72 protein-coding genes and 1 other annotated feature (1 of these 73 running past the window's edge) are annotated in these 55076 nt (G+C 47.2%); of the genes, 69 read left to right on the top strand and 3 right to left on the bottom strand.

The window, feature by feature from the left end; translation table 11 throughout:
* From HPT30_RS05080 to tuf, 25 genes are all read left to right on the top strand, one after another.
* Positions 1-223 carry the final stretch of a PIN/TRAM domain-containing protein gene (locus tag HPT30_RS05080; RefSeq protein WP_175370364.1) on the top strand. 866 nt of this gene lie to the left of the window's left edge, so 223 of the gene's 1089 nt are visible here — the last part of the coding sequence; the start codon falls outside the window, past its left edge; the stop codon is at positions 221-223.
* Between the two features lie 95 nt (positions 224-318).
* Positions 319-1017, top strand: coding sequence for a 2-C-methyl-D-erythritol 4-phosphate cytidylyltransferase (gene ispD / locus HPT30_RS05075; protein WP_175370363.1), 699 nt, complete (start codon positions 319-321; stop codon positions 1015-1017).
* Positions 1014-1502 (top strand): 2-C-methyl-D-erythritol 2,4-cyclodiphosphate synthase, encoded by a 489-nt coding sequence (gene ispF, locus HPT30_RS05070; protein WP_175370362.1) that lies wholly within the window; start codon positions 1014-1016, stop codon positions 1500-1502. The genes ispD and ispF overlap by 4 nt, the downstream gene beginning before the upstream one ends.
* Positions 1503-1554: 52 nt before the next feature.
* Positions 1555-3018 carry a glutamate--tRNA ligase gene (gene gltX, locus HPT30_RS05065; RefSeq protein WP_175370361.1) on the top strand — a complete coding sequence of 488 codons (1464 nt, stop codon included), beginning with the start codon at positions 1555-1557 and terminating at the stop codon, positions 3016-3018.
* A gap of 601 nt (positions 3019-3619) precedes the next feature.
* The gene (cysE, locus tag HPT30_RS05060; protein ID WP_066367735.1) at positions 3620-4315 is read left to right on the top strand and encodes a serine O-acetyltransferase; all 696 of its coding nucleotides are present in this window, start codon (positions 3620-3622) and stop codon (positions 4313-4315) included.
* Between the two features lie 53 nt (positions 4316-4368).
* Positions 4369-5775: a cysteine--tRNA ligase gene (cysS, locus tag HPT30_RS05055; protein WP_175370360.1), complete on the top strand. Its 1407-nt coding sequence runs from the start codon at positions 4369-4371 to the stop codon at positions 5773-5775.
* Entirely contained in the window at positions 5772-6209 is a 438-nt protein-coding gene (locus HPT30_RS05050) for a Mini-ribonuclease 3 (RefSeq protein WP_175370359.1), read from the top strand. The genes cysS and HPT30_RS05050 overlap by 4 nt, the downstream gene beginning before the upstream one ends.
* Before the next feature lie 37 nt (positions 6210-6246).
* Entirely contained in the window at positions 6247-7008 is a 762-nt protein-coding gene (gene rlmB / locus HPT30_RS05045) for a 23S rRNA (guanosine(2251)-2'-O)-methyltransferase RlmB (protein WP_175370358.1), read from the top strand.
* 2 nt (positions 7009-7010) lie between these two features.
* Positions 7011-7532 carry an NYN domain-containing protein gene (locus HPT30_RS05040; protein ID WP_175370357.1) on the top strand — a complete coding sequence of 174 codons (522 nt, stop codon included), beginning with the start codon at positions 7011-7013 and terminating at the stop codon, positions 7530-7532.
* A gap of 166 nt (positions 7533-7698) precedes the next feature.
* Positions 7699-8343, top strand: a complete 645-nt coding sequence (gene sigH / locus HPT30_RS05035; protein WP_066367714.1) for an RNA polymerase sporulation sigma factor SigH — start codon at positions 7699-7701, stop codon at positions 8341-8343.
* Positions 8344-8744: 401 nt separating this feature from the next.
* Complete coding sequence (rpmG, locus tag HPT30_RS05030) at positions 8745-8894, top strand: 50S ribosomal protein L33 (protein WP_076099620.1); 150 nt, start codon at positions 8745-8747, stop codon at positions 8892-8894.
* Between the two features lie 21 nt (positions 8895-8915).
* Positions 8916-9107: a preprotein translocase subunit SecE gene (gene secE, locus HPT30_RS05025; protein ID WP_066367704.1), complete on the top strand. Its 192-nt coding sequence runs from the start codon at positions 8916-8918 to the stop codon at positions 9105-9107.
* Between the two features lie 21 nt (positions 9108-9128).
* Entirely contained in the window at positions 9129-9662 is a 534-nt protein-coding gene (gene nusG, locus HPT30_RS05020) for a transcription termination/antitermination protein NusG (protein ID WP_066367701.1), read from the top strand.
* Positions 9663-9737: 75 nt separating this feature from the next.
* Positions 9738-10163 (top strand): 50S ribosomal protein L11, encoded by a 426-nt coding sequence (gene rplK, locus HPT30_RS05015; protein WP_175370356.1) that lies wholly within the window; start codon positions 9738-9740, stop codon positions 10161-10163.
* Positions 10164-10243: 80 nt separating this feature from the next.
* Positions 10244-10936: a 50S ribosomal protein L1 gene (gene rplA / locus HPT30_RS05010; RefSeq protein ID WP_175370355.1), complete on the top strand. Its 693-nt coding sequence runs from the start codon at positions 10244-10246 to the stop codon at positions 10934-10936.
* Between the two features lie 68 nt (positions 10937-11004).
* Positions 11005-11157: a sequence feature (ribosomal protein L10 leader region), on the top strand.
* A 64-nt stretch (positions 11158-11221) separates the two neighbouring features.
* The gene (gene rplJ, locus HPT30_RS05005; RefSeq protein ID WP_175370354.1) at positions 11222-11725 is read left to right on the top strand and encodes a 50S ribosomal protein L10; all 504 of its coding nucleotides are present in this window, start codon (positions 11222-11224) and stop codon (positions 11723-11725) included.
* A 66-nt stretch (positions 11726-11791) separates the two neighbouring features.
* A complete protein-coding gene (gene rplL, locus HPT30_RS05000) occupies positions 11792-12151 on the top strand; it encodes a 50S ribosomal protein L7/L12 (protein WP_175370353.1) in 360 nt (119 codons plus the stop codon).
* Between the two features lie 142 nt (positions 12152-12293).
* The gene (locus HPT30_RS04995) at positions 12294-12890 is read left to right on the top strand and encodes a class I SAM-dependent methyltransferase (RefSeq protein WP_175370352.1); all 597 of its coding nucleotides are present in this window, start codon (positions 12294-12296) and stop codon (positions 12888-12890) included.
* Between the two features lie 424 nt (positions 12891-13314).
* On the top strand, positions 13315-16860 hold the full coding sequence (gene rpoB, locus HPT30_RS04990; RefSeq protein WP_175370351.1) for a DNA-directed RNA polymerase subunit beta: 3546 nt from the start codon (positions 13315-13317) through the stop codon (positions 16858-16860).
* Positions 16861-16974: 114 nt separating this feature from the next.
* Positions 16975-20586 (top strand): DNA-directed RNA polymerase subunit beta', encoded by a 3612-nt coding sequence (gene rpoC / locus HPT30_RS04985; protein WP_175370350.1) that lies wholly within the window; start codon positions 16975-16977, stop codon positions 20584-20586.
* Between the two features lie 180 nt (positions 20587-20766).
* Positions 20767-21018, top strand: coding sequence for a ribosomal L7Ae/L30e/S12e/Gadd45 family protein (locus tag HPT30_RS04980; protein ID WP_066367675.1), 252 nt, complete (start codon positions 20767-20769; stop codon positions 21016-21018).
* Positions 21019-21154: 136 nt separating this feature from the next.
* Entirely contained in the window at positions 21155-21574 is a 420-nt protein-coding gene (rpsL, locus tag HPT30_RS04975) for a 30S ribosomal protein S12 (protein ID WP_066367672.1), read from the top strand.
* A gap of 43 nt (positions 21575-21617) precedes the next feature.
* Positions 21618-22088, top strand: coding sequence for a 30S ribosomal protein S7 (gene rpsG, locus HPT30_RS04970; RefSeq protein ID WP_019908219.1), 471 nt, complete (start codon positions 21618-21620; stop codon positions 22086-22088).
* Positions 22089-22135: 47 nt separating this feature from the next.
* Positions 22136-24214 (top strand): elongation factor G, encoded by a 2079-nt coding sequence (fusA, locus tag HPT30_RS04965; RefSeq protein ID WP_175370349.1) that lies wholly within the window; start codon positions 22136-22138, stop codon positions 24212-24214.
* A gap of 106 nt (positions 24215-24320) precedes the next feature.
* Positions 24321-25511, top strand: a complete 1191-nt coding sequence (gene tuf / locus HPT30_RS04960; RefSeq protein WP_175370348.1) for an elongation factor Tu — start codon at positions 24321-24323, stop codon at positions 25509-25511.
* A gap of 166 nt (positions 25512-25677) precedes the next feature.
* On the opposite strand, the gene HPT30_RS04955 is transcribed toward tuf, so the two are convergent.
* On the bottom strand, positions 25678-26019 hold the full coding sequence (locus HPT30_RS04955) for a cupin domain-containing protein (RefSeq protein ID WP_175370347.1): 342 nt from the start codon (positions 26017-26019) through the stop codon (positions 25678-25680).
* 416 nt (positions 26020-26435) lie between these two features.
* Here HPT30_RS04955 and HPT30_RS04945 point away from each other — a divergent pair, with 416 nt between their 5' ends.
* The 40 genes from HPT30_RS04945 to salA all read left to right on the top strand — a co-directional run bounded on the left by HPT30_RS04945 (position 26436) and on the right by salA (position 50269).
* The gene (locus HPT30_RS04945; protein WP_175370346.1) at positions 26436-27161 is read left to right on the top strand and encodes a Crp/Fnr family transcriptional regulator; all 726 of its coding nucleotides are present in this window, start codon (positions 26436-26438) and stop codon (positions 27159-27161) included.
* A gap of 221 nt (positions 27162-27382) precedes the next feature.
* Positions 27383-28732 carry a protoglobin domain-containing protein gene (locus HPT30_RS04940; protein ID WP_312876295.1) on the top strand — a complete coding sequence of 450 codons (1350 nt, stop codon included), beginning with the start codon at positions 27383-27385 and terminating at the stop codon, positions 28730-28732.
* Between the two features lie 245 nt (positions 28733-28977).
* Positions 28978-29286 carry a 30S ribosomal protein S10 gene (rpsJ, locus tag HPT30_RS04935; RefSeq protein WP_017692074.1) on the top strand — a complete coding sequence of 103 codons (309 nt, stop codon included), beginning with the start codon at positions 28978-28980 and terminating at the stop codon, positions 29284-29286.
* A 41-nt stretch (positions 29287-29327) separates the two neighbouring features.
* Positions 29328-29951 (top strand): 50S ribosomal protein L3, encoded by a 624-nt coding sequence (gene rplC, locus HPT30_RS04930; protein WP_066367635.1) that lies wholly within the window; start codon positions 29328-29330, stop codon positions 29949-29951.
* A 25-nt stretch (positions 29952-29976) separates the two neighbouring features.
* Complete coding sequence (gene rplD, locus HPT30_RS04925) at positions 29977-30600, top strand: 50S ribosomal protein L4 (protein WP_175370344.1); 624 nt, start codon at positions 29977-29979, stop codon at positions 30598-30600.
* Positions 30600-30893, top strand: a complete 294-nt coding sequence (rplW, locus tag HPT30_RS04920; RefSeq protein ID WP_019908225.1) for a 50S ribosomal protein L23 — start codon at positions 30600-30602, stop codon at positions 30891-30893. The genes rplD and rplW overlap by 1 nt, the downstream gene beginning before the upstream one ends.
* Positions 30894-30920: 27 nt before the next feature.
* Positions 30921-31751 carry a 50S ribosomal protein L2 gene (gene rplB / locus HPT30_RS04915; RefSeq protein WP_066367631.1) on the top strand — a complete coding sequence of 277 codons (831 nt, stop codon included), beginning with the start codon at positions 30921-30923 and terminating at the stop codon, positions 31749-31751.
* A gap of 75 nt (positions 31752-31826) precedes the next feature.
* Positions 31827-32105, top strand: a complete 279-nt coding sequence (gene rpsS / locus HPT30_RS04910) for a 30S ribosomal protein S19 (RefSeq protein ID WP_019908227.1) — start codon at positions 31827-31829, stop codon at positions 32103-32105.
* Between the two features lie 31 nt (positions 32106-32136).
* The gene (gene rplV, locus HPT30_RS04905) at positions 32137-32469 is read left to right on the top strand and encodes a 50S ribosomal protein L22 (protein WP_019908228.1); all 333 of its coding nucleotides are present in this window, start codon (positions 32137-32139) and stop codon (positions 32467-32469) included.
* Between the two features lie 14 nt (positions 32470-32483).
* Positions 32484-33149 (top strand): 30S ribosomal protein S3, encoded by a 666-nt coding sequence (gene rpsC / locus HPT30_RS04900; RefSeq protein WP_175370343.1) that lies wholly within the window; start codon positions 32484-32486, stop codon positions 33147-33149.
* A gap of 2 nt (positions 33150-33151) precedes the next feature.
* Positions 33152-33586 (top strand): 50S ribosomal protein L16, encoded by a 435-nt coding sequence (rplP, locus tag HPT30_RS04895; RefSeq protein WP_066367625.1) that lies wholly within the window; start codon positions 33152-33154, stop codon positions 33584-33586.
* On the top strand, positions 33576-33773 hold the full coding sequence (gene rpmC, locus HPT30_RS04890; protein WP_066367623.1) for a 50S ribosomal protein L29: 198 nt from the start codon (positions 33576-33578) through the stop codon (positions 33771-33773). The genes rplP and rpmC overlap by 11 nt, the downstream gene beginning before the upstream one ends.
* 43 nt (positions 33774-33816) lie before the next feature.
* Complete coding sequence (gene rpsQ, locus HPT30_RS04885) at positions 33817-34083, top strand: 30S ribosomal protein S17 (protein ID WP_066367620.1); 267 nt, start codon at positions 33817-33819, stop codon at positions 34081-34083.
* Positions 34084-34121: 38 nt separating this feature from the next.
* Positions 34122-34490, top strand: coding sequence for a 50S ribosomal protein L14 (rplN, locus tag HPT30_RS04880; RefSeq protein ID WP_066367616.1), 369 nt, complete (start codon positions 34122-34124; stop codon positions 34488-34490).
* A 49-nt stretch (positions 34491-34539) separates the two neighbouring features.
* Positions 34540-34893 carry a 50S ribosomal protein L24 gene (gene rplX, locus HPT30_RS04875; RefSeq protein WP_083205138.1) on the top strand — a complete coding sequence of 118 codons (354 nt, stop codon included), beginning with the start codon at positions 34540-34542 and terminating at the stop codon, positions 34891-34893.
* Between the two features lie 30 nt (positions 34894-34923).
* A complete protein-coding gene (gene rplE / locus HPT30_RS04870) occupies positions 34924-35466 on the top strand; it encodes a 50S ribosomal protein L5 (RefSeq protein ID WP_066367613.1) in 543 nt (180 codons plus the stop codon).
* A gap of 48 nt (positions 35467-35514) precedes the next feature.
* Positions 35515-35700, top strand: a complete 186-nt coding sequence (locus tag HPT30_RS04865) for a type Z 30S ribosomal protein S14 (protein WP_036589425.1) — start codon at positions 35515-35517, stop codon at positions 35698-35700.
* Positions 35701-35732: 32 nt separating this feature from the next.
* On the top strand, positions 35733-36131 hold the full coding sequence (gene rpsH, locus HPT30_RS04860) for a 30S ribosomal protein S8 (RefSeq protein WP_039877390.1): 399 nt from the start codon (positions 35733-35735) through the stop codon (positions 36129-36131).
* 30 nt (positions 36132-36161) lie between these two features.
* Positions 36162-36704 (top strand): 50S ribosomal protein L6, encoded by a 543-nt coding sequence (rplF, locus tag HPT30_RS04855; RefSeq protein ID WP_066367610.1) that lies wholly within the window; start codon positions 36162-36164, stop codon positions 36702-36704.
* Between the two features lie 83 nt (positions 36705-36787).
* Positions 36788-37156 carry a 50S ribosomal protein L18 gene (gene rplR, locus HPT30_RS04850; RefSeq protein ID WP_175370342.1) on the top strand — a complete coding sequence of 123 codons (369 nt, stop codon included), beginning with the start codon at positions 36788-36790 and terminating at the stop codon, positions 37154-37156.
* Between the two features lie 27 nt (positions 37157-37183).
* On the top strand, positions 37184-37681 hold the full coding sequence (rpsE, locus tag HPT30_RS04845; RefSeq protein WP_066367590.1) for a 30S ribosomal protein S5: 498 nt from the start codon (positions 37184-37186) through the stop codon (positions 37679-37681).
* Positions 37682-37695: 14 nt separating this feature from the next.
* Complete coding sequence (gene rpmD, locus HPT30_RS04840; protein WP_175370341.1) at positions 37696-37881, top strand: 50S ribosomal protein L30; 186 nt, start codon at positions 37696-37698, stop codon at positions 37879-37881.
* 41 nt (positions 37882-37922) lie between these two features.
* The gene (gene rplO, locus HPT30_RS04835) at positions 37923-38363 is read left to right on the top strand and encodes a 50S ribosomal protein L15 (RefSeq protein WP_066367583.1); all 441 of its coding nucleotides are present in this window, start codon (positions 37923-37925) and stop codon (positions 38361-38363) included.
* Positions 38363-39661, top strand: coding sequence for a preprotein translocase subunit SecY (gene secY / locus HPT30_RS04830; RefSeq protein WP_175370340.1), 1299 nt, complete (start codon positions 38363-38365; stop codon positions 39659-39661). Before rplO ends, secY begins: the two co-directional genes overlap by 1 nt.
* A 96-nt stretch (positions 39662-39757) precedes the next feature.
* On the top strand, positions 39758-40402 hold the full coding sequence (locus tag HPT30_RS04825; RefSeq protein WP_066367572.1) for an adenylate kinase: 645 nt from the start codon (positions 39758-39760) through the stop codon (positions 40400-40402).
* Between the two features lie 4 nt (positions 40403-40406).
* Positions 40407-41159, top strand: coding sequence for a type I methionyl aminopeptidase (gene map, locus HPT30_RS04820; protein WP_175370339.1), 753 nt, complete (start codon positions 40407-40409; stop codon positions 41157-41159).
* 11 nt (positions 41160-41170) lie between these two features.
* Positions 41171-41479 carry a KOW domain-containing RNA-binding protein gene (locus HPT30_RS04815; RefSeq protein WP_066367562.1) on the top strand — a complete coding sequence of 103 codons (309 nt, stop codon included), beginning with the start codon at positions 41171-41173 and terminating at the stop codon, positions 41477-41479.
* A 2-nt stretch (positions 41480-41481) separates the two neighbouring features.
* Positions 41482-41697, top strand: coding sequence for a translation initiation factor IF-1 (infA, locus tag HPT30_RS04810; protein ID WP_006212898.1), 216 nt, complete (start codon positions 41482-41484; stop codon positions 41695-41697).
* 53 nt (positions 41698-41750) lie between these two features.
* Positions 41751-41864 (top strand): 50S ribosomal protein L36, encoded by a 114-nt coding sequence (gene rpmJ / locus HPT30_RS04805; protein WP_003322638.1) that lies wholly within the window; start codon positions 41751-41753, stop codon positions 41862-41864.
* Between the two features lie 19 nt (positions 41865-41883).
* Positions 41884-42252 carry a 30S ribosomal protein S13 gene (gene rpsM, locus HPT30_RS04800; protein WP_066367557.1) on the top strand — a complete coding sequence of 123 codons (369 nt, stop codon included), beginning with the start codon at positions 41884-41886 and terminating at the stop codon, positions 42250-42252.
* Between the two features lie 19 nt (positions 42253-42271).
* Positions 42272-42667 carry a 30S ribosomal protein S11 gene (gene rpsK / locus HPT30_RS04795; protein ID WP_066367554.1) on the top strand — a complete coding sequence of 132 codons (396 nt, stop codon included), beginning with the start codon at positions 42272-42274 and terminating at the stop codon, positions 42665-42667.
* A gap of 130 nt (positions 42668-42797) precedes the next feature.
* Positions 42798-43742 (top strand): DNA-directed RNA polymerase subunit alpha, encoded by a 945-nt coding sequence (locus HPT30_RS04790; RefSeq protein WP_175370338.1) that lies wholly within the window; start codon positions 42798-42800, stop codon positions 43740-43742.
* Positions 43743-43775: 33 nt separating this feature from the next.
* Complete coding sequence (rplQ, locus tag HPT30_RS04785; RefSeq protein ID WP_066367544.1) at positions 43776-44141, top strand: 50S ribosomal protein L17; 366 nt, start codon at positions 43776-43778, stop codon at positions 44139-44141.
* A gap of 185 nt (positions 44142-44326) precedes the next feature.
* The gene (truA, locus tag HPT30_RS04780) at positions 44327-45118 is read left to right on the top strand and encodes a tRNA pseudouridine(38-40) synthase TruA (protein WP_175370337.1); all 792 of its coding nucleotides are present in this window, start codon (positions 44327-44329) and stop codon (positions 45116-45118) included.
* A 192-nt stretch (positions 45119-45310) separates the two neighbouring features.
* Positions 45311-45748 carry a 50S ribosomal protein L13 gene (gene rplM, locus HPT30_RS04775; RefSeq protein ID WP_175370336.1) on the top strand — a complete coding sequence of 146 codons (438 nt, stop codon included), beginning with the start codon at positions 45311-45313 and terminating at the stop codon, positions 45746-45748.
* A 20-nt stretch (positions 45749-45768) separates the two neighbouring features.
* Complete coding sequence (gene rpsI / locus HPT30_RS04770; protein ID WP_175370335.1) at positions 45769-46161, top strand: 30S ribosomal protein S9; 393 nt, start codon at positions 45769-45771, stop codon at positions 46159-46161.
* A 178-nt stretch (positions 46162-46339) separates the two neighbouring features.
* Positions 46340-47032, top strand: a complete 693-nt coding sequence (locus HPT30_RS04765) for a phosphoadenylyl-sulfate reductase (protein ID WP_066367531.1) — start codon at positions 46340-46342, stop codon at positions 47030-47032.
* A gap of 38 nt (positions 47033-47070) precedes the next feature.
* On the top strand, positions 47071-48243 hold the full coding sequence (sat, locus tag HPT30_RS04760) for a sulfate adenylyltransferase (RefSeq protein ID WP_175370334.1): 1173 nt from the start codon (positions 47071-47073) through the stop codon (positions 48241-48243).
* A gap of 76 nt (positions 48244-48319) precedes the next feature.
* Entirely contained in the window at positions 48320-49093 is a 774-nt protein-coding gene (cwlD, locus tag HPT30_RS04755; protein ID WP_175370333.1) for an N-acetylmuramoyl-L-alanine amidase CwlD, read from the top strand.
* A gap of 63 nt (positions 49094-49156) precedes the next feature.
* Positions 49157-50269: an iron-sulfur carrier protein/transcriptional regulator SalA gene (gene salA, locus HPT30_RS04750; protein ID WP_175370332.1), complete on the top strand. Its 1113-nt coding sequence runs from the start codon at positions 49157-49159 to the stop codon at positions 50267-50269.
* A 75-nt stretch (positions 50270-50344) separates the two neighbouring features.
* On the opposite strand, the gene gerD is transcribed toward salA, so the two are convergent.
* The gene (gene gerD, locus HPT30_RS04745; protein WP_175370331.1) at positions 50345-51028 is read right to left on the bottom strand and encodes a spore germination lipoprotein GerD; all 684 of its coding nucleotides are present in this window, start codon (positions 51026-51028) and stop codon (positions 50345-50347) included.
* 129 nt (positions 51029-51157) lie between these two features.
* On the opposite strand from gerD, the gene HPT30_RS04740 reads away from it, so the two are divergent.
* Both HPT30_RS04740 and HPT30_RS04735 read left to right on the top strand, forming a co-directional pair.
* Positions 51158-51748: a KinB-signaling pathway activation protein gene (locus HPT30_RS04740; protein ID WP_175370371.1), complete on the top strand. Its 591-nt coding sequence runs from the start codon at positions 51158-51160 to the stop codon at positions 51746-51748.
* Between the two features lie 150 nt (positions 51749-51898).
* Entirely contained in the window at positions 51899-52720 is an 822-nt protein-coding gene (locus tag HPT30_RS04735; protein ID WP_175370330.1) for a PPK2 family polyphosphate kinase, read from the top strand.
* A 62-nt stretch (positions 52721-52782) separates the two neighbouring features.
* On the opposite strand, the gene pdaB is transcribed toward HPT30_RS04735, so the two are convergent.
* Positions 52783-53589, bottom strand: coding sequence for a polysaccharide deacetylase family sporulation protein PdaB (gene pdaB / locus HPT30_RS04730; protein WP_175370329.1), 807 nt, complete (start codon positions 53587-53589; stop codon positions 52783-52785).
* Between the two features lie 110 nt (positions 53590-53699).
* Between pdaB and HPT30_RS04725 the strand changes: the two genes are divergently transcribed.
* The gene (locus tag HPT30_RS04725; protein WP_175370328.1) at positions 53700-54311 is read left to right on the top strand and encodes a stage II sporulation protein M; all 612 of its coding nucleotides are present in this window, start codon (positions 53700-53702) and stop codon (positions 54309-54311) included.
* Positions 54312-54484: 173 nt separating this feature from the next.
* Positions 54485-54715, top strand: coding sequence for a hypothetical protein (locus tag HPT30_RS04720; RefSeq protein WP_066367494.1), 231 nt, complete (start codon positions 54485-54487; stop codon positions 54713-54715).
* Positions 54716-55076: the final 361 nt, after the last annotated feature.

Here is a 55076-nt window from a genome sequence, read left to right as displayed (position 1 = left end):
GCCAGTCGTGCTTCCCGGAGAAGAGATTATTGTACAAGTTATCAAGGATGGCAAGGAGCATGGACAGGGAGTGGCTTATCTCGATGACGGAACGATGATTGTCGTTGAAGGCGGACGTGAATATATTGGTACGACGATGGAAGTTCTGGTGACCAGTGTTCTTCAGACCTCGGCCGGCCGGATGATCTTTGCCAAGCCGAAGCTGCTGGAGAAGGCACAATAAGCCTGAACATCACTTGTATAAGGTCTGAAATGGGTTGGAAATGCCGGTCAAACACGTTATGATGGGGGTATACGTGAAAGACAGGAGCTTAGGGAATGTCAAACAGTGTGGGCGTCGTAATTGTAGCGGCAGGCAAAGGAACACGGATGGGAACGGCAGAAAGCAAGCAGTACTTGCTGCTGGAAGGCAAACCGATTGCTGTACATACGCTGGAGGTGTTTCAGCGGCATGAGCGGATCTCGGAGATCGTCCTCGTTACCGGGGCTGAGGATATGGAGCGATGCCAGGAATGGATAGCATCCTATAAGCTGGACAAGGTCAAGGCGATTGTTCCAGGCGGCTCCGAGCGACAGCACTCGGTGTACAGAGGACTACTGCAACTGAGCACCGAATGGGTAATGGTCCATGACGGTGTCCGGCCGTTCGTGCATCCTCGTGAGATTGAGGCCTGTTACCAGCAGGCGCTTCAGAGCGGAGCCGCTGTGTTGGCCGTTCCGGTCAAGGATACGATCAAGCAGGTGGACAGCGGGGGGACCGTTGTTTCTACACCGGATCGGCGAAGTCTGTGGGCGATTCAGACCCCGCAGACTTTTCGTCTGTCTGATTTGCTGATGGCCTATGAAGCGGCAGAGCAGGATGGATTTCTCGGTACAGATGATTCCAGTCTGGCCGAACGCGCCGGTATTGCTGTGTCTGTAGTAGAGGGCAGCTACAGGAATATTAAGATTACGACGCGTGAAGATCTTGATTTTGCGGAATTCACAGAAAGAACCAGGGGAGAGGGAGACAAATGATTGCTGTAGGACAAGGGTTTGATGTGCATCAGTTGGTGGAAGGCAGGCCATGCATTATCGGTGGAGTGACCATTCCATATGAAAAGGGGCTGCTGGGCCACTCCGATGCCGACGTGCTGCTGCACGCGGTTAGTGACGCTATTCTGGGCGCACTGGGGCTGGGGGATATCGGCCGTCATTTTCCGGATACCGATGAGGCTTTCAAAGATGCTGATAGCTTGAAACTGTTGGAAGAGGTATGGGCGCTTGCGCGGGAGCGGGGATACAAGCTTGGGAACATCGATTCCACTATTATTGCCCAAAAGCCGAAGATGGCACCGTATATTCCACAAATGACGGAAATTATCGCGCGTGCACTGGGAGCAGATAGCACTCAGGTCAATGTCAAAGCAACCACAACTGAGCAGCTTGGCTTTGCCGGACGCGGCGAGGGGATAGCAGCCCAATCTATTGTCTGTCTGCTTAAAGATGTGATATCATCATGAGATGGCTGAACCAGAGATTTTAACTTCTAACAACATGAGCGGAGGGATTGAAATGGCGGATGAAATCCGGGTGCGCTACGCACCGAGCCCTACGGGACATTTACATATCGGAAACGCCAGAACGGCGTTGTTTAATTATCTGTACGCCCGCAATAAGGGCGGGAAATTCATTATCCGGATCGAAGATACGGACGTGAAACGCAATATCGCCGGAGGCGAGGAAAGCCAACTGAAATACTTGAAGTGGCTGGGTATTGAGTGGGATGAAAGTATTGATGTGGGCGGCGAATACGGGCCGTACCGTCAGACTGAGCGGCTCGATTTGTACCGTGTTCACTGGCAGGACCTGCTGGACCGTGGACTGGCTTATCGCTGCTACTGCACTGAGGAGGAGCTGGAAGCAGAGCGCGAAGAGCAGATGGCTCGGGGCGAGACTCCGCGTTATTCCGGTAAGCACCGTGATCTGACCGAGGAGCAGCGCCTTGCGTATGAAGCCGAAGGGCGTGTAGCCAGCATCCGTTTCCGGGTGCCGGAAGACCGTACGTATACTTTTGATGATATCGTTAAAGGTAATATTTCTTTCAATACGAAGGAAATGGGCGACTTTGTTATTGTGAAAAAAGATGGAATTCCAACTTACAACTTCGCAGTTGCGGTGGACGACTATCTAATGAAAATCTCGCATGTGCTGCGTGGAGAAGACCATATCTCCAACACGCCACGTCAGCTGATGATTTATGAAGCACTGGGCTGGGAGCCGCCGTTATTCGGACATATGACATTGATTGTTGGCGAGAATCACAAGAAGCTCAGCAAGCGCGATGAATCGGTTATCCAATTCATTGAGCAGTATGATGGGCTCGGATATTTGCCGGAAGCGATGTTCAATTTCATTTCTCTGCTCGGCTGGTCGCCGGAAGGGGAAGAGGAGATTTACAGCAAGGAAGAACTCATCCGTATCTTTACATCGGACAGACTGTCCAAGAGTCCAGCTGTGTTCGATACCAACAAGCTGGCCCACTTGAACAACCATTATATTAAAAACGCTGATCCGAAGCGGATTGCTGCGCTGGCTATTCCTCATCTGCAGCAAGCGGGAAGACTTCCTGCTGAACTTAATGAAGAAGAACAGGCCTGGGCGGAAAGCCTGGTAGCTCTTTATCAGGAACAACTGGTGTCGGCTTCCGATATCGTTGGTCTGTCAGAGTTGTTCTTCCGCAGCGATCTGGAGCTGGAAGCTGACGCTGCACAGGTACTGGCGGAAGATACGGTCCCTGTAGTGCTATCTGCATTCCTGGCGAAGGTCGAAGGCACCTCCGAGTTTGGTGCAGCTCATATCGCTGTTTTGATCAAGGAAGTACAGAAGGAGACCGGAAATAAGGGCAAAGCGCTGTTCATGCCGATCCGTGTCGCATTGACTGGACAAACTCATGGCCGTGATCTCAATGCCACGATTGCCCTGCTGGGTCAAAACCGGGTCATTGAACGCTTGAAATCGCAAATTAAAGGAGCCTAGGCGCTGCTGGGCGATTGCGGACTGCCCCTTGTCAGTCCTTCATCTTTTCGCTAAGATAGAAGAATACTATAATAGCTGTGATCAGGAAAAGTACGTGCAATAAGGCAATTTCCAGAGAGAATAACCGCGAAGAGTTCAACCTTTTCAGGCTGAGAGTTATTCATTTGTCTGCCACGGAACATGCGCCTGTGAGCTGCACGGCTGAGCGTCCTTTTGCAAGGGTTCGTTAGGTTGCGCCGGCACGTCCCCGTTATGGACGCCAAGGGGGACGGAGAACCTGCTGCTATGATATTCACGGCAGCCGAGAGCTCGTCCAAGCAGAGTGGAACCGCGTTTTAACGTCTCTGCAGCATTATGCTGCAGAGGCGTTTTTTATTGATTTTCCATTCTGGCATAGGAAATGATTGTTTGTATGCGGGCAGTCAAAGTAGGTAATGCGGCATATGCTGGAGCAGAGAGTCTTTGAAGGAATTGGGACATTCCCGAGTGGGTCTTATAGAAGCTTTTTATAGAGAGACAGACAGGGTGTTGTTCCAGAAGACATTATCTTCCGCGCAGACCTGTAAGCAGGAGGCAAGGAAGTCAAGAGAAGGGGAGCGCGATGTTTAAGCATATCAAGTCGGACATTCGGGCTGTTTTTGACAATGATCCCGCGGCCCGAAGCTGGTTTGAGGTTGTCTTCACCTATGCAGGTCTGCACGCTATTTGGGGTCATCGGCTCGCTCATTATTTTTTCAAGCGTCATTTTTATACACTCGCGCGCATAGTGTCGCAATTCAGCAGATTTATGACCGGCGTGGAGATTCATCCCGGGGCTGTTATCGGCAACAGGCTGTTTATTGACCATGGCATGGGTATTGTCATCGGCGAGACCTGTGAGATTGGTGACGATGTCATCATTTATCAAGGGGTCACGCTGGGGGGGACAGGTAAGGAAAAAGGCAAACGCCATCCTACAATAGGTAATAATGTAGTCATTGGTTCCGGTGCGAAGGTATTAGGATCCTTCCGAATCGGCGACAATTCTAATATAGGCTCCAATGCGGTTGTCCTGCGCGAAGTGCCGAACAATAGCACCGTTGTAGGGAATCCGGGTCGTGTGGTCAAACGCAACGGGGAACGCGTATCGGATCGACTCGATCATACGAAGATGCCAGATCCGCTTGTCGATTCACTCCGCTTTTTGCAGAAGGAGATTGAAGAGATAAGGGAGCAGCTGGGCGGTACAGAAGACAAACAGAAGGCCGAGCAGCGGCGTCTCGAAAGCCAGCAGTACATTGGCGATTATGAAATTTAAGTTTACCGGTATTCAAAAGGGGAACCGGCGATAACAGAAGGGATTGGAATGAGATGGCTTTGCAAATTTACAACACTATGACGCGCAGTAAGGAACAGTTTGTACCGCAGGAACCGGGCAAGGTGAAGATGTACGTATGCGGTCCTACTGTATACGGATATATGCATATCGGTAATGCCCGTCCGGTTATCGTATTCGACACCGTTCGTAATTATCTGGAGCAGCTCGGCAACGAGGTTCGGTATGTTACGAACTTCACGGATGTCGATGACAAGATGATCCGCAAGGCAGAAGAGATGAACATTACGGTGGCCGAAGTGGCGGAAATGTTCATAGCAGCTTACTACGAGGATCTCAAAGGACTGGATGTCAAGCCGGCCACATTGAATCCGCGAGTAACGGATAGTATGGGGATCATCATCGGGTTCATTAAGGATCTTGAAGATAAGGGCTATGCCTATGAAAGCGGCGGGGACGTGTTCTACCGTACGGCGAAGTTCAAGGATTACGGCAAGCTGTCGCGTCAGAACCTGGAGGAACTGCAGTTTGGGATTCGGGTAGAAGTGGATGTTCGCAAGGAGAAACCCGAGGATTTTGTACTCTGGAAAGCGGCGAAGCCTGGAGAGGTATATTGGGAAAGTCCATGGGGAGCAGGTCGCCCAGGTTGGCACATCGAGTGCTCGGCTATGGCGCGGGAGTTCCTTGGTGACACTATGGATATCCACGGTGGTGGACAGGATCTGCAGTTCCCGCACCATGAATGCGAATGCGCACAGACTGAGGCGCTGACCGACAAGCCGCTGTCTAATTATTGGATGCATAATGGTTTCCTTAATATTGGTGACGAGAAAATGTCGAAATCACTCGGAAACGGCCTCTTGGTAAAGGATATCCGTGAGCGCTTCAAGGCGGGAGCGATCCGTTACTTCATGCTTTCCACACACTACCGCAACCCGCTGAACTTCACGACGGATGCGTTGGCCTCAGCGGAGAAAAGTGTGGAGCGGATATCCGGTGCGGTAAGCAATGTGAAGCATCGCTTGGAACTAGCTGGAAACGCGGACGAAGCTGTGGTAAGTAAGGAAATCAGCGACAAGTTAGACGGTATTCTGGCGGTGTTCCATGCCAAGATGCAGGATGACTTCAATACGCCAGATGCTATTACAGCTGTATTCGATTGGGTGAGCCTGGCCAACCTGACTTTGGCGGATAATCATGTTGCTGCTGCCGATCTGGCTGCGCTGCTGAAGGCTTTTGAAGAAATGAACAAGGTGCTGATCTTGACGTCTGAAGCTGAAGAAGAAGTAGCAGGCGAGGAAGTGGAGCGGCTGATTGCCGAACGGGCAGAGGCACGCACGAATAAGAACTGGGCTCGTTCTGATGAGATTCGCGATGAACTGAGCGCGATGGGAATTCTGCTTGAAGACACTCCGCAGGGAATGCGGTGGCGGCGTAAATGAGTGATGAAGAAACGATGAACTTTGCAGGGTGGTTTCCGTATGATCCATCCAAACCGGCGCGGCTCCTCTCACCTGTCGTACTAGCGTACGTAGGTGATGCTATTTATGAGGTTGCCGTCCGGCAATACCTCGTATCCCTGCCGAATCTGCGGCCCAATCATTTGCATCGTACGGCAACGGGACTGGTATCAGCCAAGGCGCAGTGTGCCATCCTTGCTCATCTGGAGCCGGTGCTGACTGAAGAAGAGCAGAATATTGCCCGCCAAGGGCGGAATGCGAAGTCGGGAACGATCCCAAAGAACGCTAATGTGTTGGAATACCGTCATGCTACGGCTTTTGAATGTTTGATCGGGTATTTATACTATACGGGACAGCAGGCAAGATTACAGGAAATTGTGCACATCGGCATAGAGTTTATGCAGAACCGGCCATGATCTGATTAGGAATGACCATAAACAGGAGGCAATAAAAATGGAAGAATTGAAGACAGAAGAAGAAATATTGGCCGGAAAGCATTCTGTGCTAGAGGCGCTGCGTGCAGGCCGTACTTTGAATAAAATATGGATCGCCGAAACGGCGCAAAAGCATCTGACTGCACCAATCGTAGCTGAAGCCCGCAAAGCGGGTATTGTGATTCAGCATGTGGACAAGCGTAAGCTGGACCAATTAGCTCCAGGTGTGCAGCACCAGGGTGTAGTTGCACAAGCGGCACCGTTTGCTTATGTAGAGGTTGAAGACTTGCTGGCCGTGGCGGCAGCCAAAGGAGAAGCTCCTTTTCTCATTTTGCTAGATGAAATTGAAGATCCTCATAACCTCGGTTCCATTCTGCGTACTGCAGATTGCACCGGCGTTCATGGTGTTATTGTACCGAAGCGCCGTTCTGCGCAAATTACTGCGACGGTTTCCAAAACTTCAGCGGGTGCGGTGGAATATGTTCCGGTAGCGCGTGTGACTAATCTTGGACAGACTATCGATCGCCTGAAGGAACAAGGTATATGGGTAGTGGGTACCGATGTCGATACCGACCAGGATCTGTACGCTTCTGATATTTTCACAGGACCGGTAGCTGTTGTAATCGGTAATGAGAACAAGGGAATGGGGCGTCTGATTCGGGAAAAATGCGATGTCCTGCTGAAGCTGCCGATGTCCGGAAAAATCAATTCTCTTAACGCTTCCGTTGCTGCGGGCGTAGTGATGTACGAAGCGCTGCGCCGCCGGCGTCAGCAGGGATAGCTATGGCCGACTGGCGCGATGTGCTACTAGTAGACGGATATAACATGATTGGCGGCTGGCCGGACCTTGCGGCATTGTCGAAGAAGGGTATGCAGGAAGCGCGTGACAGGCTTCTGGATCTGCTGGCGGATTATCAGGCATATTCGGGCCGCCGGGTCATCGCCGTTTTTGATGCATACCGCGTTCCAGGGCTGGGACGGTCGTTTGTGCAGGGCAAAGTTCAGGTCTATTTCACGAAGGAAAAGGAAACCGCTGATGAATGCATCGAACGGCTGGTGGGAGAATACAGTCACCGCCGCAGGCAGATTTATGTGGCTACCAGCGATTTTGTGGAACAGCATGTTATTTTTGCGCAAGGCGCACTGCGGATTTCGGCAAGGGAATTACGGCTTGAAGTAGAAGCTAATCAGAAGGAAGTCAAGAAAGCTATAGAGCCGGGAAGCACTGGTTCAATAAGGCATTCTCTAGAGGATAAATTGCCCCCCGATGTGCGCAGCAGGCTGGAGAATTGGCGGCGGCAATGAAAAAATACGGAAATTGACCCGGAAATGTCATTGTAAACCCATATAATGCTATTCATGATTGTTTTTGGGGAAACTTCGGTTGACGTTTTTAGGTAACATAATATATACTGTTCGTATATTTCGCGAAGTAACGATGTGTCTTGCGTTGCAGCCGGGGGGATTCTTGGTGAGTGTCGACCTCAAGGAAATAATGCTGTCCGAGTATGATTTCATAAGCGATGAAGATATTGTCGAGGCTTTCCGTGGTGGCGACAGTGGCGCATTGGAGCATTTAATTAACAAATACCGTAATTTTGTACGTGCCAAAGCGCGTTCCTACTTTTTGATCGGGGCTGACCGCGAAGATATTGTCCAGGAAGGCATGATCGGCCTGTACAAAGCCATTCGTGATTTCAAGGGAGACAAGCTGTCTTCTTTCAAAGCTTTTGCAGAGCTGTGCATCACAAGACAGATTATTACTGCGATCAAGACGGCAACTCGTCAGAAGCATATTCCGCTCAATTCCTACGTATCTCTGGACAAGCCTATTTATGATGAGGATTCCGACCGGACACTGATGGATGTGATCTGTGGGTCTCAGGTGCTTGATCCCGAAGAGCTGATTATTAATCAGGAGGAATTCATCGGGCTGGAAGACAAGATGGCGGAGATCCTTAGTGATCTGGAGCGTAAAGTGCTGATGCTCTATCTGGATGGCCGTTCCTATCAGGAAATTGCCGAGGACTTGAAGCGGCATGTGAAGTCCATCGACAATGCTTTACAGCGAGTGAAGCGCAAATTGGAAAGATATCTGGAAGTGCGTGACAATTGATGATATAATGGACAAGAGAGACTCGGGTAAACGAGTCTTTTTTTAGTGGAATTTTAATTTTCGGTTGTTTATTCTGATATAGTAGCCGGAACGGAAGATTCTTAACTTTTGCAGCAAAAATGCTAGAACGCCGTGCAGACAGGTTTATTCACAGTCGGAATGCTCCATAATGATAAGGATGACAGCGAAAACCAGTGGAAAAGACAAGACCAAAGGCAGGGTACATCACGTGACGATAACACCCGGAAATACCCAGTGCAGTAGGGCAATTCTTTCGTTGACACAGGCCTTGACATTATGCTAAAGTGTTTTAGGTAGGCCTAAATTCGCGGCATTTTTTAGGATCAATTTTGCGTCTTCTAATTTTACCGTTAGAAGGACGTCTTCGGGAGGTGCACATCATGCGGGTAATTATCACTTTGGCTTGTACAAGTTGCAAACAAAGAAACTATGCGACAACCAAAAACAAGCGAAATCACCCCGACCGCATGGAGATGAAGAAATTTTGCAAGTATTGTAACTCGCAAACTCCTCATCGCGAAACCAGATAGTCTTTGGGAGGTGTAGTCGGCGTGAAACGTAGTTTCAAGTCCTTGTTTTCCTTTTTCACTGAAAGCTGGAGTGAACTCAAAAAAGTTCGCTGGCCTAGTCGTAAGGAATTGAAGAACTATACATTGATCGTTGTCGGTACAATTATAGTTGTCGCTGTTTACTTCTGGGTTCTGGACATCGGTATTTCCGCTGTGATTGAAGCGATTATTTAGAGAGGTTCCAGGTGGCTTGGTATGGAAAAAAGATGGTATGTCGTTCATACCTATTCTGGGTATGAGAATAAGGTCAAAGCCAATTTGGAAAAGCGCGTTGAGTCCATGGGCATGGAAGACAAAATATTCCGTGTTCTTGTTCCTATGGAAGAAGAACTGGTAAACAAGGATGGCAAGAAAAAAACTGTCATGCGTAAAGTTTACCCCGGATATGTTTTGGTGGAAATGGTTCAGACTGATGATTCCTGGTATGTTGTTCGCAATACACCGGGCGTTACTGGATTTGTTGGTTCGACAGGCTCGGGTTCCAAACCTACACCACTGCTTCCAGAAGAGGTAGAACAAATTCTGAAGCATATGGGTATGGTTGAACCTAAGACGAAGATTGATTTCGAAATCAAGGAATCCGTACGTATTATGGTTGGTCCCTTTGCGAATTTTGTGGGCTCCGTGGAAGAAATTTTGGCTGACAAGAGCAAGATCAAGGTACACGTTAACATGTTTGGACGGGAAACCCCGCTGGAGTTGGATTTCACTCAAGTGGAGAAAATATAACAAAACGCAAGGGTTTCTTGTGGGAGAGCGCTAAATGCGTTCGAAGACCACTATTGACGCAAGGAGGTGTCACTCATGGCTAAAAAAGTTATTAAAATGGTGAAACTGCAAATTCCTGCAGGGAAAGCGAACCCTGCGCCACCAGTAGGTCCGGCGCTTGGTCAAGCGGGTGTCAACATCATGGCATTCTGTAAGGAATTCAACGCTCGTACTGCTGACCAGGCTGGCCTGATCATCCCGGTTGAAATTTCAGTATTTGAAGATCGTTCCTTTACATTCATCACCAAAACTCCTCCGGCTGCCGTTCTGCTTCGCATCGCTGCTAAAGTAGAAAAAGGATCCGGTGAACCAAACAAGAAAAAAGTTGCTAAGCTGAACCGTGCAGCGGTTCGTGAAATTGCTGAGCAAAAAATGCCCGACCTTAACGCTGCTACTGTAGAAGCTGCTATGCTTATGGTTGAAGGTACTGCCCGCAGTATGGGTATCACAATCGAAGACTAATAAGTATTCGATGCAATGGTCGAGTATGACCGCAATACGTGGGAGGAAATTCCGCTATTACCACAAAGGAGGAACATTTCATGGCTAAACATGGTAAGAAATACCAAGAAGCTGCTAAGCTGATTAACAGCGAAGCAACTTACGAGCCTTCAGAAGCTGTAGAGCTTGTGAAAAAGGCTGCGACTGCAAAATTCGACGAAACCGTTGAAGCAGCAGTGCGTCTGGGTGTAGACCCACGTAAACAAGACCAAGCTGTTCGTGGTGTTGTTGTCCTGCCTCACGGCACAGGTAAAACACAACGCGTGCTTGTATTTGCAAAAGGTGAAAAAGCGAAAGAAGCGGAAGCTGCTGGTGCTGATTTTGTAGGCGATCAAGATATGATCAACAAAATCCAACAAGGCTGGTTTGAATTCGATGTCTGCGTAGCTACACCTGATATGATGAGTGAAGTCGGTAAACTGGGACGTCTGCTCGGTGGTAAAGGCCTTATGCCTAACCCTAAAGCAGGTACAGTTACATTCGATGTTACCAAGGCTGTGCAAGAAATCAAAGCCGGTAAAATCGAATACCGTCTCGATAAAGCTGGTCAAATTCACGCGCCAATCGGTAAAGTGTCCTTTGACGAAGCAAAATTGAATGACAACCTTAAAGCTCTTATCGACGCTTTGAACCGTGCGAAACCGGCTGCTGCTAAAGGTGTATACCTGAAAGGCATCTCGATTTCTTCCACTATGGGACCAAGCGCTCGTGTAAACACTACTGCTTTCAGATAATTAGGGATTGACTCTTGTAGTCATCTTTGATATTCTATAACAGTTGTGACGAACTAAGGTATCATTCTTGAACTTGAATATGCTTACCGTAGACAGTAGGTGCCTTAAGGCTTAATTTCCTACCGAGGTGTTGTGATAGAAACAAGAGGTTGCCCGGCATGCCGTGTAACTATCGTTTTATCAAGCCTTCGTGATTCTGCGGAGGCTTTTCTAATGCCTGCGTAGGAACGGCGCGGATTCTTTCGGATAGAACGCCGTCACATAAATTTTCAGGAGGTGTATACATTGGCAAATGCAAAAGTAATTCAAGCTAAACAAGATGCAGTAGATGTTGTTACTGCTAAGTTTAAAGGTAGCGTAACTACTGTTGTTGCGGACTACCGCGGTTTGAACGTTGCGCAAGTAACTGAACTGCGTAAGCAGCTTCGTGAAGCTGGCGTTGACTTTCAAGTCCTGAAGAACACATTGCTTCGCCGTGCAACTGCAGCGGCTGAATTGACTGAGTTGGACGAAGTTCTGACTGGTCCTACAGCGATCGCATTCAGTGAAACTGATGCAGTAGCTCCGGCTAAGATCTTGAACGAGTTCGCCAAGAAAAACGACGCTTTGAAATTGAAAGGCGGCGTAGTAGAAGGACGTGTCATCGACGCGGACCAAATCAAGGCACTGGCAGAGCTTCCATCCCGCGATGGTTTGCTGTCCATGCTGCTTAGCGTGCTTCAAGCTCCAGTGCGTAACTTCGCACTTGCAGTTAAAGCTGTCGCTGAGAAAGAAGAACAAAGCGCGTAAGCCTTTGCTCTTTGCAGTGTAATTCATTAACACAAACAAATTTAAATATAAAATGGAGGTTCAATCATGAGTAAAGAAGCAATCTTGGAAGCAATTAAAGGCATGAGCGTATTGGAACTGAACGACCTGGTTAAAGCAATTGAAGACGAATTCGGCGTAACTGCAGCAGCTCCAGTTGTTGTAGGTGGCGCAGCAGCAGCTGTTGCTGAAGAGCAAAGCGAATTCGACGTAATCTTGACTAGCGCTGGTGCTTCCAAGATCAACGTTATCAAAATCGTTCGCGAAATCACAGGCCTTGGCTTGAAAGAAGCTAAAGACCTCGTAGACAACGCACCAAAACCAATCAAAGAAAAAGTAAGCAAAGAAGATGCAGAAGCTACCAAAGCAAAATTGGAAGAAGCTGGCGCAGCTGTAGAATTGAAATAGTATTAAAGCTTCAAGTACAGCGTTCGGAAGCGAAGTCATTCCTTCCGGCTTACAAAAGACCCCTTGAACATGTTCAAGGGGTTTGCTGTATGAATAGGGAATGTCTTTATATTTAATGGTTTAAGGAAAAGGGAGGAGCGACATGTCGCAGCATTATTATTCGCAGCAGCCCGAAGTGCGTCACAACAGACGTACGATTAATACCGTTCTCAGAGGGAAGAGCCTCAGCTTTACCAGCGATGCCGGTGTTTTCTCCAAAGGCGATATTGATTATGGTAGTCGCGTGCTGATAGAAATGATGGAGATCCCGGATGGTTCGGCTGTACTTGATGTCGGCTGCGGGTATGGACCTATTGGAATCAGTGCAGCACATCTTGTCCCAGAGGGGCATGTAACGATGATCGATATCAACAGCCGTGCAGTTGAGCTGGCGCGCGAGAATGCGCAGCAGAACGGGATAAGGAATGTTACGGTAATGGAAAGCGACGTGCTCAGCGTAGTGAAGGGCCAGGAATTCGATGTGATCCTTACCAATCCCCCGATTCGGGCGGGAAAAGCAGTAGTTCATCAAATCTTTGAAGAAGCTTATGAGCACCTGAAAGTAGGCGGAAGCTTGTGGGTGGTCATTCAGAAGAAACAAGGTTCACCGTCGGCAGTGGCTAAGCTGGAGAGTTTATTCTCGCTCGTGGAAGAAGTGGGGAAAGACAAAGGCTACCGAATTCTGCGAGCTCAAAAATAAAAGGCATTTGGCCGTTGACATGAGATACTGATAGTGGTATTATTATAAAATGTCAGTATTAAGATAGGCTCCATGTCTTTAGTTTGCTGAAATGTCAAGTGATATATTGTCGGCCGGCAAGCGCATGCCGTACGGCGTGTTTTTGCGAAAGTGTACTTCATTGTCTATGGTGGTATGTTGAAGCCGTGATAGTGGAGACAAATGCATAAACTGTTGCTTGCTGACGTATAATATGTACGTTTTGGGCAAATCTACTGGATAAGGAGTATTTTCGCCGTAAATAAATGCGCTCTTTTTTCGAAGATTTTCGATAAGGGCCTTTCTTTATTTAGGGCTGGATCCTGCTGTTATGGTTCCATTATACGGTTCCAAACAAGGGTTCGCAATCAATTTTTAAGTGAGTAGACATGAGGGGTGAGTAAAGTTGGCAGGACATCTTGTTCAGTATGGTCGACGCACTCGGCGAAGCTATGCGAGAATTAACGAGGTTCTCGAGGTCCCGAACCTGATCGAGATCCAACAAAAATCGTATGATTGGTTTTTGGAAGAGGGATTGCGGGAAATGTTTCAGGACATCTCGCCGATCCAGGATTTCACAGGTAATTTGGTACTCGAGTTCATTGATTACAGCCTGGGTGAACCGAAATATACGGTTGATGACGCTAAAGAGCGTGACGTAACATATGCGGCTCCTCTTCGGGTAAAAGTGCGTCTCATCAATAAGGAGACCGGTGAGGTCAAAGAGCAGGAAGTGTTCATGGGGGATTTCCCGCTGATGACGGAGACCGGCACGTTTATTATCAATGGTGCGGAACGGGTTATTGTCAGCCAGTTGGTTCGCTCTCCAAGCGTCTATTTCAGCACAAAAGTAGATAAGAACGCCAAGAAAACCTACACCGCTACAGTAATTCCTAACCGCGGCGCATGGCTGGAGCTCGAAACCGACGCGAAGGACATCATGTATGTCCGGATTGACCGGACCCGTAAAATTCCGGTTACTGTGCTTCTGCGTGCATTAGGTTTCGGCAGTGATGCTGAGATTCTGGAATTGCTTGGTAATGATGAATATATTCGCAATACGCTGGATAAAGACAATACGGACTCTACGGAAAAAGCGCTTATTGAAATCTATGAGCGTCTTCGTCCGGGCGAACCGCCTACTTTAGATAATGCTAAGAGTTTGCTGGTTGCACGTTTCTTTGATCCAAAACGTTATGACCTAGCTAACGTAGGTCGTTACAAAATCAACAAAAAGCTGCACATCAAGAACCGTCTGTTCAATCAGCGTCTGGCACAGCCTTTGGTGGATGAGACCACTGGCGAAATCCTGGCTGAAGCAGGACAAATGGTAGACCGTCGTCTGCTTGATGAGCTGATCCCGCATTTTGAGAAAGATGTTGCCCACAAGAACTACCGCGTAACTGGCGGAGTACTTGATAGCGAAGATATCCCGCTTCAGACGATCGACGTTTATTCGCCGATTGAAGAAGGTCGGGTAATCAAGCTGATTGCCAATGGTAACATTGACAAAGCGGTCAAGCATATTACTCCGGCTGATATTATTTCCTCAATCAGCTATTTTATTAATTTGCTGCATGGTATCGGTAATACGGATGATATCGACCACTTGGGTAACCGCCGTCTGCGTTCAGTGGGCGAGCTCTTGCAGAACCAATTCCGTATCGGTTTGTCCCGTATGGAACGCGTAGTACGTGAGAGAATGTCCATTCAGGATGCTAATGCGATTACACCACAGGCGCTTATCAACATTCGTCCTGTTATCGCATCGATTAAAGAGTTCTTCGGTAGCTCCCAGCTGTCCCAGTTTATGGACCAGACCAACCCGCTTGCAGAGTTGACTCACAAACGTCGTCTCTCCGCACTCGGACCCGGCGGTCTTACGCGGGAACGCGCGGGCTTTGAGGTTCGTGACGTCCATCACAGTCACTATGGCCGGATGTGTCCAATCGAAACGCCGGAAGGCCCGAACATCGGTTTGATCAACTCCTTGTCCACCTTCGCTCGCATCAACGAATACGGATTTATTGAAGCTCCGTACCGTTGGGTTGATCCGAAGACAGGTAAGGTTACTGAACAAATTGATTACCTTACTGCCGATGAAGAGGACAACTACGTTGTCGCACAGGCGAACGTTCTGTTGGAAGAAGACGGTTCTTTCAAAGAAGACATGGTTATCGTTCGTTACAACAAAGATTCGGATAACATTACATCCATGCCTAGTGACCGCGTCGATTACATGGACGTATCACCTAAGCAGGTTGTATCGGTCGCTACGGCGCTCATTCCGTTCCTTGAGAACGATGACTCCAACCGCGCACTGATGGGATCCAACATGCAACGTCAGGCAGTTCCGCTGCTTATTCCAAAGGCTCCACTCGTGGGTACAGGAATGGAGCATAAATCTGCCAAGGATTCAGGCGTATGTATCGTTTCCAAATATGACGGTATCATCGAACGTTCTTCTGCCAATGAAATTTGGCTGCGCCGTGTCGAGAGTGTCGAAGGCAAAGAAGTTAAAGGCGATATCGTTAAATATAAATTACACAAATTTATGCGTTCGAACCAAGGTACCTGCATTAATCAACGTCCTCTGGCTAAGAGAGGTGACGTTGTTAAGAAAGGTGATATCCTGGCAGACGGACCTTCCACAGAAATGGGCGAATTGGCTCTTGGCCGCAACGTAGTTGTTGCGTTCATGACTTGGGAAGGTTACAACTACGAGGATGCGATCCTGCTGAGTGAAAAACTGGTTAAAGAGGATGTATACACTTCGATCCATATCGAGGAATACGAATCCGAAGCCCGTGACACGAAGCTCGGACCTGAAGAAATCACTCGTGATATTCCAAACGTTGGGGAAGAAGCATTGCGCAATCTAGACGAGCGCGGCATCATCCGCATCGGTGCGGAAATCAGTGCTGGCGACATTCTCGTGGGTAAAGTAACACCTAAGGGTGTAACGGAGCTTACAGCTGAAGAACGCCTGCTACATGCAATCTTTGGTGAGAAAGCACGTGAAGTTCGTGATACAAGCTTGCGCGTTCCTCACGGTAGTGATGGTATTATCGTTGACGTTAAAGTATTTACACGCGAGAACGGCGATGAGCTGCCACCGGGTGTGAATCAGCTGGTTCGTGTGTACATCGCTCAGAAACGTAAGATTTCTGAAGGTGACAAGATGGCCGGACGTCACGGTAACAAGGGTGTCGTTGCCCGTATCCTGCCAGAAGAAGACATGCCGTTCTTGCCGGACGGTACGCCAGTACAGGTTGTCCTCAACCCGCTGGGCGTTCCATCGCGGATGAACATCGGGCAGGTGCTCGAAGTGCATATCGGTATGGCTGCTATGCGTCTTGGTATTCACATCGCTACACCGGTATTCGATGGTGCGCGTGAGAATGACGTCTTCGACACTATGGAAGAAGCAGGCATGCAGCGTAATGGTAAGACCGTTCTGTATGATGGCCGGACTGGAGAACGCTTTGAGCGTGAAGTTACGGTCGGCGTCATGCACATGATCAAACTGGCGCACATGGTTGATGATAAGATTCACGCTCGTTCTACTGGACCTTACTCTCTCGTTACGCAACAGCCGCTGGGTGGTAAAGCTCAGTTCGGTGGTCAGCGCTTCGGGGAGATGGAAGTGTGGGCGCTTGAAGCTTACGGTGCCGCTTATACCTTGCAAGAAATTCTGACTGTGAAATCCGATGACGTGGTCGGCCGTGTGAAAACGTACGAATCCATCGTCAAGGGCGAGAACGTACCTGAACCAGGCGTTCCTGAGTCGTTCAAAGTATTGATCAAGGAACTGCAGTCACTGGGTATGGATGTTAAAATCCTGAGCGGTGATGAGCAGGAGATCGAGATGAAAGAACTGGATGATGAGGACGATACGTCAGGCGACAAGCTCAGCCTCAACTTGGAAGGCTCAGAAGTCGGAGTAGATTAATAGATCCCGAAACGTTGGAATTCCATTACAAAAGGACCGCGCCCTCTTTTGATTGTCATGATCAAGGGAGGGCCAGCGGTACTAAATCAGGATTAGGTTAAGGAGGGTTGCTCCTTGTTGGACGTTAACAATTTTGAATTTATGAAAATCGGACTCGCATCTCCGGAGAAAATTCGTTCTTGGTCCCGCGGAGAAGTTAAAAAACCGGAAACCATTAACTATCGTACATTGAAACCGGAAAAAGAGGGTCTTTTTTGTGAGCGTATCTTTGGACCACAAAAAGACTGGGAATGTCATTGCGGTAAATACAAACGCGTCCGGTATAAGGGTGTTGTCTGTGACCGTTGTGGCGTAGAAGTTACACGTGCGAAAGTTCGTCGCGAACGTATGGGACATATCGAATTAGCAGCTCCTGTATCGCATATCTGGTACTTCAAAGGTATTCCTAGCCGGATGGGTCTGGCACTGGACATGTCTCCAAGATCCCTGGAAGAGATCATTTACTTCGCTTCCTATGTTGTAACTGACCCAGGTGAAACTCCGCTTGAGAAGAAGCAATTGCTGTCTGAAAAAGAATACCGCAGCTACCGTGAGAAATACGGCTACGGTTTCCAAGCCGGTATGGGTGCAGAAGCTGTTAAAAAGCTTCTTCAAGATATCGACATCGACAAGGAATTGGAATTCCTCAAAGAAGAACTGCGTACGGCCCAAGGCCAACGCCGTAACCGGGCGATCAAACGCCTGGAAGTTATCGAGGCTTTCCGCAACTCCGGCAACAAACCTGATTGGATGATCATGGATGTGCTCCCGGTTATTCCACCGGAGCTTCGCCCAATGGTTCAATTGGATGGTGGCCGTTTTGCTACGTCTGACTTGAATGACTTGTATCGCCGTGTAATCAACCGGAACAACCGTCTGAAGAGACTGCTTGATCTCGGTGCTCCTGATATTATCGTGCAGAACGAAAAACGGATGCTCCAGGAAGCTGTTGACGCCCTGATCGACAATGGTCGTCGTGGCCGTCCGGTAACCGGGCCTGGTAACCGTCCTCTTAAATCCCTCAGCCACATGCTGAAAGGTAAACAAGGACGTTTCCGTCAGAACTTGCTCGGTAAACGGGTTGACTACTCTGGACGTTCCGTTATCGTCGTAGGACCGTACCTCAAGATGTACCAATGCGGCCTGCCTAAGAAAATGGCGCTGGAACTGTTCAAGCCGTTTGTAATGAAAGAATTGGTTAATAAAGGGCTTGCCCACAACATAAAGAGCGCAAAACGTAAAGTTGAGCGCGTTAGTCCTGAAGTATGGGATGTGCTTGAAGAAGTAATCAGAGAGCACCCGGTTCTGCTTAACCGTGCCCCTACGCTTCACCGTCTCGGTATCCAGGCGTTTGAACCGATTCTGGTAGAAGGTCATGCTATCCGTCTTCACCCGCTCGTATGTACGGCTTACAACGCCGACTTCGATGGTGACCAAATGGCGGTACACGTTCCTCTGTCAGCAGAAGCTCAAGCTGAAGCCCGCATCCTCATGCTGGCATCTGGTAACATTCTTAACCCTAAAGACGGTAAACCGGTTGTTACGCCTTCCCAGGATATGGTCCTTGGTACTTACTACCTGACCATGGACAACAAGGAAGAAAAGGGCAGCGGTATGATTTTGCGTACCGTAAACGAAGCCGTTTCAGCTTATCAGCGTGGAACTGCAGGTCTGCATGCCCGTGTTGCTATTCCAGTTAAGGCACTCAACAAAACATGCTTTACTGAAGAACAACAAAATGCGTTGATGATTACAACCGTCGGAAAGATTATCTTTAACGAAATCTATCCGAGCAGTTTCCCGTATATTAACGAAGCAACCAAAACAAACCTGCTCCATGGTACGCCTGATAAGTATTTCATCTATGAAAAAGGTGCCGATGTTCTTGAGCGCATCATGAATGCTCCAGATGCCGGTGCTGTAGGTAAGGAATATCTTGGGCTTATCATCGCTCGTTGTTTCGAGACTTATCACACGACCAAAACGTCTGTGATCTTGGATAAGATCAAGCAGCTTGGTTTCACATACTCGACTCGTTCCGGTGTAACGGTTGCCGTATCCGACGTTGTTGTACCTGAGGAAAAAGCACAAATTCTGAAGGATTCCGACGCGAAGGTTGACGTAGTTGCTAACCAATATCGCCGTGGTTTGATCACTAATGACGAACGGTATGACCGTGTCATTGAGATCTGGTCGAAGACCAAAGACGAGCTTACGAATATCCTCTTGAAATCAATGGACCGTTACAATTCCATTATGCTCATGGTAGATTCGAAGGCACGGGGTAACAAATCGCAGATCACCCAGCTTGGTGGTATGCGCGGACTGATGGCAACACCATCCGGACGAATTTTTGAGCTCCCAATCAAAGCGAACTTCCGTGAAGGTCTTACCGTCTTGGAGTACTTTATCTCCACGCACGGAGCGCGTAAAGGTCTGGCCGATACAGCGCTGCGTACAGCGGACTCTGGTTACTTGACTCGTCGTCTCGTTGACGTAGCACAGGATGTTATCGTTCGCGAAGAAGATTGTGGTACAGATAAAGGGTTCACTGTTAGCCGTATTCAGGATGGTAAAGAGGTTATCGAGGATCTGTATGACCGTATTGAAGGTCGTTACTGCTTCGAGACTGTTCGTCATCCGGAAACTGGCGAAATCATTGTACACCGCAATGACCTGATTGATTCCGACAAAGCGGAAGCAATCGTCAATGCTGGCGTAACCAAACTGCAAATTCGTTCCGTACTGAGCTGCCGTGCCCGTCACGGTGTCTGCAAGAAGTGCTACGGACGTAACCTGGCAACAGGTAAGCACGTGGAAATCGGTGAAGCAGTTGGTATCATCGCGGCACAGTCCATCGGGGAACCAGGAACACAGCTTACCATGCGTACGTTCCACACCGGGGGCGTTGCGGGAGACGATATCACACAAGGTTTGCCGCGTATCCAGGAGTTGTTTGAAGCCCGTAACCCTAAAGGTCAGGCAACAATCAGCGAGATTGATGGTGTAATCAAGGAAATTCGTGAAACCAAAGACCGTCGTGAAATCGAGGTTCAAGGTGAAGCTGAATCCAAAACTTACTCCATCACTTACGGATCACGGCTGCGCGTGAGCGAAGGCCAGGAGATTGAAGCTGGTGATGAGCTGACAGACGGTTCGATTGACCCTAAAGAAATGCTGCGTATCAAAGGGATCCGCGGGGTACAGAACTACATTCTGCAAGAAGTACAGCGTGTATACCGTAACCAGGGCGTTGAGATCAACGATAAGCACATTGAAGTTATGATCAAACAAATGTTGCGCAAAATCCGCATTATTGATGCCGGGGATACCAATCTCCTGCCAGGTGCGTTTGCGGACATTCATGAATACGAAGCAGCGAACAAAGAAGCTATCCTGTCGGGTAATGAGCCTGCAGTTGCCAAACCGGTACTGCTCGGTATTACCAAGGCTTCCCTTGAAACGGACTCCTTCCTGTCTGCCGCGTCTTTCCAAGAAACAACACGCGTGCTCACAGATGCAGCCATCAAAGGAAAAGTGGATAAACTTCTCGGCCTGAAAGAAAATGTTATCATCGGTAAGCTGATTCCTGCCGGTACAGGTATGAATCGCTACCGCAATGTAAAACTTTCTGATCCAAATGCGGGAGAAGAACTGGAATCTTTAGAGACAGTTCCTGCCGAGTAATAGAATAACCATTGTCAGTGTATTCGCGTCACTTCTGCATTGCTGGATGTGACGCGATTGCCTGGTATGGATATATAAATTTATTGCTGATTTTCTTGACAGGGCCTTCTGATAATGCTAATATGTCTAAGGTGCGTGAGTAGCCTTGTTATTCTTGTTCATTGGAGGTAATGATCTTTCATGACTGAAGATAGAGGATTACAGGATGCTCAGGTCAAGATCGGTACCAAGCAAACCGTCAAAGCGGTGGAGATGGGCCAAGCCGCAGAAGTATATGTGGCAGAGGACGGAGATCAACGGCTTACTTCCAGGATTGTTATGCTTTGTAACAAACAAGGTGTCAAGGTCACTTATGTAGATACGATGCTAAATTTGGGCAAGGCCTGCGGAATAGAAGTGGGCGCTGCGATGGCAGCCGTCTTAAAACAATAGCAAGCATCTAGAAATGTTTTTGTACCGGGGTGTACTTCGGCAGCAAGGACTTTTCATTTGTCTTTTTATGAACCACCTGGGTCTGTGGACTTAAGTTCGTAAGAAGGTTATCAATTCAGGAAGGGGGTGGCACAACATGCCAACAATTAATCAATTGGTTCGTAAAGGCCGTCAAGCCAAAATCGACAAATCCAAATCTCCTGCTCTTCAAAAAGGGTATAACGCCCTGAAGCGTGAGACTACAAATTTGAGCGCTCCGCAAAAACGCGGTGTGTGCACTCGTGTAGGCACAATGACTCCACGTAAACCAAACTCCGCACTTCGTAAGTATGCCCGTGTTCGTTTGACGAACCGTCTTGAGGTGACTGCTTACATCCCAGGTATCGGACACAACCTTCAAGAGCACAGCGTTGTATTGCTGCGCGGAGGTAAAGTTAAAGACCTTGCGGGAGTTCGTTATCACATCGTTCGTGGTGCACTGGATACAGCTGGCGTAGCTAACCGTATGCAAGCTCGCTCCAAGTATGGTGCAAAACGTCCTAAAGTGAAAAAATAAGATTAAAACTTGAGTAAGAACCATTTAAGAAAGGGGGATATCCATGCCACGCAAAGGTCCAGTTACTAAGAGAGACGTACTGCCAGATCCATTGTATAATAGCAAGTTGGTTACTCGTTTGATCAACCGCATTATGCTGGATGGTAAAAGAGGTGTCGCTCAAAGCATTCTGTACAATTCGTTCAAGCTGATTCAAGAACGTACGGGTAAAGAGCCGATGGAAGTTTTCGAAGCTGCCATCAAGAATATCATGCCGGTTTTGGAAGTCAAAGCTCGTCGTGTCGGCGGTGCGAACTACCAAGTACCTATCGAGGTTAAGCCAGAAAGACGTACTGCTTTGGGATTACGTTGGCTCGTGAACTATTCACGTAACCGCGGTGAAAAGACTATGGAAGAGCGTTTGGCGGCTGAGATCATCGACGCTTCCAACAACACAGGCGCTTCTGTTAAGAAACGCGAAGACACGCACAAAATGGCTGAAGCGAACAAAGCGTTTGCTCACTACCGTTGGTAGGATTTTAGTCAATCAAATAACTTCTATTTTGGAAGGAGATCCATTCCATGGCAAGAGAGTTCTCCTTAAAAAATACACGTAATATCGGGATCATGGCGCATATTGATGCTGGTAAGACTACTACCACTGAGCGGATTCTTTTCTACACAGGCCGTACGCACAAAATCGGTGAAGTTCACGAGGGTGCTGCTACAATGGACTGGATGGAACAAGAACAAGAGCGCGGAATCACGATTACTTCCGCTGCTACGACTGCTGCGTGGAAAGGTCACCGCATCAATATCATTGATACCCCAGGACACGTTGACTTCACTGTTGAAGTTGAACGTTCCCTGCGTGTATTGGATGGGGCAGTAGGCGTATTTAGTGCGAAAGAGGGCGTTGAGCCTCAGTCTGAAACCGTATGGAGACAGGCTGACCGTTACAACGTTCCACGGATCGCATATGTAAACAAAATGGACATTATCGGTGCGGACTTCCTTAACGTAATCGAAACTATGCGTGATCGCCTTCAAGCCAATGCAGTTGCTATTCAATTGCCAATTGGTGCAGAAAGTGATTTCACTGGTATTATCGACCTTGTTGAGCAAAAAGCACACATGTTCAAAGATGATCTTGGCCAAAACATCGAAGTAACGGATATTCCGGAAGAATATTTGGCCCAAGTTGAGAAACTGCGTACCGAGTTGATCGAGAAAGTTGCTGAACTTGATGAAGATCTGACTATGAAATATCTGGAAGGCGAAGAAATTACAATTCCGGAAATCAAAGCTGCAATTCGCAAAGGCGTAGTTGAAGTTAAGATTTTCCCTGTAATCGCGGGCTCTTCCTACCGAAATAAAGGTATTCAGCTTATGCTGGATGCTGTTGTTGATTACTTGCCATCTCCTGTGGACGTACCAGCGATTCAAGGTCACCTTGATGACGGTACAGAAACTGTTCGTCATTCTTCGGATGAAGAGCCGTTTGCTGCATTGGCATTTAAAATCATGACAGACCCTTATGTAGGTAAACTTACATTCTTCCGCGTGTACTCCGGTGTTCTGGAGTCCGGTTCTTATGTAGTTAACGCTACTAAGAACAAGCGTGAACGTATCGGCCGTATCTTGCAAATGCATGCGAACAGCCGCCAAGAAATCTCCATTGTATACTCTGGTGATATCGCGGCAGCCGTTGGTTTGAAAGACACAAGTACAGGTGATACACTCTGTGATGAGAAACACCCGGTAATCTTGGAGTCCATGAACTTCCCTGATCCGGTTATCGAAATCGCAGTTGAACCAAAAACCAAAGCTGACCAAGATAAATTGGGTGTTGCTCTCGGTAAGTTGACAGAAGAGGATCCTACTCTTCGCGCTCACACTGACGAAGAAACAGGTCAAACGATCCTGGCAGGTATGGGTGAGCTTCACTTGGATATTATCATCGACCGTATGCGCCGCGAATTCAAGGTGGAAACCAACGTGGGTAAACCACAGGTTGCTTACCGTGAAACATTCAAAGCTCCAGCACGCGTTGAAGGTAAATTCGTTCGCCAATCCGGCGGTCGCGGTCAGTATGGTCACGTATGGGTTGAATTTGAACCTCTCGAGCCGGGTACTGGCAGCCAATTCGAAAGCAAGATTGTCGGTGGTTCTGTACCAAGAGAATACATCGCACCTGCTCTTGCCGGTATTGAAGAGCAAATGAAAAACGGCGTACTTGCAGGCTTCCCGCTTGTAGACGTTAAGGCTACCATCGTAGATGGTTCTTATCATGATGTTGACTCCAACGAAATGGCATTTAAAATTGCCGGTTCGATGGCGCTTAAAGCAGCTAAAGATAAGTGTAAACCTATCTTGCTTGAGCCAATCATGAAAGTGGAAGTAACTGTTCCTGAGGAATACATGGGCGACGTAATGGGTATGTTGAACTCCCGCCGTGGACGGATCGAAGGTATGGATTCCCGTGGTGGTGCTCAAATTATTCGTGCGAAGGTACCTCTTTCCGAAATGTTCGGATACTCCACAACTCTCCGTTCCGGTACTCAAGGACGCGGCGTATTCTCGATGGAGCTTTCTCACTATGAAGAAGTTCCTAAATCCATTGCGGAAGAGATCGTTGTTAAGAACAAAGGCGGAGAATAATTACCCGTTTTAACTTGCCGTCCGATATACCGATCAGTCATCAAGATAAACTTGTAGGCGGACGGCTCTAATAAATAGGAAAACATATTAAGGAGGAATTGTTCAAATGGCAAAGGCAAAGTTTGAACGTACTAAACCACACGTTAACATTGGTACTATTGGTCACGTCGACCATGGTAAAACAACTCTGACTGCTGCAATCACTACTGTATTGTCCAAAACTTACGGTGGTGCTGCTGTAGCATTCGACCAAATCGATAAAGCTCCAGAAGAGCGCGAGCGCGGTATCACTATCTCCACAGCTCACGTTGAATATGAAACTCCTGCTCGTCACTACGCACACGTAGACTGCCCTGGTCACGCCGACTATGTTAAAAACATGATCACTGGCGCAGCGCAAATGGACGGAGCTATCCTGGTTGTATCCGCAGCTGACGGCCCTATGCCACAAACTCGCGAGCACATCCTGTTGTCCCGTCAAGTAGGCGTTCCTTACATCGTTGTCTTCTTGAACAAGTGTGATATGGTTGAAGACGAAGAGTTGTTGGAATTGGTTGAAATGGAAGTTCGCGACTTGCTGAGCGAGTATGACTTCCCAGGCGACGACACTCCAATCATCCGTGGTTCCGCTCGTGAAGCTCTTCAAAACCCAGATGGCGAATGGGCTCAAAAAGTTGTTGAAATGTTCAACATCATCGATGAGTACATTCCACTTCCAGAGCGTCAAACTGACAAGCCTTTCTTGATGCCTGTCGAGGACGTATTCTCCATCACTGGCCGCGGTACTGTGGCAACTGGTCGCGTAGAACGCGGAACCATTAAAGTGGGCGAAGAAATCGAAATCGTTGGTATTCACGAAGAAACTAAGAAATCCGTAGTTACGGGCGTTGAAATGTTCCGTAAATTGCTGGATTCCGCTCAAGCGGGCGACAACATCGGAGCTTTGCTTCGTGGTGTAGACCGTAACAACATCGAGCGTGGCCAAGTATTGGCTAAACCAGCTTCCGTAAAGCCACACACTGAGTTCAGTGCTCAAATCTACGTTCTGACTAAAGAAGAAGGTGGCCGTCACAAGCCTTTCTTCACTGGTTACCGTCCACAGTTCTACTTCCGTACAACTGACGTAACTGGTATCATCAACCTGCCAGAAGGTACTGAAATGGTTATGCCTGGTGATAACATCACTGTAACTGTTGCCCTGATCTCCCCAATCGCGATTGAAGAAGGTACTAAATTCTCCATTCGTGAAGGTGGCCGTACAGTTGGCGCCGGCGCTGTAGCATCCATCACTAAATAATTTGGCTCTATCCATTAGGATAGTTGCTGAACATAAGGACAGAGGATCTTCTCACGAAGATCCTCTGTTTTTTATATATACATTGATACGTAGATACATAGAGACATGCAAAAAACTCTGCTTCGCTAAATGCGGCACAGAGCTTTCTAAGTGACAACATACATATCTATAAGTTGCGAGTATAGGCTGCATCTGGAATCTTGCATAATACGACATGCAGACTCGCAGGTATTTCTCCACTGTTATGAAAAGCGAATGCTTCCTCTCCATAGATGTGGATAACCTCTCCTTTGATAATCTCATTATCGACTCCGTTCACAGTGACTGTGCCGTTGCCATCAAGCACCAGAATGTAAACATCAGTTCCTGGATGCGTATGTGTGGGCAATTGCTGTCCAGGCAGGAAATTTAGTACGAAAACGACACTTTCACCTTCTTGAAAGAGAATTCGTTTTGTAAAACAACCCTCTTGGTATTGAATAGCCTCTGATAAAATCAATTTCTGCATAAATAGCTCATCCTTTCCTCACGGATTATTTAGTTATAGCCTAATTTCGTATTCACAGTGCTCATGCCCACTAGCATTGCACTTGATCTCTCTGATCGGAATTTTACGTCCCATACTTTTGGACATAGCCCATAGGAAGTCCCTGGTTTAGTCCGATAAAGTGTATCGAGCGATAAGGCTCTAGTGGAACCATATTACCAAGCTGAGCACGGTTCATTTTCTTCATATCTTCAAAGCTGTATTACAGCATAAGCATTCCCTCCTGAATAATCTTTTTCCTATATGCCTATTGTGACAGCCAAAAGAAATGGAGTCCTTGATATAGATCAATTGTTCAAAATCATCGTGAGGGGGATCACATGGATGACGATAACCCTTTGTTATGGTAGAAATACCACTATAAAGGGAGGCAGAACATGTCCTGTACTAGTTGTTATTTATCTTCCTGTGTTCGGCGTGTGCCGGTATTTAAAGGTCTAGCAGATGCAGAAGTAGCACTTATAGAGGGAATTACTCAGTCGAAGCACTATGGAAAGGGGAGTCTGGTATGTGTTGAAGGTGAGCAATCGGATGCTTTATTTGTATTACATACGGGGATGATTAAACTTACTCAAAGCAGCAGGGATGGAAAGGAGCATATTTTACGGTTTCTGTTCCCGGGGGATTATTGTGGTCAGTTCTCCATGCTGAAGAACACAGAGAGTTATGTTAATGCGGAGATGCTGGAAGAGGGTACGGTATGTTGCTTGCGTAGAGAACAGTTTCTTCCTATATTGGCCGGTAATGCGACACTAGCTTATAACTTCTTACTGTCGATGAGTGAGCAGCTTCAATATGCGGAAGATTGGGCTGGTGCAATGCATATGCTAGAGGTGGAGCAGCGACTGGCCAAAATTCTCCTGTACTTTTATTCAAAGGATGGGGCAGTTCTGTCAAATGAGACTCATCCAAGAAAGATCCTTTTGCCGGCGTCCAAAAAAGAAATTGCAGCAATGATCGGAACAACCGCAGAAACGCTAAGCCGAAAACTCAATCTATTTACTAAGTGGAAATGGATTGCGGTAAGTAAACGAGTGATTGATATTTTAGACTTGAATGCCTTAATTGAGATGAGCGAGATAGGAACGAGTAGAAAAATGTAATGATTCAAAAGATGTGCCCTATAGCAGGATAAGCTAAATGAGATATGAAGTATTTTATAATGCAAAAATTCGACATAAAAAGAGAAATAATCTGTTTTATTTGCGTAATTACAACATTATTCTACAAGAAAGCACTTAAAATTCTTTACAGTGCTTAGATGGATAAGATAGTATGAGAGTATAAATCATTGTAAAATGGTAGGGATTTGGGGAGTGTTATTATGGGGAAATGTCCGTTTTCTTTTATGCACACTTTAGCTTCACGAAGGAATAATGCGAAACCGCCCGATATATATTCCTTAAATGATCCTGCTCCCTTAATGCCTGCTAATGGGACTTTTCATAGTCTTGAAGGGCATGAGGAGCTTAATGAGCAAATGAGAATGATTGATCTTACGAAAGAAGATTTAGCTCAGCTGCAGCAGGTTAAGCCGATTCTTGAACGCAATATTGATTACATCATTGATCACTTCTACGACTCGGTGTTAGGCGTCCGCAAGTTAGAGGCCATCATTAAGGAACACAGTAGTATTGAGCGGCTGAAAAAGACGCTGCGCGACCACATCATCGAAATCTTCGACGGTAATGTTAATGAAGAATATATTGCTAAACGCCTCCACATTGCAAACATCCACAAGAGAGTTGGGCTGGAGCCCAAATGGTACTTATCCGCTTTTCAGAACCTCCAAAATGTATTTATCACTGTTATCCACAATGAAGCAAGCAACGATCAGGAACGAGTGGCCTTTGTCCAGACTGTGACTAAGCTCTTGAATCTGGAGCAACAACTAGTGCTGGAAGAATACGAGAAAGAGAACATCCGTGAGAAGGAACTGCAGTATCAGACTGTTAAAAATGAACTGAAGCAGAAAATAGCTGAATTCAGTGGTGAACTGGTAGATCTCAGTATTGATACCAACGCAGCTGTAGAGCAACTGGTGGCCAGTAGTAATGAAGTTAATGATACATTCAAGCGTACAGCTGCTTCCGCCCAAGAGTCACAGGAGATGGCGCAGGATGGACGAGAGCATTTGAGTGATCTCACAGAACGGATTAATTATATTTATAAGCGGAGCGAGGCGATGGAGCTGTCGGTGAATGAACTCTCCAGTTCCTCTAAGCAGATCCAAAAGATTGTGGCTGCCGTACAGGAGATTGCCGACCAGACCAAGATTCTTTCTCTGAATGCTACTATAGAGGCGGCCAGGGCCGGTGAGCATGGACGGGGCTTCGCTATAGTCGCGCAGGAGGTCAGCCGGCTTGCGGAAGATACGAAGAGCACAGTGGTACTGATTGGAGAACTGACGAGCAAGTCCGGCCTTCTCAGTCAACAGGTGGTGGAGGAGATCCGCAAGGTACAAGAACTCACTAAAAGCGGTAAGCATAAATCTATGGAGACCAGTCGACTCTTCTCTGAGATTGTGGAAGCTATGCAGAGCAGTACTCAGGAGATTGTTACGGTAGAAGAGGAGATAAGAACTCTAATACAGACGATTGAAGGCATCGGGTCCACAACGGCCCAGTCCGCGTCCTCGGCAGTGTTTTTTAAATCAGCTACGGAAAATCTTTAACATATATATAGAAGAAACAAGTTTTATGACCAAAATTAACGCTGCATAAGAAATTTATGCGCGTTTTTTTATTTTCGCTTGCAAAGTATCCGCCTATTCTATATAATAATAAATGTTGTTCTGAGACGTTGCGATGATGTGAGAGGTTACTGACACACCCGGCCCCTTTGCCATGGGGACGAACGTCGGAAAATTTTCACGGAGTATGTCCGATACCAAATTGGGCGATAGAAGGAGGGACTAAAATGGCAAAGCAAAAAATTCGTATTCGCTTGAAAGCATACGACCACAGAATTCTTGATCAATCCGCAGAGAAGATCGTTGAAACAGCAAAACGTTCGGGTGCTGGTGTATCCGGGCCGATCCCGCTGCCAACTGAGAAGCAAATCATTACTATTCTCCGTGCGGTGCACAAGTACAAGGATTCCCGTGAACAGTTTGAACAACGGACTCACAAACGTTTGATCGATATTGTGAACCCAACACCACAAACTGTGGACGCCTTGATGCGCTTGGATCTGCCGTCCGGTGTAGATATCGAAATCAAATTGTAATACTAACATTAGGAACTTAGGAAAAGAAAAGAGGTGTCAACATGAAAGGTATCTTGGGAAAAAAACTCGGTATGACTCAAGTGTTTACTGCGGAAGGTAACGTAATTCCTGTTACTGTTATCGAAGCTGGACCTTGTGTGGTACTGCAAAAGAAAGACCTGAATATCGACGGATATGAAGCAGTGCAGTTGGGCTTTTCCGATAAGAAGGAAAGTCGCTCCAACAAGCCTGAACAAGGTCACGCCAAAAAGGCAAATGCAACACCTAAGCGCTACGTTCGCGAAATTCGCGGTGTTGATCTCGGGGCACTCGAGGTTGGACAAGAGCTTAAGGCTGACATTTTCGCAGAAGGCGAATTTGTTGACGTAACCGGTACAACCAAGGGTAAAGGTTTCCAAGGTGTAATTAAACGTTGGGGACAAAGCCGCGGACCAATGGCCCACGGTTCCCGTTACCACAGAAGACCTGGTTCCATGGGTTCGATCCAAGCTAACCGTGTTCCTAAGGGCAAACGCCTTCCAGGTCACATGGGCCACACAACTGTGACGGTTCAAAAGCTTGAAATCATCCGCGTGGATGTAGAGCGTAACGTATTGCTGGTTAAAGGCGCGATTCCGGGCCCGAAAAACAGCTTTGTGAAAGTGAAACAAACTGTTAAGAAATAATTCCTGAAGAAAGGAGGAACATGAAATGCCAAAAGTAACACTTTTTAATATCAGTGGTAGCGAAGTTGGCGAAGTTGAACTGAGCGAATCAGTATTCGGTATTGAGCCGAACGTGCACGTGCTGCATGAAGCTGTATTGCTGCAAAGAGCTTCCCTTCGTCGTGGAACACACAAAGTTAAAGGACGTTCTGAAGTGCGTGGCGGCGGACGTAAACCTTGGAAACAAAAAGGTACAGGTCGTGCTCGTCAAGGCTCCATTCGTTCCCCACAATGGAAAGGCGGCGGCGTAGTCTTCGGACCAACTCCTCGCAGCTATTCCTGGAAACTGCCTAAGAAAGTTCGCCGTTTGGCTATTAAATCCGCGTTGTCCTCGAAGGTTCTTGAGAACGACATTATCGTATTGGATAGCTTGACATTGAATGCTCCGAAGACGAAAGAATTCGCAGCGATTCTGAACAATCTGAAAGTAGAGCGCAAAGCGTTGATCGTAGCTGACAGCTACAACGATAACGTAGCTCTCTCCGCTCGTAACATCCCTGGGGTGAAATTCGTAGCGGCTGACGGCATCAATGTTCTTGACGTACTGTCGTACGACAAACTGATCATCACCAAGGAAGCAGTTCTGAAGGTAGAGGAGGTGTTCGCATAATGAAAGATCCTCGTGATATTATCAAACGTCCGGTGATTACGGAACGCACTTCCGAATACATGAGCGAATTGAAATACGCTTTTGAAGTGGATATTCGTGCTAACAAGACCGAAATCAAGAAAGCCGTTGAGGCGATTTTCAAAGTTAAAGTAGTTAGTGTGAACACAATGCGTGTACCTGGCAAACTGAAACGTTATGGCAAATACTCCGGATACACTCCAGAGTGGAAAAAAGCCATCGTTAAGCTGAGCCCGGACAGCAAACCGCTCGAATTCTTTGAAGCGGTAGAATAATACTCTTAAAGTAAGGAGGGAAATATAGTGCCAATCAAAAAGTACAAACCGACCTCTCCGGCCAGACGCGCAATGTCCGTGTCTACGTTTGAAGAAATCACAACAAACCAGCCAGAGAAATCGTTGCTTGCGCCACTGAGCAAAAAAGCGGGCCGCAACAACCAAGGTAAAATTACGGTTCGTCACCACGGCGGCGGACACAAACGTAAATACCGTATTATCGACTTCAAACGTACGAAAGACGGCATACCTGGTAGCGTTGCTACAATCGAGTATGACCCGAACCGTACATCCAATATTGCTTTGATCCACTATGCTGATGGAGAGAAACGTTACATCATCGCTCCTAAAGGCCTTAAAGTTGGGGATAAGATCGAGTCTGGCCCTAAAGCCGACATCAAAATTGGTAACACCCTTCCACTGGAAAACATTCCGGTTGGTACAGTTATCCACAACATTGAGTTGAAACCAGGTAAAGGCGGACAATTGGTTCGTGCTGCTGGTACAGAAGCTCAATTGCTTGGTAAAGAAGAAAAATACGTATCCGTTCGCTTGAACTCCGGTGAAGTTCGTAAGATCCTGAGCGTTTGCCGCGCGACGATCGGTTCCGTAGGTAACGAAGATCACGAATTGATCAAAATCGGTAAAGCTGGACGCAGTCGCTGGCTTGGCCAACGTCCTGAAGTACGCGGTGTTGTAATGAACCCTAACGATCACCCACACGGTGGTGGTGAAGGCCGCGCTCCAATCGGACGGAAATCGCCTATGTCTCCATGGGGTAAACCAACCCTTGGTTACAAAACGCGTAAGAAAAACAAGGCATCTGATAAATATATCGTTCGCCGCCGCACGAAATAAGACGCTTCTGGCATCATGATTAGCGCGAAGCGTCGTTTCGCGGTTTGAAGAACCGGATGAAGGGAGGATTCATACATGGGTCGCAGTTTAAAAAAGGGGCCATTCATCGATGGCTACCTGCTGAAAAAAGTTGAGGAACTGAACGCGGCAGACAAGAAAGTCGTAGTAAAAACCTGGTCCCGTCGCTCAACTATTTTCCCTCAGTTTATCGGACATACGTTTGGTGTATATGACGGCCGCAAACACGTGCCAGTATACGTAACGGAAGATATGGTAGGTCACAAATTGGGCGAGTTCGCGCCAACACGTACTTACAAAGGCCACGCGGGTGACGATAAGAAAACAAGAAGATAATTAAGTTCTTCGTTCGAGAGGAGGGAAAACAATGGAAGCAAAAGCACATGCTAGATCGGTGCGCATTTCTGCTCGTAAAGCGAAATTGGTTGTTGACTTGATTCGCGGTAAGCAAGTTGGAGAAGCGATTGCAATTCTTCGCCACACTCCGAAGTCGGCTTCTCCAGTGGTTGAGAAGTTGCTTAACTCGGCAATTGCGAATGCTGAGCACAACTATTCTATGGACGTGAACAGCTTGTTCGTTAGCGAAGTTTTCGTTAACCAGGGTCCTACTATGAAACGTTTCCGTCCACGCGCCATGGGCCGCGCTAGCCGGATCAATAAACGCACAAGCCACATTACTTTGGTGGTATCTGAGAAATAAGGGAGGGATAACGTGTGGGTCAAAAGGTAAATCCAGTCGGACTCCGGGTCGGTATTATTCGCGATTGGGAATCTAAATGGTATGCAGGTAAAGATTTCGGTACTCTTTTAATGGAAGACGTCAAAATCCGTGAATACCTTAAAGGCAAATTGAAAGATTCCGCTGTTTCCCGCATCGAGATTGAAAGAGCGGCAAACCGTGTGAACGTAACAATTCATACTGCTAAGCCAGGTATGGTTATTGGTAAGGGCGGCGCAGAAGTAGAAATTCTTCGTAGCGCAGTTACTGCTATTGCCGGCGGTAAGAAAGTACACATCAACATCAATGAAATCAAACACCCTGAATTGGATGCAATTCTGGTTGCTGAAAGCATTGCACAACAATTGGAGCGTCGCGTATCGTTCCGTCGTGCGCTGAAACAAGCGATTCAAAGAACTATGCGTTCCGGTGCAAAAGGGATTAAAACACAAGTTGGCGGACGTCTTGGCGGCGCTGAGATTGCCCGTTCAGAAGGTTATAGCGAAGGAACAGTTCCACTTCATACGCTTCGTGCCGATATCGATTACGGAACGGCTGAAGCACATACAACTTACGGCCGTATCGGCGTAAAAGTATGGATCTACCGTGGAGAAGTTCTTCCCCCAGCTAAGAAACAAGCTGCTCAGGAAGGAGGCAACTAATCATGTTGGTACCAAAACGCGTTAAACACCGCAAGCAACAACGCGGTCACATGAAGGGTATGGCAAAAGGCGGCACCACGCTGAACTTCGGCGAATACGGTCTGCAAGCTCTGGAGCCATCTTGGATCACTAACCGTCAAATCGAAGCTGCACGTATCGCAATGACACGTTACATCAAACGTGGCGGTCAAGTGTGGATTAAGATTTTCCCGGATAAGCCAATTACTCAAAAGCCTCTTGAGGTTCGTATGGGTAGTGGTAAAGGTAACGTTGAGAAATGGGTAGCCGTAGTTAAACCGGGCAAGATTATGTTCGAACTCGGAGGCGTTTCGGAAGAAATCGCTCGTGAAGCTATGCGTCTTGCCGCTCACAAGCTGCCTGTTAAAACTAAGTTTGTGAAACGTGAAGAAGTGGGTGGTGAAGCAAATGAAAGCTAATGAACTTCGCAACTTAACCACTGCCGAGATTGAACAAAAGATCGCCGGATTCAAGGAAGAGCTTTTCAATCTCCGTTTTCAATTGGCAACTGGCCAACTGGACAACCCGACTCGGATTCGTGATGTGCGTAAGGAAATAGCTCGTGCTAAAACCATTATCCATCAAAGAGTACTTGGGATTAGTTAAGTGAGGGCGGATATAGTATCCGAATTCAGGAAGGAGGCTAACTATGAGTGAAGAGCGTAATGCACGTAAAGTGCTGGTTGGTAAAGTAGTCAGCGACAAAATGGATAAAACCATCGTAATTGCTGTTGAAACCTATAAGAAGCACAATTTGTATCACAAACGCATCAAGTCTACGAAGAAATTCAAAGCACATGATGAAGAGAATGTAGCTAAGATTGGTGATGTCGTTAAAGTCATGGAAACTCGTCCATTGTCTAAGGACAAACGTTGGAGACTGGTTGAAGTGGTAGAAAAAGCGATTATTATCTAAGATAGCTAACAAAGCCTTTCCGGAAGGAGGAAAATATAATGATTCAACCATTTACACGTTTGCATGTGGCTGACAACTCTGGTGCGAAGGAACTGATGTGTATCCGCGTACTGGGTGGTACTGGACGCCGTACAGCAGCAATTGGCGATCTGATCGTTTGCTCGGTAAAACAAGCAACACCAGGCGGCGTTGTCAAAAAGGGTGATGTAGTTAGAGCGGTAGTTGTTCGTACTAAACGTTCGGTACGTCGTAAAGACGGATCTTACATTTCTTTTGACGAAAATGCAGCTGTTGTTGTTAAAGACGACAGAAGCCCACGCGGAACGCGTATCTTCGGACCAGTTGCTCGCGAACTTCGCGATAAAGACTACATGAAGATCGTTTCCTTGGCACCGGAAGTTATCTAATACACACGGTTCTAATAAAACCGAAGGTTAGTCATAGGAGGTGTAATAAATGCCTAGAGTGAAAAAAGTTCTGGAATCCCATAACAATAAACTGCACGTGAAAAAAGACGACGTGGTGCTTGTGATCAGCGGGAAAGACAAAGGTAAAAAAGGCCGTGTCATCGCTGCTTATCCTCGCCAAAACAGAGTCCTGGTAGAAGGCGTGAACTTGGTGAAAAAACACCAAAAGCCGAACCAGTTGAATCCACAAGGTGGAATCATCGAGCAGGAAGCTTCGATCCATGTGTCCAACGTAATGCACATTGATCCGAAGAGTGGTAAAGTAACCCGCATCGGTTACAAAGTATTGGATAACGGTAAAAAGGTACGGGTAGCTAAGAGATCCGGAGAGATTATCGACTAATCACCCTTAAGGAAAGGAGGTTAAATCTTCATGGCAGCAAGAATGAAAGAACGTTTTCTGAACGAAATTACACCTGCTTTGATGCAGAAGTTTAACTATTCGACTGTTATGCAAGTACCTAAGATCGAGAAGATTGTCATCAACATGGGTGTGGGTGACGCTGTTCAAAACTCCAAAGTACTTGATGCAGCAGTTAACGATATGCAATTGATCGCTGGTCAAAAGCCAGTTATCACTAAAGCTAAAAAATCCATCGCCGGTTTCAAACTGCGCGAAAATATGCCGATTGGGGTTAAAGTAACACTTCGCGGTGAGCGTATGTATTACTTCCTGGACAAATTGTTCAACGTAACGCTTCCACGCGTACGTGACTTCCGTGGTATTTCCACTAAGGCTTTTGATGGCCGTGGTAACTACACGCTTGGTCTTAAAGAACAATTGATCTTCCCCGAGATCGAATATGACAAAGTGGATAAAGTCCGCGGTATGGACATCGTTATCGTAACGACGGCAAAGACGGATGAGGAATCCCGTGAGTTGCTTACGCAACTGGGAGCACCTTTCGCAAAATAAAGTCGGTTAATCCATTTCTCCGAAAATGTTTAGGAGGTGTCAGGCTAAGTGGCAAAAACTTCAATGAAAGTTAAACAACAACGTGAGCCTAAGTTTAAAGTGCGTGCATATACACGCTGCGAGCGTTGCGGTCGTCCACATTCGGTACTGCAAAAGTTCAAAATTTGCAGAATTTGTTTCCGTGAATTAGCTTATAAAGGCCAGATCCCTGGCGTGAAAAAAGCAAGTTGGTAAGAAGTTTATAAACGGGAAGGAGGTTTACACACATGACTATGTCTGATCCTATCGCAGATATGCTTACTCGTATTCGTAACGCTAACATTGTGCGTCACGAGACAGTAGAAATGCCTGCTTCTACAATGAAGAAACAAATCGCGGACATCTTGAAGCGTGAAGGCTTCATTCGTGATGCTGAATTCGTTGAGGATAGCAAACAAGGGATTATCCGTATCTTCTTGAAATACGGCCCTAACCAAGAGCGCGTTATTTCTGGTTTGAAAAGAATCAGTAAGCCAGGCCTTCGCGTTTACACGAAGAGCAATGAAGTTCCTCGTGTACTCGGTGGCCTTGGAATCGCGATTATCTCCACATCCAAGGGAGTTATGACCGACAAAGAAGCTCGTCAATCTAAATCGGGCGGAGAAGTTGTCTGCTACGTTTGGTAATAAACGTCACAAGATAAGGAGGTGCAACACATGTCTCGTATTGGTCGCAAACCAATCGCAGTACCTAGCGGTGTAGATGTCACTTTGGACAACGCCGTTATTACAGTAAAAGGCCCTAAAGGCACTTTGACTCGTGAGCTTCATAAAGACATGAAGATTACGGTTGAAAATAACGAAATCACTGTTGTTCGCCCGTCGGATAACAAATTGCATCGTTCACTTCACGGCACAACCCGCTCCGTTGTCAACAACATGGTGAGTGGTGTGACTGAAGGTTTCTCGAAATCTCTGGAACTGGTTGGGGTCGGATATCGTGCAAGCAAATCCGGAGATAAAATCGTTCTGAACGTTGGTTACTCCCACCCGGTTGAAATTACACCGGAAGCGGGTATCGAGTTCGAAGTTCCTGCGAACACGAAGATCATCGTTAAAGGTATCGACAAAGAACGCGTAGGCGCTTATGCTGCCAAAATCCGTTCCGTACGTGAACCTGAACCGTATAAAGGTAAAGGTATCAAATATGAAGGCGAGCGTATCATCCGCAAGGAAGGTAAAGCCGGTAAGAAGAAATAATCGGCCCAATCTTAATTGTAAGATACCCCGTGCATCTTAAAGTGAAGCTGTTTACGGCAAACTGAAGGGAGTGAAAGGGAAGCATGATTACAAAAGAGGACAAAAACAAGGCTCGTCTCAAAAGACACCTGCGTGTTCGTAAGAAAATTCAGGGAACTACTGAGCGTCCACGTTTGAATGTGTTCCGTTCTTCGAAACACATTTACGCTCAATTGATCGATGATGTTACAGGCGTTACTATCGTATCTGCCTCTACACTTGATAAAGAACTGAGCGGTAGCATCGGTAATGGCGGCAGTGTTGAAGCTGCAAGCAAAGTAGGTCAATTGATCGCTGAGCGCGCTAAAGCAAAAGGTCACGCAGTGGTTGTATTTGACCGCGGTGGATACTTGTACCATGGACGGATTCAAGCATTGGCAGATGCAGCTCGCGAAGCTGGTCTTGAATTCTAGAATAATTCTTAAAAGGAGGTTAACGACTTGCGTGTAGATCCGAACAGTTTAGAGCTGACAGAAAGAGTTGTACACATTAACCGGGTTGCTAAAGTTGTAAAAGGCGGACGCCGTTTCAGCTTTAGTGCATTGGTTGTTGTGGGCGATGGCAACGGCTACGTCGGAGCGGGTATCGGTAAAGCCGGCGAAGTACCGGAAGCCATCCGCAAAGGCATTGAAGATGCTAAGAAAAACCTGATTCACATTCCAATCGTAGGAACTTCGATTCCTCACTTGGTTACTGGTCACTTCGGCGCAGGACGCGTGTTGCTGAAACCAGCATCCGAAGGTACGGGCGTTATCGCTGGCGGACCAGTTCGTGCGGTATTGGAATTGGCAGGCGTTGGCGACATCTTGACAAAATCTTTGGGTTCTTCGAACTCCATGAATATGGTCAATGCAACTTTGGAGGGTCTTTCCCGTCTGAAGCGCATTGAAGAGGTCGCGAAACTTCGCGGCAAATCTGTCGAAGAACTGCGCGGTTAAGGAGGGGAACGTCAATGGCAAAATTGCAGATTACCCTCGTACGCAGCGTAATTGGACGTCCTGAAACACAACGTGTTACAGTTAAGACGCTCGGCCTGCGTAAACTCAATTCGACAGTGGTTCACAATGACAATCCCGCAATTCGCGGAATGATCAACAAAGTGAGCCATTTGGTATCTGTTACTGAAATCGAAGGCTAAATCCTTCGTAATAAATTAACAACAATAAGGAGGTGCAAACGATGAAGTTACATGAACTTGCTCCTGCTCCAGGGTCCCGTAAAGAACGCAACCGCGTTGGTCGCGGTCCTAGTAGCGGTAACGGTAAAACTTCCGGTCGCGGTCATAAGGGTCAAAACTCCCGTTCCGGCGGTGGTGTTCGTCCGGGCTTCGAGGGTGGTCAAAACCCACTCTACCGTCGTCTGCCTAAACGTGGTTTCATCAATCCTACCCGTAAAGAGTATGCGATTGTGAACCTTGAAGATCTGAACAACTTCGCAGAAGGAACTGAAGTAACTCCTGCATTGTTGCTGGAAACAGGCGTTGTCAAGAACTCCAAGAGCGGTATCAAAATCCTCGGCAACGGTGAACTATCCGTTAAATTGACTGTACAAGCAAATAAGTTCTCTCAATCTGCGGTAGAGAAAATCCAGGCTGCCGGCGGTAAAACCGAGGTGATCTAATGTTCAAGACGCTTAAGAATATATGGCATGTTGAAGATTTGCGCAAAAAGATCCTATTCACCCTGTTCGTTTTGATCATCTACCGCATTGGATCGTATGTACCGGTTCCAGGTGTAAACAAGGATGTTTTGCAGTCGGCTAATCAGACAGGCGAAGCGTTGATGAGTCTTTTGAACACCTTCTCCGGAGGAGCGCTCAAGAACTTCTCAATATTTGCGATCAGTATTTACCCGTACATCACAGCATCCATCATCGTGCAGTTACTGTCGATGGATGTTGTTCCTAAGTTTGCTGAATGGGCAAAACAAGGGGAGCACGGGAAAAAGCAACTGGCCCAAATTACGCGCTATGGTACTGTAGTATTAGCTTTGATCCAAGGTTTTGCCACGTCTATCGGGTTTAACCGGATTTATAGTGCTGAGATGATGCCGAATGCAACGTTTGCCGATTACTTGCTGGTTGCCATCATACTGACGGCGGGTACTTCCTTCCTGATGTGGCTAGGTGAACAAATCACTGAAAAGGGTATCGGAAACGGGATCTCGATCCTGATTTTTGCGGGAATCGTCGCAGGCGTTCCGGGACATATAGCAGCTACGGCTCAGTCCAGCTTTATTCAGCCGGATCAGATGTTCCTGAATATTCTTAAAGTCGTGATTGTTGTGATCGTGCTTGTGGCTATTGTGGCAGGAGTAATCTTTGTACAACAAGGTATACGGAAAATTCCTGTACAATATGCCAAACGCGTAGTCGGCAACAAGATGTATGGTGGACAGAACACGCATATTCCGCTGAAGATTAACGCAGCGGGCGTTATCCCTGTCATTTTCGCTGTATCCCTACTGCAATTCCCAGTTGTACTCTCCAGCTTCTGGTCAACACATGAGTGGGCAAAATGGGTTGCTGGCAACCTGAAGTTTAATGAGCCCCTCGGTATGGTTCTGTATATTGTGATGATCATCGGATTTACGTTCTTCTATACGTTCGTTCAGATGAACCCACAGCAGATGGCTGACAACATGAAGAAGAATGGTGGATACATTCCGGGAATTCGTCCTGGTAAAGCTACGGAGAAATACTTGACCAAGGTAATGTCCCGTCTGACGATGTCAGGCGCGTTGTTCCTGGCTCTGATTTCCGTACTTCCTGTATTCTTCGGGAAGATCTCCGGGTTGCCTGATTCGGTTCAAATCGGTGGTACATCGATTCTGATCGTGATCGGGGTGGCATTGGATACAATGAAACAGATTGAGAGCCATTTGATCAAACGCCATTACAAAGGCTTCATCAATAAATAGGCGATAGGTTCCGGTGAGGCTTAAGCAACGAAGACTTCCCGGCACCTATTGTGCTGTTTCTTGCTTGGTGGCGAACTTTGGAGGGAGAGAGAAATCGTGAACTTTTTATTCATGGGCCCTCCTGGGGCAGGCAAGGGAACACAAGCAGCTGTGGTCGTGAAGGAACTTGGTATTCCTCATATCTCAACTGGAGACGCCTTTCGCTTGGCAATCAAGCAGGAAACTCCAGTGGGACTTAAGGCCAAGTCCTATATCGATCAGGGTTTGCTTGTACCAGATGATGTGACCATTGGAATCGTGGAAGAACGACTTCAGCAGTCCGATTGCGAAAAAGGTTTTTTATTGGACGGTTTTCCAAGAACCCTTTCGCAAGCGGAAGCGCTGGATGGAATCCTGAGTCGTTTGAACACTTCCTTGGATCATGTGATCAACTTGAATGTTGACCGCGGCCTGCTTATGGCACGTCTTACGGGACGTCGAATTTGCAGTGTGTGTGGAGCATCCTATCATCTGATCTTCAACCCGCCAAAGCAAGAAGGCATTTGCGACATTGATGGCGGCGAGCTTTATCAACGTCCAGATGACAACGAAGAGAGCGTAGGAAAGCGTCTGGATGAGTACGACAACAAGACAGCGCCTCTGCTCACGTTTTATGAAAATAAAGGTCTTTTGCGTCAGGTGAACGGGGAAAACGAAATCGATGTCGTTTCTTCCGAAATAGTGTCTTTACTGCGAGGTTAGTGTAATGATCATATGTAAGTCCGAACAGGAACTTGCCTTTATGAGGGAAGCTGGTCGAATTGTTGCCGAGAGTCACCGATTGATATCACAGGCCATTGAGCCAGGGATCACAACCGGAGAGCTCGACAGAATCGCCGATCAATACATTCGCAGTCAAGGTGCTGTGCCGTCTTTCAAAGGCTACAACGGTTTTCCTGCCAGCATTTGCGCTTCAGTCAATGAACAATTGGTGCATGGATTTCCGGGTAAACGCAAGCTGATCGAAGGCGATATCGTTACGCTGGATATCGGCGCAGAGTACCGCGGTTATCACGGTGATTCCGCCTGGACCTACGGGGTGGGCAGCATTTCCGAAGAGGCTCAGCGTTTGCTGGACGTTACGGAGGGCTCCCTGTACGCAGGACTGGCGTTAGTTAAGCCGGATGTGCGCTTGTTTACAATCTCCCACGCCATACAGAAATACATTGAAGAAGCCGGGTTTTCGGTGGTACGCGAGTATGTTGGTCATGGTATTGGGGCAGAACTGCATGAAGAACCGCAAATTCCTAATTATGGCGTAGCGGACCGCGGACCAAGGCTTAAACCTGGCATGGTGCTGGCGATTGAGCCGATGGTAAACGTGGGTGAACGGTATGTCAAAACGCTGGAAGATAACTGGACGGTCGTTACGGTGGATGGTTCATTGTGTGCCCATTTTGAGCATACAGTAGCAGTTACTCCGGACGGCATGGAAATTTTCACAAAACTGAATGCGTAGGTGATCTTCATTTGAGTACTGGGAGCAGCCCGCAGGTTGGTCAATTGGTGAGAATTCTCAAAGGCAAGGATGCCGGAGAGGCTGCCATTGTTATCGCAGTTGTTGACAGCAGATTTGTATACATTGCCGATGGGGACAAACGCAAGTTTGACGGGCCGAAGAAGAAGAATATTCTTCATCTGGAGCTCATACCTTTCATCAGCAGTGAGGTTGTGGACAGTTTGAAAGAGACCGGAAGGGTGACCAATGGAAAGCTGCGTTTTGCAGTGACTAAATATGGTGATCCCGAAGGAATAAGCGCGAAAGAGAAAGGAGACTAACTGTGGCTAAGGAAGATGTCATTGAGGTGGAAGGTACGGTCATTGAGCCGTTGCCGAATGCAACATTTAAGGTTGAACTGGAAAACGGTCATCAAATACTTGCCCATGTATCCGGTAAATTGCGGATGCACTTTATCCGTATATTGACCGGAGACAAAGTGGTCGTGCAGTTATCGCCTTATGATTTAACTAAAGGTCGTATAACTTACCGTAAATAGATGGGAACTACGAAAAAAGTTTTGCTTCGCAAAACTTTGAGGAGGTAATTAGCATGAAGGTAAGACCTTCTGTAAAGCCCATTTGCGAGAAATGCAAAGTCATCCGCCGCAAAGGGACTGTTATGGTAATTTGCGAAAATCCGAAACACAAACAAAAACAAGGTTAAGAAGGGGGTGTAGCGTAAAATGGCTCGTATAGCTGGAGTGGATTTGCCACGTGACAAACGCGTTGAGATCGCCTTGACTTATATTTTCGGAATCGGTAAAACGACTTCCCAGAAAATTCTTAATGAAACAGGCATTAGCGCTAATACACGTGTCCGTGATTTGACGGAAGATGAAGTCAGCAAACTGCGTGAAACGATCGACAAGTCCGTTAAGGTTGAAGGTGACCTTCGTCGTGAAATTTCCTTAAATATTAAGCGTCTTACTGAGATCGGCTGTTACCGCGGTGTTCGTCACCGTCGTGGATTGCCTGTTCGCGGTCAACGTACTAAAACGAATGCCCGTACCCGGAAAGGCCCGCGTCGTACGGTAGCAAACAAAAAGAAATAATAAGGGGGGATAAGAGACAATGGCTAAACCGAAAAAAGTCGTACGTACCAAACGTCGCGACCGTAAAAATATCGAGAGTGGCGTGGCACACATTCGTTCCACGTTCAACAACACCATCGTTACCATCACGGATCCTCACGGTAATGCAATTTCCTGGGCTAGCTCCGGCGGCCAAGGATTCAGAGGTTCCCGTAAATCGACTCCATATGCAGCGCAAATGGCAGCCGAGACAGCAGCGAAAGCCGCTATGGAACACGGCATGAAATCCGTTGAAGTTATGGTTAAAGGACCGGGCGCGGGCCGCGAAGCAGCCATCCGTTCCCTTCAAGCCGCTGGTCTTGAAGTTAACCTCATTAAAGACGTTACTCCAGTTCCTCACAATGGATGCCGTCCGCCAAAACGCCGCCGCGTATAGTGAAATCAGTATCGTGATTGTGGTATAATTCTGACGCATCTGCTAATAATAGGTGTTTAGGCATACTACATGATGCACCTGATGGGTGACAGTTTCATATAGGAGCGACGTTTGAAGGAGGGGTACACTCGTGATAGAAATTGAAAAGCCGAAGATTGAGACCGTAGAAGCCAATGAAGAAGGAACCTATGGGAAATTCGTAGTTGAACCGCTGGAACGTGGATATGGCACGACTCTGGGGAACTCGCTTCGCCGGATACTGCTGTCCTCCCTGCCGGGAGCCGCAGTGACTTCGGTCCAAATTGACGGTGTTCTGCATGAGTTCTCCACCGTTCCTGGCGTAATGGAAGATGTGACGGAAATCATTTTGAACCTGAAAGCTCTCTCCCTGAAGATTCATTCAGATGAGGAGAAAGTGTTCGAGATTGATGCTGAAGGGGAAGGCGTCGTGACCGCAGGTGATATCCGTGCGGACAGCGACGTTGAGATCCTGAACCCGGATCTTCATATTGCAACGCTGGGACCTGGTGCGAGACTTCACATGCGAATTTTTGCAGGCCGTGGTCGTGGCTATGTCCAAGCGGACCGGAACAAACGCGAAGACCAGCCAATCGGCGTTATCCCGGTTGACTCCATCTACACACCTATCTCTCGTGTTAACTACGTCATTGACAACACTCGTGTTGGCCAAGTAACCAACTATGACAAATTGACACTTGAGATCTGGACAGATGGTAGTATCAGACCGGAAGAGGCTGTAAGCCTCGGAGCCAAAATTTTGAACGAGCACCTCGTATTGTTCGTAGGACTTACGGATGAAGCGAAAGACGCCGAAATTATGGTTGAAAAAGAAGAAGACAAAAAAGAAAAAGTGCTTGAGATGACAATCGAAGAGCTTGATCTTTCTGTCCGTTCCTACAACTGCCTCAAACGCGCTGGTATCAACACCGTGCAGGAGCTTACCACGAAGACAGAAGAAGATATGATGAAGGTGCGTAACCTTGGTCGTAAATCTTTGGAAGAAGTTCAGGAAAAGCTTGAGGAACTCGGTTTAGGACTCCGTACAGAAGAATAGCGATCAGATTGCTATAGTAAAGGAGGGAATAGAATGGCATACCAAAAATTGGGCCGTGATTCCAGTGCGCGTAAAGCTTTGTTTCGTGACTTGGTAACGGATCTGTTCTTGTATGAGCGTATCCAAACAACGGAAGCCAAGGCGAAGGAAGTTCGTTCCATCGCTGAGAAACTAATCACTAAAGCGAAAAAGGGCGATCTTCATGCTCGCCGTCAAGTAGCTGCATTTGTACGTCGTGAGACTGTTGATGGCGAACAAGATGCAATCCAAAAATTGTTCTCTGATATTGCTCCTCGTTACACAGAGCGTCCAGGTGGATACACTCGTATCATGAAACTGGGACCTCGCCGTGGCGATGCTGCGCCTATGGTTTACCTTGAGCTGGTAGACCGCGCGTAGTAACGGAGGTATTGATTTCCGGCAACCCCAGAGATCATTTTCCTCGGAAAATGGTTCATGGGAAAGAAAAGTGTTATTGTGCAGCAGGGGCTTATAGGCCCTGCCGTACAACTAACCGCGGGAATCGCCTTGTTAGAGTAGAAGGAGCTCCCGCAGGGGCTCTTTTTTTTGTAAAGGAGAATGGAATGCGTAATCTATTGATGAAGGTCAATTATGACGGAACGACTTATGATGGCTTTCAGACCCAGCCACAGGGCAATACGATTCAAGACCGGCTGGAAGAGGCTATACTCCACTTGACGGGCGAAGACCTCAAGATACATGCTTCAGGACGCACGGATGCCGGAGTACATGCATACGGCCAGCCGTTCAATTTCATCACCTCCTCGCAAATTCCGCTGGAACGCTGGTGTCTGGCTCTGAATGCGAGATTGCCGCAGGATATTGTGGTTACGGAAGCGAGAGAAGTCCCGCTGTCGTTCCATTCCCGGAGAAGCGCAAAGCGCAAGACCTACCGGTATACGATTAACGCGAATCAGTTCCCGGATCCTTTTCAGAGACGCTGGCAGCTGCATCATCCGGGTATCCTGGATGTATCAGCCATGCAGCAGGGATTGACCCATCTTTTGGGTACACATGACTTTACTTCATTTGCTTCACGGCATTCGACGAAGACATCACATGTTCGAACAATCTATGAGGCGCATATGGAGGTAGACACAAGTATGTGTAGGCCGAATCCCCGGGATCAGGGAGTTATTCATGTTTTTATTACCGGGAGTGGTTTCTTGCAGCATATGGTCCGTATTATTATGGGAACGCTGATCAATGTGGGTCAAGGGAAATGCCCTGCAGATAAAGTAGCACATATTCTGGCAGCTTGTGATCGTGGTGCAGCAGGCCCTACAGCTGTGGCTAATGGGCTTACGCTGTGGAGCGTAGAATATGAAGAGGCCGATTATAAAAAAGCTGATTGAAACCTAAGTTTCACTTGCACTTGTGATGCTTATACTGTAGAATAAAAGTTGTGTTTTCTTGATGGCTATCCCACAGCCCCGATCAAGATTACACCCACAACTGCTTTACACTAACATTCACAATTGTAATTCAATGAGAAACAAGATATACGAAACAGATGATTTTCGTACGAGAACAAGGAGGAAACATTCATGCGTACCACCTATATGGCGAAGCCAAACGAAGTTGAACGCAATTGGCACATCATTGATGCCGAAGGCAAAACACTTGGTCGTTTGGCAAGCGAAGCCGCTGCTTTGATCCGTGGCAAACACAAACCGCAATTCACTCCACACGTTGATACAGGAGATTTCGTAATTGTAATCAACGCTGAGAAAATTGAATTGACTGGTAAGAAATTGGAGAACAAAAAGTACTATCGTCACTCGATGCACCCGGGCGGATTGAAAGTTACTACTGCTGGTGAATTGCTTAAGACTAAACCTGAGCGTGTTCTTGAATCTGCTGTTCACGGTATGATTCCTAAGACTCGTCAAGGCAATCAAATGAAGTTGAGATTGAAAGTCTATGCAGGCGCTGAGCATCCACATGCAGCACAAAAACCTGAAGTTTACGAACTTCGCGGATAAGAATAAGGGAGGACAGTTTCATGGCACAAGTACAATACTATGGGACAGGTCGTCGTAAACATTCGGTAGCACGTGTTCGCCTTGTACCGGGTGAAGGACGCATTGTCATTAACAAACGCGATATCAACGAATATTTCGGTTTGGAAACACTCAAACTGATCGTAAAACAACCTTTGAACCTGACTGAAACCCTGAACAGCTACGATGTAATCGTACTGGCTCATGGTGGCGGTATCTCTGGTCAAGCTGGCGCAATCCGTCACGGAATTTCCCGTGCATTGCTGAAAGCTGATCCTGAATTCCGTCCATCGCTGAAGAAAGCCGGCTTCCTGACTCGTGACCCACGTATGAAGGAACGTAAGAAATACGGCCTTAAAGCAGCTCGTCGTGCTCCTCAGTTCTCGAAACGTTAATATTTATACAAGAAGACCCTTTTCCTTTGGAGATGGGTCTTCTTTTTATATTATTATTTTCTGGGGAAATGTTTATTTCATCCAATTTCATTGACATCTACAGGGAAAGTTATATACTATTCCATATAAAAATAGTTGGGATTAATAAGGTTTTTCTATAAGGATGGGGGAATTAAATATGAATCTGCTTGAGAAGGAAGATTTGATCAAGATCAAGGCTGATGAATTGGAAAATGCCTCTCCCGAGGAAATTATTCGCTGGGCAGTAGACACCTTTCCTAATATAACGTTTGCCTGCAGCTTTGGCGCAGAAGATGTGGTTTTGGTGGATATGCTCCAAAAAGTCAGCCCTTCTACAGATGTGTTTTACCTCGATACCGATTTTCATTTCAAAGAAACTTATGAAACCAGAGACGTGATGTCAGAGAAATATGGCTTGGAGTTTGTCCGTGTAGCTCCACAAATCACTCCGCAGGAGCAAGCACTTCAGTACGGTGATGCGCTATGGAGTACAGATCCCAATCAATGTTGCGGTATCCGTAAAGTTGAACCGCTCACGCGAATTTTGTCTCAGTATGAGGCATGGATAACAGGAATTAGACGTGATCAGGCACCTACCCGTGCCAATGCCAAAAAAGTCGAGTACGATTATAAGTTCGGCCTAGTCAAATTCAATCCAATTGCTGACTGGACAAGTGAAGATGTCTGGAACTACATCCGTGAGAATAATGTGGTCTATAACCCACTGCATGACCAGAATTATCCGAGTATCGGTTGTGAATATTGCACAAGACAGGTTATGCCAGGTGAAGATCCGCGTGCGGGACGTTGGTCAGGGTCGGAGAAAACCGAATGCGGTTTGCACAAATGAGGCATACTGCCGCAACAACACAGAAGGGGAGAGTATAGATGACTTCAATACTGCCGCATGGCGGAACACTGGTCGGGCGCGTAGCAGAAGGGGCAGAGCGCGAGAGACTGCTGCAAGCCTCAGTGCATAACAAAACGATCGCTATTAACACTTGGACAATCTCTGATCTTGATCTTATAGCAGTGGGAGCCTTTTCGCCGCTCACGGGCTTTCTGAATGAGCAGGACTACCATTCCGTTGTTCAGAATATGCGTCTGGCGAATGGTACGGTATGGAGCATTCCGATAACACTGGCTGTGGAGGAAGAAGTTGCGGCCGGCCTTAGTGTAGGAGAGCAGGTCACGCTGGTAGGACAGGAAGATGGTTTGATTTACGGAGTGCTGGACGTTGAGAGCCTATATAACGTGGATCAGCTTGTTGAAGCACAGCATGTCTTCAAGACTACGGACCCCGAGCATCCGGGTGTGAGCAAGCTATTGGCGCGTCCCTCCACTTATGTTGGCGGACCCATTACTGTTTTGAACCGTCCACAACCGGCGAAGTTCGGAGAATTCTATTTCGACCCTGCGGAGACCCGTAAAATATTCGCGGATAAGGGCTGGAGAACGGTTGTAGGCTTTCAGACACGCAATCCGGTGCACCGTGCTCATGAGTACATCCAGAAGTGCGCTATGGAGGTTGTAGACGCGTTGTTCCTGAACCCGCTAGTTGGCGAGACCAAGTCGGATGATGTTCCGGCCAATGTACGGATGAAAAGTTATTTGGTTCTTTTGGAGAATTATTATCCGGAAGATCGTACTTTTCTTGGTGTGTTTCCGGCTGCCATGCGTTACGCAGGCCCACGGGAGGCGATTTTTCATGCCATGGTGCGTAAAAACTACGGATGCACCCATTTCATTGTTGGACGTGATCATGCGGGGGTAGGCGATTACTATGGCACTTACGAAGCACAGGAGATCTTCACGAACTTTACCGCTGATGAACTTGGGATAACGCCATTATTCTTTGAACATAGTTTTTTCTGCAAAAAATGCGGCAATATGGCTTCGAACAAAACTTGCCCGCATCCAGGAGAAGATCATTTAACCTTGTCCGGCACCAAAGTGCGGGGGTTGCTGCGTGAGGGCACTTGCCCGCCACCAGAATTCACCCGTCCAGAGGTCGCTCAGGTGTTAATTGAAGGGATGTCACCGGAAGCCTCCGTTCGATAAATCCAAAGCCAGTAATAATTGACCCTCTTGTCCCATATAGATGAGTAGAATCTATCGGGACGAGGGGGTCTTTGTTATGTCTGGCCGAAAGCAGAGTAAAGTCTCGGTCTGGATCGCATGGAGCAGTATCAGAAAAGGTATGCTCGGCATAGCCTTACTGGCATTGATGATCGGAATCATCGCCTATGACATGCCTACAGCTAAAACAACAAATTATTGGAGCCTGCCGCTGTCCGGTAAAGTCATCGCTATAGATGCCGGCCACGGGGGACCGGATGGCGGTGCTGTCAGCCGAGAAGGGCTGATTGAGAAGGATATCAATCTGTCCGTTTCTCTCTATCTGCGGGATTATCTGCAGCAGGCCGGTGCTATTGTGGTGATGACCCGAGAAGGTGATTACGACTTGGCACAGAATGATACGAAGGGCTATGCGAAGCGCAAGACAGAGGACCTGAAGCAACGGGTCAGAACGATTGAAGAGAAGCGGGTGGACTTATTTATCAGCGTTCATATGAACAGCATTCCCTCCAACCGCTGGAGCGGAGCACAAACCTTTTACTATCCCAATAACCAGGATAACAAGCCACTAGCGGATTTCGTACAGGCCGAGCTAAGGAATACGCTGGAGAATACGGATCGTGTGGCCAAGACAGTTAATACGGTGTATCTGCTTAAGGCACTGAAGATGCCGTCTGTGCTGGTAGAAGTCGGGTTTCTATCGCATCCACAGGAGTCGTTGCTTCTTGGGGATGATGTATATCAGCGCAAGGTGGCAACCAGTATATACCGGGGAATCCTCCGATACGAATCAGAGCAGCAGGGTAAGGACTACTCTTCCATAGAAAGGTAATGCTATAATAAGACAAAAAACACCGGAGCAATTCTGTCCGGAAGTGAAACTGAGGTGCTTTCCATGCTGACCAGGGAACAAATCCAGGAACTTTTGCAGAACATTAAAGACCCGGAAACCGGAAAAAGCCTTATCGAGCTGCAATTAATTCGCGATATTATGATTAAAGAGGATCGTGTCTCACTGTCTATTGTCTGTCTGGATTCAGAAGAGCAAAGACGCATAGAGCTGGAACAGCAGGTGCGTGATTTGCTGGAGAATGGCGGGGCCGGGAACGTGCACATCCGGCTTAGGGATGCCACAGACTATGAGCGCTCGCTCCATAGGGGTGGAAATTCCGAGGAGTCCGAAGAGGAGCACGAGGTTAAGCTGAAAAAAGGCCATGCTGCCGGTCTTGATGATCATGAACTGATCAGTCCGGAATCAGGTGTGAAATTTATTGCTGTAGCTAGTGGTAAAGGCGGTGTAGGGAAATCGACCGTCACTGTTAACTTGGCGGTAGCCCTGGCACGTAAAGGTAAGAAGGTAGGCCTGATCGACGCCGATATCTACGGCTTTAGTGTTCCAGATATGATGGGCATTGAGGAAGGGCCGGTGGTTGATGACGGGACTATTATTCCTGTGGAGCGTTTTGGCGTAAAAGTGATGTCCATGGGTTTCTTCATCCGTGAGAACAGTCCTGTCATTTGGCGTGGACCGATGCTTGGCAAAATGCTGCGTCAATTCTTCAGTGATGTAGGCTGGGGAGAATTAGACTACATGCTGCTGGATCTTCCCCCAGGAACAGGTGATGTGGCCCTGGACGTGCATCAGATGCTTCCACAGAGTAAAGAGATTATCGTCACTACCCCACATGCCACTGCAGCCTTTGTAGCCGCCAGAGCGGGCGCTATGGCTTTGCAGACGGATCATGAGGTTATCGGGGTGATTGAGAATATGTCCTATTACGAATGCTCGGGCTGTGGACAGAAGGAGTATATCTTCGGACGCGGTGGCGGTGCCAGACTGGCGGAGACTCTACATACTGAGCTTTTGGCTCAAATTCCACTTGGAGCACCGGATAATCATATCTCAGAGCCGGATTTCTCACCTTCGGTATATAAAGAAGAGACAACAGCAGCCTTGTTGTTTGCCGAAGTGGCGGACAAGCTGATTGCTAAATATGAGCAAGAATAAAACCGCATCACATTAAAAATGAAAAAGAGGCCGTTTCTCCATTTGGTGGGGAAAGGCCTCTTATTTGTGCATTATTTAAGATCCGGAGTCGTCGCCTCCGCCACCACCATCTTGTTTTCCACCTTCGCCTTGCCCACCGCCTTCCTTCTTCTGGACCTTAGGCTGAAGCTCTTCCTGGACCACGGTCTTCAGAAGATTGAGCACTTCCATGCGGAACAGGGGATTCTGCATCGCATCCTGCATAATGGTCATCGTTTGCTTGCGGTAGTCTGGGGTTTTGGTGAGGTCCAGATACATCTTCGTCATTTCTGGAGACTTCATAATTTCCCCAACCGATTTCTGGTACGTGGGGTCTTTGATCAGCTGTTGATGAAGCTCTTTGCTTTGTGCGTTAATCGCTTTGGCGAACTCACCCGCGAACTTGGGGTCTGTCATGATCTTCTCAAGTTCTTTTTTGTACTCCGGCGCCGTTAGTGTGTCCTTGACTGCCACGCGAATTTGTTCTGTGGTCTGAAGCGGTACCATCTTCATACTCATTCCGCTTCCGCCGCCTTCACCGCCTCCCGAGCTGGGACTCGAAAGAGCCTCTTCGACCGCCTTTTTCCCATCATCACTTTTTAATATATCAACAACCATGGTCTTCATTTCCTTGTATCCGCCTTGTCCTGAGGAAGAACTGCTTTGCTCGCCTCCACAGGCCGTCAAGGTCAGGACCAAGCTCAATGTTAAACTGGCGAAGCCCATCGTCCTCCATTTCATTGGCACTGCCCTCCTTTGTAGGATTTTGATATGTAGTATGCCGCTTGAGAATACATTTAATGTCACACAGTAATGGTTTTTTGACGGTAACCTTGGTAAAATAAATCTGACATGAGGGGGGTGAACTGGCTGAGCATTAAAAAGTGGTTTTATTTATTTTGGACTACGCTGCTTATCGGAGCGGCCGGTGCTGTTATTGCCGGTCTTGCACTGCAGGCAGTGAATGGCAAGATTGATTTTAAAAGTACGGCAGATTTTCTGCTGTACCCGCTTATTTTATTGGGGTATGGAATGCTGGTTAGCGTCTATTCCCAGCTTGGCTTTTTCGCCTATCTGATTCTGAACTACATGGGCATTGGCGTATTTCCGCGAAAAGTCTGGCAGTACATACAACTGGTGCTCGCCGTACTCGCCTTGCTGGAGCTCGTCTTCTTACGCTCTGTCGTGGGTGGGGAGCGAAACGTAACCTCAGACCTGTTCTTGGGGATTCTGATTCTGCTATCCGCTATTGTAGTGACTTACTTTAAGGTAAGGAGTACGAACTTCTCTGCCTGGATCCCCACGTTTTTCTTTATGACAGCGATTACTATCGTAGAAACCATCGGCGTGCTTCGTATTGGCGTGGACAGTGCCACCGTATTTATTATTGTTCCTTTGATCGCCTGCAATGCCTTCCAAATCTTGATGCTTCATCGTGTTTTGAAGCCCCAGGCTGCCTGAAGGAGAATGTACCCAATCCCTCGTTTCCTTATCCTGCAAGGAGGCGGGGATTTTTATTTTATGTGGGAAGAACGGTTAAAAACGGACACTGGAGGGTAATCTCAGAAAGACGCTTTTATTGCGAATTCATCTTAATGGGGAGGGGAATATATGGGCATCAAGCGCTATATGATAAAAGACACAAACGAAATCTCGCTAAGCAAACTGGATCCGGGTGAGAAGGGAACGTTCAAGTCGAAGGAAGAGGCAAGCGTGGAGACGGAGCGGCTGAAAGAGCGGCTTGCGGAACTGCAGGACATTCTCTTTGCCCAAAAGAAACATTCATTGCTTGTGATCTTGCAAGGTATGGATTCCAGCGGGAAGGACGGAACAGTCAAACATATTTTCTCAGGACTCAATCCTCAAGGCTTCACAGTCACCAGTTTTAAAAAGCCTACTCTGGACGAAGCGGCGCATGATTTCTTGTGGAGAGTACATCAGAAGACACCACCTAAAGGCTACATTTCTGCGTTCAACCGCTCGCATTATGAGGATGTGCTTGTTCCTCGTGTACACGGAGGCCTAAGCAAAGAGGATTTGAAGCGCCGTTTTCGCTATATCCGCCAGTTTGAGGAAATGCTCGCTGAAGAAGGGACGACTATCGTCAAGCTCTTTTTGCATATATCCAAGGAGAAGCAGATGGAGAAGATCCAGGAGCGTCTCCATGATCCCAAGAAGCACTGGAAATTTGATGTTAGTGATCTGCAGGAGCGGGAGTACTGGAGTGAGTACCAGAAGGCGTACGAAGATGTTTTCCGGGAGAGCAGTATAGAAAAAGCACCGTGGTATTGGATTCCGGCCAATCACCGGTGGTACCGCAATTATTTGGCTCTATCCATTGTAGTGAAGACGCTGGAGGGTCTTGATCTGAGTTATCCGAAACTGGACACCCCCACACCCAATATCTCGGAGCTCATTTCCCCACATCATTAAAATTTGAGGAATGGATAGGCTTTTTGTACAATTAGCGGTACCACAGGGAAGGCGTTTAAGTCTTACATGCCCGCTGCATCCTGCAGCCGGTCATTCAGCCAAGCAGAATCCCGGACTTCCTTGCCTTCAGTGCTGCTTTGGCTCAGAAGCTCGGATACGGTAACGAATTCATAACCTTGGGCGCGCAGCTCATCAATAATTCTGGGGAGGGCCTCGTGTGTCTGTTTACAGGAGTCGCTGGCATGCAGAAGCACGATATCTCCCGGATGAGCTTTTTTCGTCACGCGGTTAACGATATTATCTACGCCGATGTTTTTCCAGTCCAGGGAATCGGTGTCCCATTGAATCACTTTGTAACCGAGATCGGTGGCCACCTGTAGCACCCTTTTGTCAAAATCGCCATTAGGCATACGAATCAGATTCGGTTCTTTCCCTGTCAACTCGGTCAATACGGTGTGAGCGGTACTAATTTGTGTGCGAATTTCCTCGTTGCTAAGAGTACTGTAATTGACGTGTTTATGCCCGTGGCTTCCAATCTCATAGCCCGCATCTTTGATGCTTGTCACAATATCGGGGTGAGTTTTACTCCATGGTGAGGATAGGAAGAAAGTTGCCTTATCCACTTTTTTGTCTTCCAGCACCTTGAGAATTGGTCCAGGCCTCTTCTCTCCCCAGCTAATATCGAACGTCAGGGCAATCAGCTTCTTCTCCGTCGGTACACTGTAGATCGCAGAAGGGGGGGCGGCTTGAGAAAACACCGTAATATTTCCCCTCTCGACATACACTACACCGGCAGCAAGCAGCGCAGCAGCGAAGATGTAAAAGAACCTTTTGATCTTCTTGCCGCTAAATACATAAAACGAATTCATAAATGACAGCGCTCCTCTCCCCAGCAAATGCTTGTTTGTTCTAAATGTATGCTCGTACCGTCATGTTATGACCCTTGAGATAGGGAGATCACTAATATCAGGAGGTATCTATGCTATCGTTCTTCACTTTTGCCAAAGATCTTAAATCTATCCGAAAGGCATTATTGTTCTCACTGCTGTTGTTCGCCTTGGGTGTAGTGTTCGGCTGGATCGGCACAGAAGGCTTGGAAAAGCTGCTTATGCAGCAACTGGAGGGACTCAGAACAATTAGCGGAACACTAAAGGAGTCGTCTAACCCTCAATGGAGCTTCTTTGTATTTATATTTTTAAATAACAGTATTAAAGGTGTCGTTATTATCTTTCTCGGAGCATTGTTTGGCATACTGCCGGCGTTATTCCTCCTAATCAATGGTGCGGTAATCGGCTATATTGTGCATTTGTCGGCACTTCAAGGCCAGGATTTATTCACGTTGATTGTAAAAGGTCTGCTGCCCCACGGAATTATTGAGATCCCTGCTATTATTATTGCCTGTGCTTTTGGACTGCAGTTTGGAGCTAACGTTGTCGCGAGTATGTTTAGAAGAACGGGGAGGAGCGGGACTAGAGGAGAAGAGTGGACTTTCTTTATGAGACAGACATTAACGGCTTCTATATGGATCGTTATCCTTCTATTTGTTGCGGCTATTATCGAAAGTACAATTACATTTTCTCTTTTATCATAAAATATCTGGGAAATGAGCATAACATTAGAGTCATGTATTTGCGGAAAGTGGGTAAATAGAAGGTAAGCAACTTAAAGTGTGCCATACCGGGGAATGAACTACTTTTCCATAACCATCAGCTTCTATACTTGAGGCAATTGTAAAATGAAACCCTTGCGAAGGAGGCCAAGCATATGTTGGGGATGTTGTTCAACGAGAAGGAGTGCAAGGAACTGGACTATGTTTTGCGCAAAGAGCTTGATGAGATGCTGTTAGACTTGAGCGATCAACGCTTGGACCAAAATATTAGGCATGCTATCGCCAACCGATACAAAACAGTATTTCGTATGTATGCGCGTTTCGCTCCCCAGAAAGAGCTGTCCAAGTATGCTTGGGGCGGGAAGTCTTCTCAGTTCAAGCATTGAAACAAGAAAGGCTATAGTAAGAGTTTAAGATAAGCTGAAAAAATATAAAATAATAGCTTGACGAAAAGGGGGGCGCCGTGATAAATTATATCTCGCGCCCCTTTTGGTAATTAAAAAGGTGAACGCAGGCAAGAAAAACGAAAAAAACTTTTTTCAAAAAAACACTTGCCAAAAAGCACAACAGTATGATATATTATAAAGGTCGCTGCTGAGACATTAAGCGGCGAACAAACAAGAAAATGATCTTTGAAAACTGAACAACGAGTGAGTATCGAATTCACGAAAGTGAGTTCAAAATGAGAATTTTTAATTCTCGTCAGATGTTTCAAAATGAGCAATCGCTCTTTCTAAATACCAATTT

Origin of the sequence: Paenibacillus agri (assembly GCF_013359945.1) — a bacterium.
Lineage (GTDB): Bacteria > Bacillota > Bacilli > Paenibacillales > Paenibacillaceae > Paenibacillus_AQ > Paenibacillus_AQ agri.
Note: the sequence above shows the minus strand (reverse complement) of the source record. Positions and strands in the feature narration are given on the sequence as shown.

Bases quoted from the DNA above. Each gene is read 5' to 3' on its own strand.
- rplE (WP_066367613.1), top strand. From the start codon at position 34,924: ATGGCAGCAAGAATGAAAGAACGTTTTCTGAACGAAATTACACCTGCT.
- rplP (WP_066367625.1), top strand. From the start codon at position 33,152: ATGTTGGTACCAAAACGCGTTAAACACCGCAAGCAACAACGCGGTCAC.
- gerD (WP_175370331.1), bottom strand. From the start codon at position 51,028: ATGAAATGGAGGACGATGGGCTTCGCCAGTTTAACATTGAGCTTGGTC.
- HPT30_RS04980 (WP_066367675.1), top strand. From the start codon at position 20,767: ATGACTGAAGATAGAGGATTACAGGATGCTCAGGTCAAGATCGGTACC.
- rplW (WP_019908225.1), top strand. From the start codon at position 30,600: ATGAAAGATCCTCGTGATATTATCAAACGTCCGGTGATTACGGAACGC.
- HPT30_RS04945 (WP_175370346.1), top strand. From the start codon at position 26,436: ATGTCCTGTACTAGTTGTTATTTATCTTCCTGTGTTCGGCGTGTGCCG.
- rpsL (WP_066367672.1), top strand. From the start codon at position 21,155: ATGCCAACAATTAATCAATTGGTTCGTAAAGGCCGTCAAGCCAAAATC.
- rplM (WP_175370336.1), top strand. From the start codon at position 45,311: ATGCGTACCACCTATATGGCGAAGCCAAACGAAGTTGAACGCAATTGG.
- pdaB (WP_175370329.1), bottom strand. From the start codon at position 53,589: ATGAATTCGTTTTATGTATTTAGCGGCAAGAAGATCAAAAGGTTCTTT.
- HPT30_RS04735 (WP_175370330.1), top strand. From the start codon at position 51,899: ATGGGCATCAAGCGCTATATGATAAAAGACACAAACGAAATCTCGCTA.
- tuf (WP_175370348.1), top strand. From the start codon at position 24,321: ATGGCAAAGGCAAAGTTTGAACGTACTAAACCACACGTTAACATTGGT.
- cwlD (WP_175370333.1), top strand. From the start codon at position 48,320: ATGTCTGGCCGAAAGCAGAGTAAAGTCTCGGTCTGGATCGCATGGAGC.
- HPT30_RS04765 (WP_066367531.1), top strand. From the start codon at position 46,340: ATGAATCTGCTTGAGAAGGAAGATTTGATCAAGATCAAGGCTGATGAA.
- rplR (WP_175370342.1), top strand. From the start codon at position 36,788: ATGATTACAAAAGAGGACAAAAACAAGGCTCGTCTCAAAAGACACCTG.
- rpsS (WP_019908227.1), top strand. From the start codon at position 31,827: ATGGGTCGCAGTTTAAAAAAGGGGCCATTCATCGATGGCTACCTGCTG.
- ispD (WP_175370363.1), top strand. From the start codon at position 319: ATGTCAAACAGTGTGGGCGTCGTAATTGTAGCGGCAGGCAAAGGAACA.
- map (WP_175370339.1), top strand. From the start codon at position 40,407: ATGATCATATGTAAGTCCGAACAGGAACTTGCCTTTATGAGGGAAGCT.
- salA (WP_175370332.1), top strand. From the start codon at position 49,157: ATGCTGACCAGGGAACAAATCCAGGAACTTTTGCAGAACATTAAAGAC.
- rpsJ (WP_017692074.1), top strand. From the start codon at position 28,978: ATGGCAAAGCAAAAAATTCGTATTCGCTTGAAAGCATACGACCACAGA.
- nusG (WP_066367701.1), top strand. From the start codon at position 9,129: ATGGAAAAAAGATGGTATGTCGTTCATACCTATTCTGGGTATGAGAAT.
- ispF (WP_175370362.1), top strand. From the start codon at position 1,014: ATGATTGCTGTAGGACAAGGGTTTGATGTGCATCAGTTGGTGGAAGGC.
- rpmD (WP_175370341.1), top strand. From the start codon at position 37,696: ATGGCAAAATTGCAGATTACCCTCGTACGCAGCGTAATTGGACGTCCT.
- rplV (WP_019908228.1), top strand. From the start codon at position 32,137: ATGGAAGCAAAAGCACATGCTAGATCGGTGCGCATTTCTGCTCGTAAA.
- HPT30_RS04940 (WP_312876295.1), top strand. From the start codon at position 27,383: ATGGGGAAATGTCCGTTTTCTTTTATGCACACTTTAGCTTCACGAAGG.
- cysE (WP_066367735.1), top strand. From the start codon at position 3,620: ATGTTTAAGCATATCAAGTCGGACATTCGGGCTGTTTTTGACAATGAT.
- rplO (WP_066367583.1), top strand. From the start codon at position 37,923: ATGAAGTTACATGAACTTGCTCCTGCTCCAGGGTCCCGTAAAGAACGC.
- gltX (WP_175370361.1), top strand. From the start codon at position 1,555: ATGGCGGATGAAATCCGGGTGCGCTACGCACCGAGCCCTACGGGACAT.
- rplN (WP_066367616.1), top strand. From the start codon at position 34,122: ATGATTCAACCATTTACACGTTTGCATGTGGCTGACAACTCTGGTGCG.
- rplA (WP_175370355.1), top strand. From the start codon at position 10,244: ATGGCTAAACATGGTAAGAAATACCAAGAAGCTGCTAAGCTGATTAAC.
- HPT30_RS04725 (WP_175370328.1), top strand. From the start codon at position 53,700: ATGCTATCGTTCTTCACTTTTGCCAAAGATCTTAAATCTATCCGAAAG.
- rlmB (WP_175370358.1), top strand. From the start codon at position 6,247: ATGGAAGAATTGAAGACAGAAGAAGAAATATTGGCCGGAAAGCATTCT.
- HPT30_RS05040 (WP_175370357.1), top strand. From the start codon at position 7,011: ATGGCCGACTGGCGCGATGTGCTACTAGTAGACGGATATAACATGATT.
- rplC (WP_066367635.1), top strand. From the start codon at position 29,328: ATGAAAGGTATCTTGGGAAAAAAACTCGGTATGACTCAAGTGTTTACT.
- sat (WP_175370334.1), top strand. From the start codon at position 47,071: ATGACTTCAATACTGCCGCATGGCGGAACACTGGTCGGGCGCGTAGCA.
- secY (WP_175370340.1), top strand. From the start codon at position 38,363: ATGTTCAAGACGCTTAAGAATATATGGCATGTTGAAGATTTGCGCAAA.
- rplL (WP_175370353.1), top strand. From the start codon at position 11,792: ATGAGTAAAGAAGCAATCTTGGAAGCAATTAAAGGCATGAGCGTATTG.
- rpsQ (WP_066367620.1), top strand. From the start codon at position 33,817: ATGAGTGAAGAGCGTAATGCACGTAAAGTGCTGGTTGGTAAAGTAGTC.
- rplQ (WP_066367544.1), top strand. From the start codon at position 43,776: ATGGCATACCAAAAATTGGGCCGTGATTCCAGTGCGCGTAAAGCTTTG.
- rplD (WP_175370344.1), top strand. From the start codon at position 29,977: ATGCCAAAAGTAACACTTTTTAATATCAGTGGTAGCGAAGTTGGCGAA.
- fusA (WP_175370349.1), top strand. From the start codon at position 22,136: ATGGCAAGAGAGTTCTCCTTAAAAAATACACGTAATATCGGGATCATG.
- rplK (WP_175370356.1), top strand. From the start codon at position 9,738: ATGGCTAAAAAAGTTATTAAAATGGTGAAACTGCAAATTCCTGCAGGG.
- rpmC (WP_066367623.1), top strand. From the start codon at position 33,576: ATGAAAGCTAATGAACTTCGCAACTTAACCACTGCCGAGATTGAACAA.
- rpmG (WP_076099620.1), top strand. From the start codon at position 8,745: ATGCGGGTAATTATCACTTTGGCTTGTACAAGTTGCAAACAAAGAAAC.
- HPT30_RS05050 (WP_175370359.1), top strand. From the start codon at position 5,772: ATGAGTGATGAAGAAACGATGAACTTTGCAGGGTGGTTTCCGTATGAT.
- cysS (WP_175370360.1), top strand. From the start codon at position 4,369: ATGGCTTTGCAAATTTACAACACTATGACGCGCAGTAAGGAACAGTTT.
- rpsK (WP_066367554.1), top strand. From the start codon at position 42,272: ATGGCTAAACCGAAAAAAGTCGTACGTACCAAACGTCGCGACCGTAAA.
- HPT30_RS04995 (WP_175370352.1), top strand. From the start codon at position 12,294: ATGTCGCAGCATTATTATTCGCAGCAGCCCGAAGTGCGTCACAACAGA.
- rpsM (WP_066367557.1), top strand. From the start codon at position 41,884: ATGGCTCGTATAGCTGGAGTGGATTTGCCACGTGACAAACGCGTTGAG.
- rpsI (WP_175370335.1), top strand. From the start codon at position 45,769: ATGGCACAAGTACAATACTATGGGACAGGTCGTCGTAAACATTCGGTA.
- rplX (WP_083205138.1), top strand. From the start codon at position 34,540: ATGCCTAGAGTGAAAAAAGTTCTGGAATCCCATAACAATAAACTGCAC.
- rpsH (WP_039877390.1), top strand. From the start codon at position 35,733: ATGACTATGTCTGATCCTATCGCAGATATGCTTACTCGTATTCGTAAC.
- rpmJ (WP_003322638.1), top strand. From the start codon at position 41,751: ATGAAGGTAAGACCTTCTGTAAAGCCCATTTGCGAGAAATGCAAAGTC.
- rplF (WP_066367610.1), top strand. From the start codon at position 36,162: ATGTCTCGTATTGGTCGCAAACCAATCGCAGTACCTAGCGGTGTAGAT.
- HPT30_RS04955 (WP_175370347.1), bottom strand. From the start codon at position 26,019: ATGCAGAAATTGATTTTATCAGAGGCTATTCAATACCAAGAGGGTTGT.
- HPT30_RS04720 (WP_066367494.1), top strand. From the start codon at position 54,485: ATGTTGGGGATGTTGTTCAACGAGAAGGAGTGCAAGGAACTGGACTAT.
- truA (WP_175370337.1), top strand. From the start codon at position 44,327: ATGCGTAATCTATTGATGAAGGTCAATTATGACGGAACGACTTATGAT.
- rpsG (WP_019908219.1), top strand. From the start codon at position 21,618: ATGCCACGCAAAGGTCCAGTTACTAAGAGAGACGTACTGCCAGATCCA.